At 73.0% G+C, this 53,958-nt stretch carries 56 protein-coding genes and 1 riboswitch (2 of these 57 running past the window's edge); of the genes, 24 read left to right on the top strand and 32 right to left on the bottom strand.

The features are described from left to right. From AMK21_RS11130 to AMK21_RS11105, 6 genes are all read right to left on the bottom strand, one after another. Window positions 1-289, bottom strand: the 5' portion of a protein-coding gene (locus AMK21_RS11130) for a DUF6221 family protein (RefSeq protein ID WP_073876661.1). It extends 110 nt beyond the left edge of the window; only the first 289 of its 399 coding nucleotides appear in the window; the start codon lies at window positions 287-289; its stop codon lies off the left edge, out of view. A gap of 139 nt (window positions 290-428) precedes the next feature. Beyond that, window positions 429-884 carry a VOC family protein gene (locus AMK21_RS11125; protein ID WP_073876659.1) on the bottom strand — a complete coding sequence of 152 codons (456 nt, stop codon included), beginning with the start codon at window positions 882-884 and terminating at the stop codon, window positions 429-431. Then, window positions 868-2,544, bottom strand: a complete 1,677-nt coding sequence (locus AMK21_RS11120) for an MFS transporter (RefSeq protein ID WP_073876657.1) — start codon at window positions 2,542-2,544, stop codon at window positions 868-870. The genes AMK21_RS11125 and AMK21_RS11120 overlap by 17 nt, the downstream gene beginning before the upstream one ends. Before the next feature lie 158 nt (window positions 2,545-2,702). Beyond that, on the bottom strand, window positions 2,703-3,713 hold the full coding sequence (locus tag AMK21_RS11115; protein WP_073876655.1) for an NAD(P)/FAD-dependent oxidoreductase: 1,011 nt from the start codon (window positions 3,711-3,713) through the stop codon (window positions 2,703-2,705). Continuing rightward, window positions 3,710-4,237: an isoprenylcysteine carboxyl methyltransferase family protein gene (locus tag AMK21_RS11110; protein ID WP_073876653.1), complete on the bottom strand. Its 528-nt coding sequence runs from the start codon at window positions 4,235-4,237 to the stop codon at window positions 3,710-3,712. Before AMK21_RS11110 ends, AMK21_RS11115 begins: the two co-directional genes overlap by 4 nt. 13 nt (window positions 4,238-4,250) lie before the next feature. Beyond that, a complete protein-coding gene (locus tag AMK21_RS11105) occupies window positions 4,251-5,303 on the bottom strand; it encodes a type III polyketide synthase (RefSeq protein ID WP_073876650.1) in 1,053 nt (350 codons plus the stop codon). A gap of 118 nt (window positions 5,304-5,421) precedes the next feature. Between AMK21_RS11105 and AMK21_RS11100 the strand changes: the two genes are divergently transcribed. From AMK21_RS11100 to AMK21_RS11090, 3 genes are all read left to right on the top strand, one after another. Beyond that, window positions 5,422-6,291 carry a UbiA family prenyltransferase gene (locus AMK21_RS11100; protein ID WP_073876648.1) on the top strand — a complete coding sequence of 290 codons (870 nt, stop codon included), beginning with the start codon at window positions 5,422-5,424 and terminating at the stop codon, window positions 6,289-6,291. A 246-nt stretch (window positions 6,292-6,537) separates the two neighbouring features. Then, window positions 6,538-7,617 (top strand): dihydrodipicolinate reductase, encoded by a 1,080-nt coding sequence (locus AMK21_RS11095; RefSeq protein WP_073876645.1) that lies wholly within the window; start codon window positions 6,538-6,540, stop codon window positions 7,615-7,617. Then, entirely contained in the window at window positions 7,614-8,093 is a 480-nt protein-coding gene (locus AMK21_RS11090) for a carboxymuconolactone decarboxylase family protein (protein WP_073876643.1), read from the top strand. The genes AMK21_RS11095 and AMK21_RS11090 overlap by 4 nt, the downstream gene beginning before the upstream one ends. A 60-nt stretch (window positions 8,094-8,153) precedes the next feature. Here the strand turns inward: AMK21_RS11090 and AMK21_RS11085 are convergent, their stop codons facing one another. Then, window positions 8,154-9,803, bottom strand: a complete 1,650-nt coding sequence (locus AMK21_RS11085) for a GMC oxidoreductase (protein ID WP_199863158.1) — start codon at window positions 9,801-9,803, stop codon at window positions 8,154-8,156. A gap of 158 nt (window positions 9,804-9,961) precedes the next feature. Beyond that, on the bottom strand, window positions 9,962-10,792 hold the full coding sequence (locus tag AMK21_RS11080; RefSeq protein WP_073876639.1) for a transglycosylase SLT domain-containing protein: 831 nt from the start codon (window positions 10,790-10,792) through the stop codon (window positions 9,962-9,964). A gap of 3 nt (window positions 10,793-10,795) precedes the next feature. After that, a riboswitch (cyclic di-AMP (ydaO/yuaA leader) is annotated at window positions 10,796-10,986 on the bottom strand. Window positions 10,987-11,434: 448 nt separating this feature from the next. Between AMK21_RS11080 and AMK21_RS11075 the strand changes: the two genes are divergently transcribed. After that, a complete protein-coding gene (locus AMK21_RS11075) occupies window positions 11,435-12,796 on the top strand; it encodes an FAD-dependent oxidoreductase (RefSeq protein ID WP_073876638.1) in 1,362 nt (453 codons plus the stop codon). A 16-nt stretch (window positions 12,797-12,812) separates the two neighbouring features. On the opposite strand, the gene AMK21_RS11070 is transcribed toward AMK21_RS11075, so the two are convergent. Continuing rightward, complete coding sequence (locus tag AMK21_RS11070) at window positions 12,813-15,422, bottom strand: SpoIIE family protein phosphatase (protein WP_079181131.1); 2,610 nt, start codon at window positions 15,420-15,422, stop codon at window positions 12,813-12,815. A gap of 85 nt (window positions 15,423-15,507) precedes the next feature. Continuing rightward, window positions 15,508-16,122 (bottom strand): hypothetical protein, encoded by a 615-nt coding sequence (locus AMK21_RS11065; RefSeq protein ID WP_073876636.1) that lies wholly within the window; start codon window positions 16,120-16,122, stop codon window positions 15,508-15,510. 125 nt (window positions 16,123-16,247) lie between these two features. Here AMK21_RS11065 and AMK21_RS11060 point away from each other — a divergent pair, with 125 nt between their 5' ends. From AMK21_RS11060 to AMK21_RS11055, 3 genes are all read left to right on the top strand, one after another. Next, the gene (locus tag AMK21_RS11060) at window positions 16,248-17,258 is read left to right on the top strand and encodes a helix-turn-helix transcriptional regulator (RefSeq protein WP_324613886.1); all 1,011 of its coding nucleotides are present in this window, start codon (window positions 16,248-16,250) and stop codon (window positions 17,256-17,258) included. Continuing rightward, complete coding sequence (locus tag AMK21_RS36850) at window positions 17,255-17,632, top strand: hypothetical protein (protein WP_324613885.1); 378 nt, start codon at window positions 17,255-17,257, stop codon at window positions 17,630-17,632. The genes AMK21_RS11060 and AMK21_RS36850 overlap by 4 nt, the downstream gene beginning before the upstream one ends. A gap of 102 nt (window positions 17,633-17,734) precedes the next feature. Then, window positions 17,735-18,742, top strand: a complete 1,008-nt coding sequence (locus tag AMK21_RS11055) for a PHP domain-containing protein (protein ID WP_079181130.1) — start codon at window positions 17,735-17,737, stop codon at window positions 18,740-18,742. An 88-nt stretch (window positions 18,743-18,830) separates the two neighbouring features. On the opposite strand, the gene AMK21_RS11050 is transcribed toward AMK21_RS11055, so the two are convergent. Together AMK21_RS11050 and AMK21_RS11045 are read right to left on the bottom strand one after the other, a co-directional pair. Then, window positions 18,831-19,022 (bottom strand): DUF6381 family protein, encoded by a 192-nt coding sequence (locus AMK21_RS11050; RefSeq protein ID WP_073876631.1) that lies wholly within the window; start codon window positions 19,020-19,022, stop codon window positions 18,831-18,833. 88 nt (window positions 19,023-19,110) lie between these two features. Next, entirely contained in the window at window positions 19,111-20,316 is a 1,206-nt protein-coding gene (locus AMK21_RS11045) for an FUSC family protein (protein ID WP_073876629.1), read from the bottom strand. Between the two features lie 127 nt (window positions 20,317-20,443). Here AMK21_RS11045 and AMK21_RS11040 point away from each other — a divergent pair, with 127 nt between their 5' ends. Continuing rightward, window positions 20,444-20,626 (top strand): DUF6480 family protein, encoded by a 183-nt coding sequence (locus AMK21_RS11040; RefSeq protein WP_073876627.1) that lies wholly within the window; start codon window positions 20,444-20,446, stop codon window positions 20,624-20,626. Further along, complete coding sequence (locus AMK21_RS11035; RefSeq protein WP_073876625.1) at window positions 20,623-21,291, top strand: endonuclease; 669 nt, start codon at window positions 20,623-20,625, stop codon at window positions 21,289-21,291. Before AMK21_RS11040 ends, AMK21_RS11035 begins: the two co-directional genes overlap by 4 nt. A 114-nt stretch (window positions 21,292-21,405) precedes the next feature. On the opposite strand, the gene AMK21_RS11030 is transcribed toward AMK21_RS11035, so the two are convergent. The 15 genes from AMK21_RS11030 to AMK21_RS36635 all read right to left on the bottom strand — a co-directional run bounded on the left by AMK21_RS11030 (window position 21,406) and on the right by AMK21_RS36635 (window position 33,972). Then, window positions 21,406-21,585 (bottom strand): hypothetical protein, encoded by a 180-nt coding sequence (locus AMK21_RS11030; RefSeq protein ID WP_073876623.1) that lies wholly within the window; start codon window positions 21,583-21,585, stop codon window positions 21,406-21,408. An 89-nt stretch (window positions 21,586-21,674) separates the two neighbouring features. Beyond that, on the bottom strand, window positions 21,675-22,067 hold the full coding sequence (locus AMK21_RS11025; RefSeq protein ID WP_018512922.1) for a hypothetical protein: 393 nt from the start codon (window positions 22,065-22,067) through the stop codon (window positions 21,675-21,677). 142 nt (window positions 22,068-22,209) lie between these two features. Then, window positions 22,210-22,986: a hypothetical protein gene (locus tag AMK21_RS11020; RefSeq protein ID WP_073876621.1), complete on the bottom strand. Its 777-nt coding sequence runs from the start codon at window positions 22,984-22,986 to the stop codon at window positions 22,210-22,212. 67 nt (window positions 22,987-23,053) lie between these two features. Continuing rightward, window positions 23,054-23,248: a hypothetical protein gene (locus AMK21_RS11015; protein ID WP_073876619.1), complete on the bottom strand. Its 195-nt coding sequence runs from the start codon at window positions 23,246-23,248 to the stop codon at window positions 23,054-23,056. Window positions 23,249-23,365: 117 nt separating this feature from the next. Beyond that, the gene (locus AMK21_RS11010; RefSeq protein WP_073876617.1) at window positions 23,366-24,277 is read right to left on the bottom strand and encodes a phosphatidylinositol-specific phospholipase C/glycerophosphodiester phosphodiesterase family protein; all 912 of its coding nucleotides are present in this window, start codon (window positions 24,275-24,277) and stop codon (window positions 23,366-23,368) included. A gap of 253 nt (window positions 24,278-24,530) precedes the next feature. Continuing rightward, a complete protein-coding gene (locus AMK21_RS11005) occupies window positions 24,531-25,205 on the bottom strand; it encodes an ABC transporter ATP-binding protein (RefSeq protein ID WP_073876615.1) in 675 nt (224 codons plus the stop codon). After that, a complete protein-coding gene (locus AMK21_RS11000) occupies window positions 25,198-26,121 on the bottom strand; it encodes an ABC transporter ATP-binding protein (RefSeq protein ID WP_234421900.1) in 924 nt (307 codons plus the stop codon). Before AMK21_RS11000 ends, AMK21_RS11005 begins: the two co-directional genes overlap by 8 nt. A 50-nt stretch (window positions 26,122-26,171) precedes the next feature. Beyond that, a complete protein-coding gene (locus AMK21_RS10995; RefSeq protein ID WP_073876826.1) occupies window positions 26,172-27,029 on the bottom strand; it encodes an ABC transporter permease in 858 nt (285 codons plus the stop codon). Further along, window positions 27,022-27,987 (bottom strand): ABC transporter permease, encoded by a 966-nt coding sequence (locus AMK21_RS10990; protein WP_073876613.1) that lies wholly within the window; start codon window positions 27,985-27,987, stop codon window positions 27,022-27,024. Before AMK21_RS10990 ends, AMK21_RS10995 begins: the two co-directional genes overlap by 8 nt. Before the next feature lie 23 nt (window positions 27,988-28,010). Then, window positions 28,011-29,627: an ABC transporter substrate-binding protein gene (locus tag AMK21_RS10985; protein ID WP_073876611.1), complete on the bottom strand. Its 1,617-nt coding sequence runs from the start codon at window positions 29,625-29,627 to the stop codon at window positions 28,011-28,013. Between the two features lie 131 nt (window positions 29,628-29,758). After that, a complete protein-coding gene (locus AMK21_RS10980) occupies window positions 29,759-30,877 on the bottom strand; it encodes an acyl-CoA dehydrogenase family protein (RefSeq protein WP_073876609.1) in 1,119 nt (372 codons plus the stop codon). After that, window positions 30,874-32,064 carry an acyl-CoA dehydrogenase family protein gene (locus AMK21_RS10975; protein ID WP_073876607.1) on the bottom strand — a complete coding sequence of 397 codons (1,191 nt, stop codon included), beginning with the start codon at window positions 32,062-32,064 and terminating at the stop codon, window positions 30,874-30,876. The genes AMK21_RS10980 and AMK21_RS10975 overlap by 4 nt, the downstream gene beginning before the upstream one ends. Then, window positions 32,061-33,026, bottom strand: coding sequence for an NADPH:quinone oxidoreductase family protein (locus AMK21_RS10970; RefSeq protein ID WP_073876605.1), 966 nt, complete (start codon window positions 33,024-33,026; stop codon window positions 32,061-32,063). The genes AMK21_RS10975 and AMK21_RS10970 overlap by 4 nt, the downstream gene beginning before the upstream one ends. A gap of 127 nt (window positions 33,027-33,153) precedes the next feature. Beyond that, entirely contained in the window at window positions 33,154-33,753 is a 600-nt protein-coding gene (locus AMK21_RS10965; RefSeq protein WP_073876603.1) for a helix-turn-helix domain-containing protein, read from the bottom strand. Window positions 33,754-33,846: 93 nt separating this feature from the next. Further along, window positions 33,847-33,972: a hypothetical protein gene (locus tag AMK21_RS36635; protein WP_267893908.1), complete on the bottom strand. Its 126-nt coding sequence runs from the start codon at window positions 33,970-33,972 to the stop codon at window positions 33,847-33,849. A gap of 211 nt (window positions 33,973-34,183) precedes the next feature. Between AMK21_RS36635 and AMK21_RS10960 the strand changes: the two genes are divergently transcribed. Further along, window positions 34,184-34,759 carry a rhodanese-like domain-containing protein gene (locus AMK21_RS10960; RefSeq protein WP_073876822.1) on the top strand — a complete coding sequence of 192 codons (576 nt, stop codon included), beginning with the start codon at window positions 34,184-34,186 and terminating at the stop codon, window positions 34,757-34,759. 12 nt (window positions 34,760-34,771) lie between these two features. Here AMK21_RS10960 and AMK21_RS10955 read toward each other — a convergent pair whose 3' ends face one another. Then, window positions 34,772-36,067, bottom strand: a complete 1,296-nt coding sequence (locus AMK21_RS10955; protein ID WP_073876601.1) for an alpha/beta fold hydrolase — start codon at window positions 36,065-36,067, stop codon at window positions 34,772-34,774. Window positions 36,068-36,211: 144 nt separating this feature from the next. Between AMK21_RS10955 and AMK21_RS10950 the strand changes: the two genes are divergently transcribed. Beyond that, on the top strand, window positions 36,212-37,375 hold the full coding sequence (locus tag AMK21_RS10950; protein ID WP_073876599.1) for an ABC transporter ATP-binding protein: 1,164 nt from the start codon (window positions 36,212-36,214) through the stop codon (window positions 37,373-37,375). A gap of 72 nt (window positions 37,376-37,447) precedes the next feature. Here the strand turns inward: AMK21_RS10950 and AMK21_RS36630 are convergent, their stop codons facing one another. Beyond that, window positions 37,448-37,573, bottom strand: coding sequence for a hypothetical protein (locus tag AMK21_RS36630; RefSeq protein WP_267893907.1), 126 nt, complete (start codon window positions 37,571-37,573; stop codon window positions 37,448-37,450). A 371-nt stretch (window positions 37,574-37,944) separates the two neighbouring features. Here AMK21_RS36630 and AMK21_RS10945 point away from each other — a divergent pair, with 371 nt between their 5' ends. Then, window positions 37,945-38,844 carry a nitroreductase/quinone reductase family protein gene (locus tag AMK21_RS10945; protein WP_073876597.1) on the top strand — a complete coding sequence of 300 codons (900 nt, stop codon included), beginning with the start codon at window positions 37,945-37,947 and terminating at the stop codon, window positions 38,842-38,844. Window positions 38,845-38,848: 4 nt separating this feature from the next. Here AMK21_RS10945 and AMK21_RS10940 read toward each other — a convergent pair whose 3' ends face one another. Genes AMK21_RS10940 through AMK21_RS10930 form a run of 3 tightly spaced genes read right to left on the bottom strand, consistent with a single transcriptional unit; the run spans window position 38,849 to window position 41,162 of the window. Continuing rightward, a complete protein-coding gene (locus AMK21_RS10940; RefSeq protein ID WP_073876595.1) occupies window positions 38,849-39,814 on the bottom strand; it encodes an ABC transporter substrate-binding protein in 966 nt (321 codons plus the stop codon). Continuing rightward, a complete protein-coding gene (locus AMK21_RS10935; RefSeq protein WP_073876593.1) occupies window positions 39,811-40,482 on the bottom strand; it encodes an ABC transporter permease in 672 nt (223 codons plus the stop codon). Before AMK21_RS10935 ends, AMK21_RS10940 begins: the two co-directional genes overlap by 4 nt. Beyond that, window positions 40,479-41,162, bottom strand: a complete 684-nt coding sequence (locus tag AMK21_RS10930; protein WP_073876591.1) for an ABC transporter permease — start codon at window positions 41,160-41,162, stop codon at window positions 40,479-40,481. Before AMK21_RS10930 ends, AMK21_RS10935 begins: the two co-directional genes overlap by 4 nt. A gap of 170 nt (window positions 41,163-41,332) precedes the next feature. Between AMK21_RS10930 and AMK21_RS10925 the strand changes: the two genes are divergently transcribed. The 12 genes from AMK21_RS10925 to AMK21_RS10870 form a co-directional block, all read left to right on the top strand. Beyond that, complete coding sequence (locus AMK21_RS10925; protein WP_073876589.1) at window positions 41,333-41,698, top strand: VOC family protein; 366 nt, start codon at window positions 41,333-41,335, stop codon at window positions 41,696-41,698. A 237-nt stretch (window positions 41,699-41,935) separates the two neighbouring features. Next, complete coding sequence (locus AMK21_RS10920; protein ID WP_073876587.1) at window positions 41,936-43,045, top strand: tetratricopeptide repeat protein; 1,110 nt, start codon at window positions 41,936-41,938, stop codon at window positions 43,043-43,045. After that, a complete protein-coding gene (locus AMK21_RS10915) occupies window positions 43,042-44,094 on the top strand; it encodes a polyprenyl synthetase family protein (protein ID WP_073876585.1) in 1,053 nt (350 codons plus the stop codon). The genes AMK21_RS10920 and AMK21_RS10915 overlap by 4 nt, the downstream gene beginning before the upstream one ends. A 69-nt stretch (window positions 44,095-44,163) precedes the next feature. Then, window positions 44,164-44,766, top strand: a complete 603-nt coding sequence (locus tag AMK21_RS10910; RefSeq protein WP_073876583.1) for an isochorismatase family protein — start codon at window positions 44,164-44,166, stop codon at window positions 44,764-44,766. A gap of 337 nt (window positions 44,767-45,103) precedes the next feature. After that, window positions 45,104-46,279 (top strand): glycosyltransferase, encoded by a 1,176-nt coding sequence (locus AMK21_RS10905; RefSeq protein ID WP_420712484.1) that lies wholly within the window; start codon window positions 45,104-45,106, stop codon window positions 46,277-46,279. Then, window positions 46,276-47,766, top strand: coding sequence for a sugar transferase (locus AMK21_RS10900; RefSeq protein ID WP_073876581.1), 1,491 nt, complete (start codon window positions 46,276-46,278; stop codon window positions 47,764-47,766). The genes AMK21_RS10905 and AMK21_RS10900 overlap by 4 nt, the downstream gene beginning before the upstream one ends. Before the next feature lie 2 nt (window positions 47,767-47,768). Further along, window positions 47,769-49,121: an O-antigen ligase family protein gene (locus tag AMK21_RS10895; RefSeq protein ID WP_073876579.1), complete on the top strand. Its 1,353-nt coding sequence runs from the start codon at window positions 47,769-47,771 to the stop codon at window positions 49,119-49,121. Then, window positions 49,118-50,941 (top strand): murein biosynthesis integral membrane protein MurJ, encoded by a 1,824-nt coding sequence (murJ, locus tag AMK21_RS10890; RefSeq protein ID WP_073876577.1) that lies wholly within the window; start codon window positions 49,118-49,120, stop codon window positions 50,939-50,941. The genes AMK21_RS10895 and murJ overlap by 4 nt, the downstream gene beginning before the upstream one ends. Continuing rightward, a complete protein-coding gene (locus AMK21_RS10885) occupies window positions 50,931-51,743 on the top strand; it encodes a polysaccharide deacetylase family protein (protein WP_073876575.1) in 813 nt (270 codons plus the stop codon). Before murJ ends, AMK21_RS10885 begins: the two co-directional genes overlap by 11 nt. Next, window positions 51,740-52,876 carry a glycosyltransferase gene (locus tag AMK21_RS10880; protein WP_073876573.1) on the top strand — a complete coding sequence of 379 codons (1,137 nt, stop codon included), beginning with the start codon at window positions 51,740-51,742 and terminating at the stop codon, window positions 52,874-52,876. Before AMK21_RS10885 ends, AMK21_RS10880 begins: the two co-directional genes overlap by 4 nt. Continuing rightward, window positions 52,873-53,574, top strand: a complete 702-nt coding sequence (locus AMK21_RS10875; protein ID WP_073876571.1) for a YveK family protein — start codon at window positions 52,873-52,875, stop codon at window positions 53,572-53,574. Before AMK21_RS10880 ends, AMK21_RS10875 begins: the two co-directional genes overlap by 4 nt. Then, on the top strand, window positions 53,571-53,958 hold the beginning of the coding sequence (locus tag AMK21_RS10870; RefSeq protein WP_073876570.1) for a GNAT family N-acetyltransferase. It continues 761 nt past the right edge of the window; only the first 388 of its 1,149 coding nucleotides appear in the window; it begins with the start codon at window positions 53,571-53,573; the stop codon falls past the right edge of the window. Before AMK21_RS10875 ends, AMK21_RS10870 begins: the two co-directional genes overlap by 4 nt.

Raw genomic sequence — 53,958 nt, 5'->3', positions numbered from 1 at the left:
AGTCCTGGGCCGGGCGGTCGGTGTCCAGCTCGGCGACCTCCACGTACTCGCCGAGCAGCACCCGGTGCGTCTCGATGCGCTCCAGGGTGCGGGCGGGGTCCTGCAGGGCGATGTGATGGTCGAAGCCGCTGTCCCGCACCGTGAACGCGACGCCGCCTCTGCGGTCGTGGACCTCTCCGGGCACATCCGCCGGGCACCGCCATCGGTCCCCGCCGGCAGCCAGGGCGACCTGTTCCTCATCGGCGAGACGCGCCCGGACGAAGGCCACCATGTCTGCGTTGCCGGCCATTGGATGCTGCTCCCTCGTGTTCATGGATCACTGCGGTGATACGGGGAGCATTGTGGTGGACCGGGGCGGCGCGATCCACCGTGGCGGGCGGTGCGGGCCGCGGTGGGCGGGTGTGCGAGGAACAAAGGGGACGAGCGGGTCAGTCCGCCGTCTCCCCGGCCCCCTTCGCGGCCAGATCGGCGAGGACCTGGTGCAGGGGCTCGGTCAGCCGGCGGCGGTACTCCTGTACGGCCCAGCCGTTGCCGTCCGGGTCGGTGAAGTACATGAACGCGGCCCCGTCCTCGGGGGCGTACCGCTGCGGCTCGGAGACCTCCACCCCGCGGGCGACGAGCTCCGCGTGGGCGGCGTCGATGTCGGTGACGCAGAGCTGGAGGCCGTGGTACGTGCCCGGCTGCGGGTCCCCCGTGGGGTTCGGCACGCCGTCGGTCAGGGCGATCGAGCAGCCCGAGCCGGGCGGGGTGAGCTGGACGACGCGCGCCCCCGGCATCACCTCGCCGTCGATGTCGACGTGGAAGCCGAGCTTGTCCCGGTAGAAGTCACGGGCCCGGTCCAGGTCGGTCACGGGGAGCACGATCACTTCAAGGGTCCAGTCCATGGCTGTGGGGGCCTTTCGCTGTGTCGGGGGATGTGCCGGGGGGTGTGCTGGAGGTGTCGGACGTTTCGTCGGTCCCGTCGCAGGCCGTCCGGTCGGAGGCCGTCTCGCCCGGGGCCGTCACCCCGGGGGTCGCGCCGCCCTGGAGCCGGGCCAGGTCGGAGGCGCGGACCTGGATGACCAGCAGGGCGACCAGCGCGGCGAAGACGGCGAAGCAGGCCGCCACGACGAAGGCGCTGGAGACGCCCGCGGTGAGGACGTCGTCCCCCCAGGGCGGTGGCAGCTCCCTGGTCCTCTCGAACTGCAGCAACTGGGCCGCAGTGGCCTGTTCCTGGAAGCGCGGCAACTGGTCGGTGAACTCGTGGCGGCTGGCCGTGCCGAACATCGTCACCAGGATGGAGAGTCCCAGGGAGCCGCCGACCTGCTGGGTCGCGTTGAGGACCCCGGAGGCCGCACCGGCTTCCTTCGGGGCGACGCCGGAGACCGCCATGAGGGTCAGGGAGACGAACTGCATGCCCATGCCCAGGCCGAAGACGAGCATCGGGCCGAGGATGGAGCCGAGGTATGTGCTGTGGACGTCGGTCAGCGTGAGCCAGCCGAGCCCGATGGCGGCCAGCAGGGCGCCCGCCACCATGAAGGGTTTCGGCCCCCACCGAGGCAGCAGCTGGGAGGCGAATCCCGCGCCGACCGCGATGACGGCGCTGACCGGCAGGAAGGCGAGTCCGGCCCGCAGAGGGCTGAAGTCCAGCACGTTCTGGACGAAGAGCGTCAGGAAGAAGAACATCCCGAACATCGCCGCGGCGAGGCTCAGCATCATCGTGTAGGTCCCGGCGCGGTTGCGGTCGCGGAACATCCACAGGGGGGTGATCGGCTGCCGGGAGCGGCTCTCGATGAAGACGAACAGCGCCAGCAGCGCGATCGCCACCGCGAAGGATCCGAGGGTGAGCGGGTCGCTCCAGCCGTCCTCGGAGGCGCGGATGAAGCCGTAGACCAGCAGAACCATGCCGACGGTCGAGGTGAGGGCGCCGACGACGTCGAAGTGGCCCGGGTGGCGTTCGGACTCGCGGATGTAGCGGGGCGTGGTGAAGGCGATGATCAGGCCGATGGGGACGTTCACGAACAGGACCCAGCGCCAGTCCAGCCACTCGACGAGCACTCCGCCCGCCAGCAGCCCGATAGCGCTGCCGCCCGCCGAGACCGCGGCGAACACCCCGAACGCCCTGTTGCGTTCGGGGCCCTCGCGGAAGGTCGTGGTGATCAGCGACAGGGCGGTCGGCGAGGCGATGGCACCGCCGACGCCCTGGAGCGAGCGGGCGGCCAGCAACTGCCAGGACTCCTGGGAGAGTCCGCCGAGCAGCGAGGCGAGCACGAAGAGCAGCACACCGAAGATGAAGACGCGGCGACGGCCGAGGATGTCACCGAGCCGCCCGCCGAGCAGCAGCAGTCCGCCGAAGGTCAGCGTGTAGGCGTTGACCACCCAGGACAGGTTCTCGGTGGAGAAGCCCAGGGACTTCTGCATGTGCGGGAGGGCGATGTTGACGATGGTGATGTCGAGAACCACCATCAGCTGGCACGAGGCGATGACGAGGAGTGCCATTCCGCTGCCCCGGCCCCGCTGATCGGGCCGGGCGGTCTTGCCGGATGTCGCGTGGGAGCCCGTCATGAGTGGGTTCGTCTCTCGTTCCGATGGCGCTTCGCCCCGTTGGGGCGGTCGGTCTTCCGTCGGCCGGATGAACGCGGGCGTTCACCCGACCGACGTTATGACGGAACCGGGAGCCTCGCCATTCGGTCGCCTGGAGCGCGCCGGTCGGGCGGCACGCGTCACTGGAGCGCACGGACCGTCGTACGGAAGAGGACGGGGGCACGGTGGGCCGCCGCGACGATCATCCGGCGTGATACGGGGTGGCCCGCGGCACCCAGCAGGACCTGGGTGAGCAGCCGGTAGCGGCGCGTGGCCCTGGTCCACCGCGCCGGGTAGACCTCGGGCCGTCCGGCGGCCAGGCAGCCGACCGCCGCCGTCGCGGTGGCCACGGCGAGTGCGATGCCCTCCCCGGTCAGGGCGTCGGTGTAGCCGGCCGCGTCGCCGACCAGCAGGACGCGTCCGGCCCGTGGCGCCGACGCCCGCTGCCGGAGCGGGCCCGCCCCGCGTACGGGGGTGGCATGGGGGCCGAGACGGGCGGCGAGGGCCGGGAAGCCGGCCAGATGCTCTTCGTAGGGGCGGCGGTCGCGGCTGAGGACGGCCACGCCCACCAGGTGTTCGCCGACGGGGGTCACGTACGCCTCGGCGTACGGTGACCAGTGCACCTCGACCAGGTCCGTCCAGGGGGCGGTGCGGTAGTGGCGGCGCAGCCCGTAGCGGCCGGGCCCGGGGGCGGGGTGGTCCAGGCCGAGGGTGCGCCGCAGCGGGGAGTGGAGCCCGTCGGCGGCGATGAGCCAGCGCGCGGTGAGCCCGGCGGCGGTGACGGTCCGCTCGTCCTGGCGGACCTCCCGGACCTTGCCCTCCACGATGCGTACGCCGAGGGCTCGCGCCTGCTCGTGCAGCGCCGCGTGCAGAGCGGTACGCCTTACGCCGAGCCCCAAAGCGCCCCGGAACGCCGCTTCCGCGCTCCGCCGCCCGTCGGTGTACCGGATGCCGCGCAGAGGGTGGCCGGCCGGGTGCACGCCGAGGCGCCCGAGGGCCGCGAGGCCGCCGGGCATGATGCCCTCGCCGCAGGCCTTGTCGACGGGGGCGGGGCGGGGTTCGACCACCACCGCCTCCAGGCCCGCCCGGGCGGCCTGGATCGCGGCGGCCAGTCCCGCCGGTCCGCCGCCCGCCACCAGGATGTCGATCACGCCCGCGCTTCCGCCACCGGGAGGCGGGCCAGCGCCTCGTCCTCGCAGCGGATCCGGACGGCCATGAGGACGGCGTTGAGCAGGGTGAAGACCACAGCGGTCAGCCACGCCCCGTGGACGAGGGGCAGGGCGATGCCTTCGGCGGCGACGGCGACGTAGTTGGGGTGGCGCAGCCATCGGTAGGGGCCGCCGGTCACCAGGGGCAGTCCGGGGACGACGATGACGCGGGTGTTCCACCGGGGCCCGAGCGTGGTGATGCACCACCAGCGCAGTACCTGTGCCGCGACGACGACGGCCGCCATGGTCCAGCCGAGCGCGGGCAGGAAGGGGCGGTCGGCGAGGTGGACCTCGGCCAGGCATCCGGCCAGCAGGGCGGTGTGCAGGACGACCATCACCGGGTGGTGGCCGCTGCCCGCCTCGGTGGCGCCACGTGCCAGGCTCCAGCGGGTGTTGCGGCGGGCGACGGCGAGTTCGGCGAGGCGTTCGACGGCGACGCCGAGCACCAGGGCGGTGTACCAGAACATGGGCCGTTCCTTCCTACCAGCGCAGCAGCACCAGTTCGCAGCAGAAGCCCGGGCCCATGGCCAGCAGGAGTCCGGGGGTGCCCGGTTCGGGGCGGCGGCGCTCGATGGTGTCCCGCAGGACGTGCAGGACCGAGGAGGAGGACAGGTTGCCGACGTCGGCCAGCGAGCGCCACGTGACGTCCAGCGCCCCCTCGGGCAGGTCGAGCACCTCGGTGACGGCCTCCAGGACCTTGGGGCCGCCCGGGTGGCAGACCCAGTGGGCGATGTCCTTCGGCTTGAAGCCTTGTTCGTCCAGGAACTCCCGTACGTCGTCGGCGAGGTACTGGCGTACGACGTCGGGCACGGCAGGATCGAGCACCACACCGAATCCGGTGGAGCCGATGTCCCAGCCCATGACGTGCTCGGTCTCCGGGTACATCCGGCTGCGCGTGGCCACGATCTCGGGTCCGGCGACGGCCCGGCGCTTGCCGAGGGCGACCACCGCGGCCGCCCCGTCGCCGAACAGGGCGGTGGCCACCAGGTTGGCGGGGGTCGCGTCCTGGCGCTGGAAGGTGAGGGAGCACAGCTCGACGGAGAGCAGCACGGCGACGTCGTCGGGCCGGCCGAGCAGATAGTCGTGGATCCGGGCCGTCCCGGCGGCTCCCGCGACACAGCCGAGGCCGAAGACAGGGAGCCGCTTCACATCGGAGCGCAGGCCGAGGCGTGCCACCAGCCGGGCGTCGACGGAGGGGGCCGCGATGCCGGTGACAGAGGTGAACATCAGCAGGTCCACATCGGTGGGGCGCAGCCCAGCCGCGCGCAGGGCGCCACGTACGGCCTGGCCGCCGAGGTCGACGGCCGAGCGGATGAACACGTCGTTGGCCGCGCCGAAGCCGTCCAGATCGCGGTAGCCGTCGAGCGGCAGCACGGTGTGCCGGGTGCGGACGCGGGCGTTCTCGTGGAGCCGGTCCAGGACGCGGCGGTCGGCACCGGGCGGCAGGCAGGTTTCGGCCACCATGTCGGTGACCTCGCGCTGGGTGTGGCGGTGGGGCGGCAGGGCCCCGTGGACCGCGGCGATGCGGGTCATTGCGGCTCCTGCTTCGGGGGCGTCATCACCCCATCCTGCCCATAAATGCCGGTAAATCCTGGTAAGGGAACCGCGCGGCCACCGTGTTGACGGGCCCACAGGTCTCTACGATCGCCCGATGGATGCCATGGACGGGGCAGGGACGGCCACGGCGGCGGCCCGGTGGCCGGGCCGCGCGGCGGGGCTGGCGCTCGCCTGCCATCCGGGGCCGGTCGTCGCGGTGACGGCGCTCGTCTGCGCTCTGGCCGTCGGGGCCGGCCTCTCCCCGGCGCGGCTGGCCCTGGTCGGGGTCGCGGTGCTGACCGGCCAGCTCTCCGTGGGCTGGTGCAACGACGCGTACGACGCCGGGCGCGATGCCCGGGCCGGGCGACGGGGGAAGCCGGTAGCCGACGGCTCGGTCACCGTGCGCGCGGTGTGGGGCGCGGCGGCGGTCGCGCTCGCCCTGTGCCTCCCGCTCTCCCTGGCCTGCGGTCTTCTCGCCGGTACGGTGCACCTGGCCGCGGTCGCCGCCGCCTGGCTCTACAACCTGCGGCTGAAGGCGACGGCGCTCTCCTGGGTGCCGTACGCGGCCGGATTCGCCGCACTCCCCTGCCTCGTGACGCTGAGCCTGCCCGCCGCGCCCTGGCCCAGGTGGTGGACGGTCACCGCGGGGGCGCTGCTGGGGTGCGCGGCCCATCTGGGCGACACGCTCCCGGACATCGAGGCGGACCGGGCCGCCGGCATCCGGGGGTTGCCGCACCGGCTCGGCGCCAGGGGGACCCGGCTGCTGCTGCCGGTGCCGCTCCTCGCGGCCACGGCCGTCCTCGCGCTCGGCCCGCCCGGTCCGGTGGACGCCGGGTCCCTGGCCGTGCTCGCCCTCGCCGGTGCGGCGGCGCTGCTGGGGCCGGTGCTCGGCCGGTGGTGGCACAAGGCCGCGCTGGCGGGGGCCGTGACCGTGGCGGCGGCAGACCTGGCACTGCTCCTGGCACGCGGCACAGCGCTGTCCTGAGCAGCGTTCCCTCCGCAGCTCCCTGATGGCACGTCACACGGCGTGCCCACACGACGTGAGCATACGAGAACCGTTGACACATCAGAAACAGGTCAGAATCCATCAACTGCTGCCCGAGCGCTGATCCCCTCTGTACGGTCGCCGGGCCGGTGGTCATCCGCCGGCCCGGCAACACCCTTCCGCAGGGCCCGAACTCACCCCGCCACAACTCTGGGAAGTACGAGGTCCGGCCGCTACCCTCCGCGCATGATTCCCACGGTTGTCTGGGGTGCCGGCAACGTCGGCCGCGCGGCGATCCGCGCCGTCGAGGCCCATCCGGCACTGACACTCACCGCCGTCCTCGTCCACGATCCCGCGAAGGTCGGCCGCGACGCCGGCGAGCTCGGCGGTATCGGGCGCACGCTCGGGGTCGCGGCCACCGACGACATCTCCGCCGTCCTGGCCGGCCGCCCCCGGGCGGTGGTCTACGCGGCGTCCGGCGACCTCCGCCCCGACGACGCGCTGACCGACATCGGCCGGGCGGTCCGGGCCGGAGCGGTCGTCGTCACGCCCTCCCTCTATCCCCTCTACGACCAGCGCAACGCCCCGCCCGAACTGCGGGATCCCGTCCTGGCCGCCGTCGCCGAGGGCGGCGGCTCCCTCTTCGTCTCCGGGGTCGACCCCGGCTGGGGCAACGACGTCCTGCCGCTGCTGGTCAGCGGTCTGGGCACCGAGGTGGACGTGATCCGCTGCCAGGAGATCTTCGACTACTCCACGTACCAGCAGGAGGAGTCGGTACGCCACCTCATCGGCATGGGCCACCCGTTGGACTACCAGCCGCCCATGCTCGCCGAGAGCGTTCCGACGATGGTGTGGGGCGGTCAGATACGCCTGATGGCCCGGGCGCTGGGCGTCGAACTCGACGAGATCCGCGAGACGCTGGACCGACGGGCGCTGGAGACGACAGTGACCACCCGCACGATGGGCGAGTTCGCGGCGGGCACCCAGGGCACGGTGCGGTTCGAGGTGCAGGGCATCGTGGGCGGCGAGCCCCGCATCGTGATCGAGCACATCACCCGTATCCATCCCTCGTGCGCACCGGACTGGCCCTCCCCGCCCGACGGCGTGGGCGCGCACCGGGTGGTGATCGAGGGCCGCCCCCGTATCGAGGTGACGGTCGAGGCCTTTGACGAGGGCGAGAACCGGTCGGCGGGCGGCAACGCCACGGCCGTCGGGCGGCTCGTCTCGGCCATCGACTGGCTGGTGGACGCGAAGCCGGGTCTGTACGACGCACTCGATGTCCCACTGCGGCCTGCGGTCGGCAGGCTGGGAAGGAGAACGGCATGATCATCGACGTCCCGGAGGGCCAGGAGCCCATCGGTTACGTGTGGGGGGAGATGGTTCCCGGCATCGGCATGGCCGCCGCCACGTTCTCGATGTCCGTGTACGAGCACACGACGCTGGGCCTGCGGGAGTTCGAGGCCGCACGGCTGCGGATCGCACAGATCAACGGGTGCCTGTTCTGCCTGGACTGGCGGACCGAGCGGGACGGGGCGAAGGTCGAGGAGGAGTTCGCCGGGGCCGTGGCCGAGTGGCGTACGACGGACGTCTTCGACGCGCGTACCCGGCTGGCGGCGGAGTACGCGGAGCGGTACGCGCTGGACCACCACGGTCTCGACGACGCCTTCTGGGAGCGGATGACCGCGCACTACAGCCAGGTGGAGATCGTGGAGCTGTCCATGAGCATCGGCTCCTGGCTGGCGTTCGGGCGGCTCAACCATGTGCTGGGGATCGACGACGTGTGCGTTCCGCCGGGTCACTGACGGAGTCCGGGGCCGCCGGGTCGGCACTCCCGGCCCCGGGCTCTCCGTACGCCCGGAGGATCAGCGGCGCAGATCGGTGGCGATGATCCGCTCGATGTTGCGTTCGGCGAGCGCGGTGATCGTCACGAACGGGTTGACGCTGACGTTGCCGGGGATCAGGGCGCCGTCGATAACGTACAGGCCCTGGTAGCCGTGCAGCCGGCCGTAGTTGTCGGTGGCCTTGTCGAGGACCGCGCCGCCCAGGGGGTGGTAGGTGAGGTGGTCGCCCCAGATCTTGTAGGTCCCGAAGAGGTCCGTGCGGTAGATCGTCCCCTCCTTGCTGTTGATCTTGTCGAAGATGCTCTTCGCGGCGTCGATGGACGGCTGCTTCCACGCCGTCTGCCAGTTCAGTTCGACTCTCCCCGCCGCCGCGTTCCAGGTGAACTCGGCCCGGTGGGGGTTCTTGGTGATCGAGAGGTAGAACGAGGCCCAGGTCTCGATCCCGGTGGGCAGCGGAGCGACTTCGGCGAACGCTCCGCCGGCGTCCCAGTTGTCGATGCCGCCGGTGGGGATGGACGACTGCACCTTCCCCGTCGGGTCCCAGAGGTGGTTGGCCCGGCCGCACATGACGTTGCCGTTGTCGCCCCAGCTCTTGCCGATCTCGTTGTTGAGGCCGCCCAGCGCGCCGGTCGCCTTCAGGCCGACGAGCAGTTTGCTGGTGCCGACGCTGCCCGCGGCGAAGAAGACCCTGTCCGCCGTGACGGCCTTGGTGGCGGTGGTCCGGCCGGTGGTGTCCAGCTGGTCGATGAGGACCGTGTAGCCGCCGCCGGAGGCCGGGGAGACGCGGGTGACCTTGTGCAGGGGGGTGATGGTGACCCGGCCGGTGGCCTCGATCCGCTCGATGTAGGTCTTCTGGAGTGACTTCTTGCCGTAGTTGTTGCCGTAGAGGATCTCGGCGTCCAGCGCGGACTTCGGGACGGTCCCGGCCGCCTCCTGCTTCATGTAGTCCCAGTCGTACACGGCGGGCACGAAGAGGAACGGGAAGCCCGAGCGCCGCGCGTGCTTCCGGCCGACCCGGGCGTACTGGTAGCAGTCGACGCTGTCGAACCACGCGGGGTCGATGGTGGTGACCCCGAGGTCCGCGTTGGCGCGCGGGTAGTACGTGCCGTACATCTCCGCGGCGTTCACCGACGGGAGGATGGCGGCGAAGTTCTCCCGCTTGGGCGTGACGGCCATGCCTCCGTTGACCAGCGAGCCGCCCCCGACACCGCGCCCCTGGTAGACGGTGATGCCGGCGAACTCCTCGGCGTCCAGGATCCCGGTGTAGCGGTTGACGGGTCTGTCGATCGGGAAGCCGAGGAAGTTGCTCAGCGGCTGCCTGGTCCTGGTCCGCAGCCAGAAGGAGCGGTCGTCCGGCTTGGTGGTGTTGGCGAAGATCTTGCCGTCCGCGCCGGGGGTGTCCCAGGCCATGCCCATCTCGACCATGTGGACGTCCGTGCCGGCCTGGGCGAGCCGGAGAGCGGCGACCGAGCCGCCGTAGCCGGTGCCGATGATCAGCACCGGCACATGGGCGCCGGAACCGATCGGGGCCGCTGCCGCCCGGGGCGTGGCCCAGACCGGCGCGGCGGGTCCGGCGAGTGCCGCGACCCCGAGAAGAGAACTTGTTCCTGCGATGAATCTTCGACGCGATACACCCTTGGGGGTGTCTTCGTGCAGGGCAGGGTCGTTCATGTGACATCCCTCACTCTCGACAGAGTGCAACAGGTTCTACTGTCGATAGTGTGGTAAGTCACTAGAAACTTGGGAGTAACTTTCCGTACGTCGAAGGGCCCCGGACCGTCAAAACCCAAGACGGTCCGGGGCCCCCCGGAGGTGAGCCCGTACGGGGATCAGTAGGCGCCGAAGACGTTGTCGATCGAGCCGTACCGGTCGGCGGCGTAGTTGCACGCGGCGGTGATGTTGGCGACCGGGTCGTAGCTGTCGGTCGAGGTGCCGGGCACGTGGTACGCCTGGAACGTCGGGTCGATGACCTGGAGCAGCCCCTTGGACGGGGTGCCCTTCACCGCGTTGGAGTCCCAGTTGTTGATGGCGTTCGGGTTGCCCGAGGACTCGCGGATGATGTTGCGGTGGATGCCCTCGTAGCTGCCGGGGATGCCGTGCTGGGCCATGACCGCCAGCGACTCCTTGATCCAGCCATCGAGGTCGTTGGTGTACGTGGCGGGAGCGGCGGCGGCCTGGGCCGCCGGGGCGGCAGTGGTGCGCTCCGAGCGGTCGGCGCGCTCCGCCGTGGCGGTGCGGTCGGCGGACGGGGCTGCGGCCTTGGGAGCCTTGGCGTCCGACGGGACGGCACCCTTGGCGCCGATGGTCAGCGTGATACCCGGGTGAATAAGGTTCGGGTTCTCGCCGACGGCCTTCCGGTTGCCTTCGTACAGCTTCTTCCAGCCACCGCTGACGGAATACTCGCGGGCGATCTTGGAAAGCGTTTCGCCGGACACCACGGAATGCTTGGTGGGGGCGGCCTTCGTCACGGAATCCGCCTGGGCGGTCACGGAGACGGGAGCGACGGCCTTTTCCGCGGCGACGGAGTGCGCGGGGGCGGCGGAGGCGGCGGTGGCGCCGAGCACGGGGAGGGCCAGAACGGCCCCACCCGTGGTCACGGCGGCGATGCCGCGGCCCAGCGAGACGGACTTGGGACGGCGGTGCTTACCCTGTGCGGGCATGGGGATTTTCCTCTCCGGCGCCTACGAGGTGAGCTGTCGGGTTCAGACGGGAGATGCCTGGCCGCATGGACATGCGACTTCACCCCTAGCCGTTCCGGATACCGGACCGGCGGCTTACCTGGGTCCCCCGCTCCTGCCGTACGTGGGTGGGTTTCGGATTCCCGGACGGCGGCAGGATTCGGCGTTCCATCCGGATTGAGCGTGACCGTAGGCGAAAAGCGCCGGGCAGAACAAGCCCCGAATTCTGGATGACCTTTCTCCGCAAGATCGAATTCAGGAATTCCCGGCCGCGCCCACTCCGTCACGGTGTCAACTTTCTTGGCACAGAAGGGAACCGAACCTTCCGATTCCGCGTCCGCCCCTCCGGACGTGACCCTCGCCACTTCGCACGGAGGTGGCCGAAATAGGCGCGGCCAAAATAACCCAAGGGACTCAATAGCCCCTTTATGGAATAGAAGGCTAAAAGGCTGAAATCCCCCATATCGCCCCACAGAAACGGACTTATCGGGCGGTTCTGTAGGCCGGGTCGGAGGCCCCGCGCGGCCAGGGCTTACGGTGTGGGGTGGAGATTAGTAAGCCAACCCTTACCTCCGACGTACGCTGTACCTGCCCGCGTTCGCCCGCCTTAAGGATCACCACGCCATGACACGCCCCGTCCGCGTCGCCATTGTCGGAGCCGGCCCTGCCGGTATCTACGCTGCGGACGCGCTGCTCAAATCCGAGGTCTGCCAGGACCCGGGGGTCTCGATCGACCTGTTCGAACGCATGCCCGCGCCCTTCGGCCTCATCCGTTACGGCGTGGCCCCCGACCACCCCCGGATCAAGGGCATCGTCAAGGCGCTGCACCAGGTGCTGGACAAGCCGCAGATCCGCCTCTTCGGCAATGTGAGCTACCCGAACGACATCGGCCTGGACGACCTGCGGTCCTTCTACGACGCGGTGATCTTCTCGACCGGCGCCGAGGCCGACCGGGCGCTCGACATCACGGGCATCGAGCTGGACGGCTCCTACGGCGCGGCCGAGTTCGTCTCCTGGTACGACGGCCACCCCGAGGTCCCGCGCACCTGGCCGCTCACCGCGGAGAAGGTCGCCGTCCTCGGCGTCGGCAACGTGGCGCTGGACGTGGCCCGAGTCCTGGCCAAGACGGCGGACGAGCTGCTGCCGACCGAGATCCCGGACAACGTGTACCAGGGCCTCAAGGCGAACAAGGCGCTGGAGGTCCATGTGTTCGGGCGGCGTGGCCCGGCGCAGGCCAAGTTCAGCCCGATGGAACTGCGGGAGCTGGACCACTCCCCCACCATCGAGGTCATCGTCAACCCCGAGGACATCGAGTACGACGAGGGCTCCATCGCCACCCGGCGGGAGAACAAGCAGGCCAACATGGTCGCGCAGACCCTGGAGAACTGGGCGATCCGCGATGTCGGCGACCGACCCCACAAGCTCTTCCTGCACTTCTTCGAGTCCCCGGTCGAGATCCTCGGCGAGGACGGCAAGGTCGTCGCGCTGCGCACCGAGCGCACCGAGCTGGACGGCACCGGCAACGTCCGGGGCACCGGGAAGTTCACCGACTGGGACGTGCAGAGCGTCTACCGGGCCGTCGGCTACTACTCGGAGGAGCTGCCCAAGCTCCCCTTCGACGTGGCCTCCGGCACCGTCCCGCACGAGGCGGGTCGCGTCATCGCCGGTGACGCGCACATGGCCTCGGTCTACGTCACGGGCTGGATCAAGCGAGGCCCGATCGGCCTGATCGGCCACACCAAGGGTGACGCCAACGAGACGGTCGCCTGCCTCCTGGAGGACCGCGCCGCCGGCCGGCTGCCCGAGCCGGCGACGCCCGCCCCGGAGGCCGTGGAGGCCTTCCTAGAGAGCCGCAACGTCCGCTACACGACGTGGGAGGGCTGGCACAAGCTGGACGCCCACGAGCAGGCGCTCGGTGCGGCCCAGGGCCGTGAGCGCATCAAGGTCGTGGAGCGCGAGGGCATGCTGGAGGCCTCCGGCGCCTGATCAGGACCTTCACCGCTCAGGCCGGGTCCGGCGCACTCGTCGTGCCTCCCGGGCCCGGCCCGCGGAACGTCCGCCACAGGTCCGGCGGGGCGGTCTCACGGGACGGCTGCGGCGCCTTCTCCGGGAGGTTCGTCCAGCGGGCGGCGACCAGGAGCGCGATGTCGTCGGGCCGGTCGGTGGCCTGCCGGGCCTCCCCGATCACCCGGTTCGCCATCTCGGCCAGCGGGACCGGGCCGCTCCCGGCGATGGTGGCCCGCAGCCGTTCGATGCCCTCGTCGATATCGGTCCCGGGGCGTTCGATGAGCCCGTCGGTGAACAGGGCGAGCATGTCACCCGGATCGAGTTGCAGCTCCGTCACGGGGTACGTCGCCTGCCCGTCGATGCCGAGCACGATGCCGCCGGCCAGGTCCAGCACCTCGGTCCGGCCGTCGGGGTGCCGCAGCACCGGCTGCGGGTGCCCCGCCCGTACGGCACGGGCCCGTCCCGTGAGCGGGTCCAGCGCGATGTAGCAGCAGCTGGCGAACTGTCCCGGGTCGAGATCGATGAGCAGCCGGTTGGTGCCGCTCATCACCTCCTGCGGGTCATGGTTGCTGAGAGCGAACGCCCGTACCGCGCTGCGTAGTTGCCCCATGGTGGCGGCAGCCGCGACACCGTGCCCCTGGACGTCGCCGATGACCAGGGCGAGTTCGTGGCCGGTCTCGATGACGTCGTACCAGTCGCCGCCCACCTCCATGTCCTGCGTGCCGGAGAGGTAGCGCCCGAGGGTGTCGACCCCGTCGACCTCCGGAAGCCGGTGCGGCAGCAGGGCGTCCTGGAGCCCCCGGGCCAGCGCCGACTCGCTGTCGTACCGCTGGGCACGTTGCAGGGCCTGGGCGATGAGCCCGGCCAGGGCGGTCAGGACGGTGCGCTCCTCCGGGCTGAACCCGCGGGGCCGGTCGAAGCCGAGGATGCACGAGCCGACGGGCCGCCCCGACGCGATCAGCGGGAGGAAGGCGCGCGCACCGACGTCCGTCTCCATCGGGATGCCCGGGTACGCGTCGGCGAGGCGCTGCATGGACTCGAAGAAGATCGGGCGGCCGGTGGTCAGAGTCTCCACGCCGGGGATGGAGACGTCGAGCCCGACCCCGTCGAAGCGGTCGAGGAACCCCTTGGGGAACCCCGTCTCCCAGGCGAGGTGGAGGTGACGTTCGCTCAGCAGGTAGATGGCGAGCTGCCGGCCGCCGAACGCGGGCAGCAGCTCCTCGGTGACCACGGCGGAGACCTGACGGGCCGTGACCGCCTCGGTGAGGGCGATGGCCAGAGCCACCGGACGGTAGAGGGCGGAGGACCGGTCGGCGGTGGAGCCGATGCCCAGCCCGGGCGCGGTGACGGAGCCGGGCACGTACGCCGGCCGTTCCGTGGCCTGGAACACCGCGCTCAGCCCGTCGTGGCCCGGGTACAGCGAGACCGAGAGCCAGACGGACGGGGCCCGCCGCGCGAGGAAGTGGACGGGTTCGTCGGAGATCAGGGCCGCCCGGCAGTGGTCCTCGTACGCCGGATGCCCGAACCACGGCAGGACCTCCCACACGACGTGGCCCACCAGCTCGGCGCGGGGGAGGTCCAGCAGCTCCTCCGCGAGCGCGTTGGCGTACGTGATGCGCCCGATCCGGTCCAGGGAGATGATCCCCCGGGGCAACCGGTCCGCCGCCTCCGCGATGACGGGTCCCGCGCCGAAGTCGACGACGAAGCCCGTCAGATGGCTCTCGGCGCTCTCCCCGTCCGGGTGGGTCCAGCGGCCGGAGAGCTCCAGCAGGTGGTATCGGCCGTCGGGGCCGCGCAGCCGCATCCGGCGGGCCACCGGATCGGCGGACTCCACCGCCTGCCGGGCCAGGGCCCACAGCCCGTACACGTCCTCCGGTACGAGGCGCTCGGCGAGGGCGTCGACGGTGCCGGGGAACTTCGCCGGCTCGGTCCCGAAGATCGCGCACAGGTCGTCGTCCGCGGTGAGGCCCCCGGAGTGGAGGTCCCAGTCGAAGCTGCCGACCCGCACCGGGGGCGCGGGGGCGGCCGGCAGCTGGACGGGGATCGGCTCCTTCTCCCAGACGACGGGGAGGGACCGCGACTCCAGATCGTCGAGCGCGGCCCCGAGGCGGTGGCCCAGGCGCAGCAGCCGCTCCCCGTCGGAGGGAGCGATCTCCTCGCCCGGGGTGGCCGACCGCAGGACGGCCATCACCCCCATGCTGCCCTGCGGGCCGGTGATCGGGACCCACAGCGAGCCGAACGGGAACGGCAGCCCCGCCATCAGCTGGGGAAACCGCCGCATGCCCTCCTCCGCGTCGGCGAGCAGCACGGGCCGCCCGGAGCGGTAGGCCTCGGAGACCGGGAACGGCCGGTTCACGTGCATCCGCCACCAGGGCCGGAACAGCGGCCCCGGCAGCCCGGCGAGGACGGCGAGGCGCAGCAGCCCGGGCGTCCCGGAGCGGAGGTAGATGCCTCCCGCGTATCCCCCGGCGGCCTCGACGGCGCTGACCACCCCCTGCGCGAGTACGAGGGACAGCTCGTCCGGTACTCGGCCGCCGCCGTCTCGCCCGGCCGCGGCCCCGCTTCCGGGGGACGGGGTGGGCCGGGTCGCATCGTGCCGGGTCACACAGCCAGCATGCTCCCCGCAGCGGGGGCAGCGCACGTCGGCGGAGCGGCCGGAACCCCGTGCCGGCCGCTCCGCCGACGCGGTCTCAGTGCAGCTTGGCGACGGCGGTGCCGGTCGTCTTCCTGAATCCCTTCAGCGGGGCGCCGTCCAGGTCACCCAGCTGTCCCCACTCCAGGACGGTCACCGTTCGGCCGTCCCGGCCGACGGAGTGGAGGCCGATGTCGGTGGAGCCGACCTCCGGGTAGGACGTGTCGATGCTGTAGACGTGCGCGCCCTCCTCCACGTTCACCCGGCCGTGGTAGCGGCTGACGCCCTCGAGGCCGGGCTCCTGCTCCTTCAGCCGGTCGAGGCAGGTCGCCAGCGCGGTCCGCAGCCCGGCGGCGAGCGCCTTCGCCTTCGCGGTGGTGGGGGCGACGGTGATGGTCTGGCGGGCGCCGGTGTCCAGCTCGGTACGGAAGTCCCGGTGGCGGGTGCCCTCGGCCGGGATGGTTCCCGCCGTGCAGGCGGAGCCGTCCTCGGGCAGGCCCTTCTGCACCGGCCCGCCGGTCCACGGGGTGAGGGAGGCGGGCCACTGCCCGGCGGAGAGGAACTTCGGCGCGGCGGGGGCGGCGGACGCGGGTGCCGTGGGCAGTGCGGTGGCGGCGAGGCCCGCGACCGCGGCGGTCAGGAGTGCGGTGCGGATCGTGCGGGTGGTGCGCATGGTGGTGATCCCCGTTCAGGTGGTCGAGCGGTCGGGTCGGTGGAACGGCACCAGCCTGGGGCGGGCCTCCCGACGGCGACAAGCACGACACGGGTTCCGGCGGCCCTGGAACCGTCCCACCTCCGGTGACGTGGGTGTTCTCGGTGGGGTGGAACGCCTTGGTGGAACGGCCGGGGGAGGTCGAGCGGGTGTCGGGTGACGGCGGAACGGGCGAGGAGCTCGCGCGGGAGGTGCTGGCGGACCGGTTGCGGGAGCTGCGGGCGGGCTCGGGCCGGACGTACGCGGCCCTCGCCCGGCGGATCGGAGTCAGCGGCTCGACGCTCCACCGGTACTGCACCGGGCAGACCGTGCCGGCGGAGTTCGCCCCGGTGGAGCGGCTGGCACGGCTGTGCGGCCGCACCGCCGAGGAACGGCAGGCACTGCACCGGCTGTGGCTGCGGGCGGACGCGGAACGGGTGGAGCGGCAGGAGGCGGGCGCGGCGGGGGTCCCGGCCGACGAGACAGGGGGAAGCGCGGAGGCGGTGGCGGCCCCGGTCGCCGAAGCCGGAGGAGACGCGGAAAGGGCACTCGCCCCGGCCGCCGGGGCGCGGGCGGACGCGAAAGCGGGCAGGGGCCCGGGCACGCCCGGTACAAAGGCCCTCGGCGGTTCCGTTCCGCCCGTGGCCACCTCCACGCACCGCGACGGGGCCCCGCCCGTGCCCGCGCCCTCGACGCTCCCCTCACCCGTCGTACGCCGGTGGGCGCCGGCCCTGGCCGACTGCGCGGCCGTCGCCGCCCTGGCGCTCGCCCTGATCGCGGCCTTCGGCGGGCCCACGCGGCCGGAGCGCCCCGAACGGCAGCCACCGGTGGCGCGGCCCGCCGCTCCCCCGTTCACCTGGACCACCGACGACCACGTCTGGCGGTACGGCTGCGGGCACGCCTACCTCATCGCCCGTCCCCCGGGCGCCGTCCCGCCGCCACCGGCCGAGGCCGACGCGGAGCCCTGGGCGAAGGCGCTCGGCGCGGTGCACGCGGGTGAGACCGGCGTACGGATCACCCTCCAGGGCACGGGCGAGCGGGCGGTGGTCCTGGAAGCGCTGCGAATCCGGGTGGTGGCGCGGCGGGAGCCCGCCGGGGGGGGCGGGTCCACCGGATGAGTTCCGGTTGCGGCGGGGCGCTCACCCCGCGGATGTTCGACGTCGATCTCGACGCGGAGCGTCCGGTGGCCCGGTCGGTGCCGGGCAACGACACGGGTGAGCCCATCGCGCCGGTCTCCTTCCCGTACCGGGTCTCGGCCTCGGACCCCGAGGTCTTCCTCGTCACCGGGCGTACGGCCCGGTGCGCCTGCGACTGGGTCGCTGAGCTGCGGTGGAGCGGCGGGGGACGGTCCGGCACGGTGCGGATCGACGACGGCGGGCGCCCGTTCCGTACGAGCGGGGCGCCGGGGCGGCCCGTCCACGACTACGACTACGGGGCCCGGCGCTGGGTGGCGGAGCCTGAGGGAGCGGGTGGATCGTCCGGCTCCGGGTGACGGCGGTGCGGTGGCCGTCCTGGCGCCGCTGCGGCCATCCTGGGGACGGGCGGCCCGGACGGGTGACCTGCGGGCGGCCGACGCTCCCACCTGGAGGTGCCGATGGACCCCGTCACCGCTCTGCGGCGTACCGCGTTCCTGCTGGAGCGCTCGCAGGCCGCCACTTACCGAGTGAAGGCCTTCCGGACGGCCGCCGAGGTGGTGGACGCGATGGAGCCCGGGGAGGCGGCCGAGCGGGTGGCCGCGGGGACCCTGGAGCGGGTCTCCGGGATCGGCCCCCGGACCGCACAGGTGATCCGGGAGGCCCAAGCGGGTGAGGTGCCCGGCTACCTGGAGCGGCTGGAGGAGGAGGCCTCCGCCGAGCCCGCGCCGGAGGGGGGCCAAGAACTCCTGTCCCGGCTGCGGGGCGACTGCCATCTCCACTCCGACTGGTCGGACGGCGGCAGCCCGATCGAGGAGATGGGCCGCACGGCGTTGGAGCTGGGACATGAGTGGGCGGTGCTCACCGACCACTCGCCCCGGCTGACGGTGGCCAAGGGCCTGTCACCCGAGCGGCTGCGGGAGCAGCTGGCGGTGGTGGCACGGCTCAACGAGGAGTGGGCGCCGTTCCGCCTGCTGACCGGGATCGAGTGCGACATCCTGCCGGACGGTTCGCTGGACCAGGAGCCGGAGTTGCTGGAGCGGCTGGACGTGGTGGTCGTTTCCGTCCACTCCAAGCTGCGGATGGACCCGGCCCCGATGACCCGGCGCCTGGAGGCGGCCGTCCGTCATCCGCAGGCGAATGTGCTGGGCCACTGCACGGGCCGTCTGCTGTCGGGGCGCGGCAGGCCGCAGTCGCGGTTCGACGCGGACCGGGTCTTCGCCGCCTGCGCCGAGGCGGGGACGGCTGTGGAGATCAACTGCCGGCCGGAGCGGCTGGACCCGCCCCGCCGGCTGCTGAGCAAGGCCGTGGAGGCGGGCACCCTCTTCGCCATCGACACCGACGCGCACGCCCCCGGCCAGCTGGACTGGCAGATCAACGGCTGTGCACGGGCCGAGGAGTGCGGCGTACCGGCGGAGCGGGTGGTGACCACCTGGCCGGTGGAGCGGCTGCTGGAGTGGGCGGGGTGACGGCGCACGGGGCCGCCCGCCCCGCTCACGGGCCGGGGCGGGCGGGGCCCTCGCGTGGGGGCCGGTACTGCCGGTACTGCCGGGCCGCCTACTTCTGGGGGTAGATGTCCCCGGCGGCCATACCGCTCTGCTGTTCGCTCCGGTCCCGGATCGTCCGGGACTTCTTCTCCAGCCGCTGCCGTTCCTGCGGGTCTGTCGCGCGTTCCGCCGCCTCGGCGAGCTGCTGGGCCTTCTCACGCATCTGCCGCGCCAGGTCGGCGGGCTCGTCCGAACCGCTCATCACCACTCCTTGGACCGGGGGGGACCACTGCCTCCAGCGAACCAGCGACCGGAGGCTTCCGCATCCCGCGTACCCCGCGGTGAGCGATTCACGTGGCGGCCCGGCTCAGCCGCCGCACCACCGCGCGCACCCGGGGGTGCCGCTCGTGGGCCTCGGAGGCGCGCCGGTCCAGCTCCTCGCCCAGCCGCTTCGTCCGTTCGTCGATGTCGAGCTCGGCGAGCACCCGGTCGATCTCGGCGAGCAGCGCCCCGTGCAGCTGCCACTGGCGCGGGTGCTCCTGGACGTCCTCCAGCAGCAGGTCGGCCACCAGATCGCGGGTGGCGCGGCTGCGGGCGAGCGCTTCGGCGAGCCGGTCCTCCGCCGCCTCTCCGTCGGCGGCGAGGGGGGCGGTGACGAGTTCGGCGAAGCTCTCGATGGCGTCGGCGAGCCGGCCGAACAGCTCCTGGAGCAGGCCCGCCACATCGGCCGGGAACAGCGTCTCCTCCACGCGGGCCTTCGCCAGGTCGGTGAGGGTGCGGGACAGGACCCGCAGCACGACCGCGCAGATCTCCAGGGTGTCGAGTCCGGTGCGCAGGACCACCCGGTAGAGCAGCCCTTGTCTCACCCTGGGGTTGAGGGTAAGACTTTCCTCCGCCTGGCGGAGCGAGGCGTCGACCTCGACGATGTCGTGGTCGAGCCTGCGGGCCTCGTGGAGCCGGGCCGCCGCCCGGGAGACGGGATTGTTCCCGACCACCTCCTCGCCCATGCTGCGGAGCATGGTGCCCATCCGGCCGGCCAGGGAGCCGATGGAGGAGCCCGCCGACGCCACCCAGACGGGCGGGGCGAAGACCAGGTTGAACAGCAGCCCGACCACCGCCCCGATGAGCGTCTCCCAGACCCGGTCCCAGGCGGTGTCGGCGACCTGGGAGACGCCGAGCACGAGCATCGCGCTGATCGCCACCTCGGGTACGAACTCGTTGACCCGCACCAGCCGCCCGATCAGCAGCGAGGTGAAGATGGTCAGGCCGAGGCTCCACCAGCTCAGCCCCACCAGGGAGCTGAAGGCGATGGCGATGAGCACGCCGACGATGACGGAGTTCACGCGCCGGATGCCGGTGGTGAGGGTGGCGTAGAGGGTCACCTGCACGACCAGGAGCGCCGTGAGGGGAGCGGTCAGCGGAGCCGGTTCGGGCAGGGCCCACACGGCCACGGAGTAGGCGATGACGGCGGCCGCGGTCGAGCGCAGCGTCTGTACCCCCGCGGGCTCGGTGGTGCGCTGCACGAGCTTGATGACGGGCGCGGAAACGGCGGGCATTCCTTGACGGTGCCCCGTTTTCCCCGCGCGCAGCGCTCCGCGCCCGGGGTGCCTCCGTACGGCCCTGTCCCGGCGGCGGAAAGGGGTCCGGCATGCGCGCGAGCCGCTACCGAGGGACTCTGGATACATGGCTGTTCTCGTGAATCCCCCCACAGAGACGCCCCCCGCCGAGGGCTCCATCGGCGATGCCCACGAGGAGCGCCCGGACGGCGGTGTCTGGGAGCACCCGGCCGTCTGGATCGGCCTCATCGTGCTCGGCGCGCTGCTGGTCGCCGGGTTCTTCGCCGCACGGGTCTTCGGTCTGGCGTGAGCGGGAGGAAACCGCCTTCGGCACGTCGGATCGCCGACGCGCTGGTGGAGGAGTGCGGCCGGACGTACGCGGAGGAGGCGGGCATCCGGCTCAAGGACACCCCGCAGCCGCTGTACCAGCTCCTGGTGCTGAGCCTCCTGCTGTCCGCCCGTATCCGCGCCTCGGTGGCCGTCGCAGCCGCCCGGGCCCTCTTCGACCACGGCATGCGCACTCCGCGCCAGATGGTGGACGCCACCTGGCAGCAGCGGGTGGACGCGTTGGGGGAAGGCCACTACCGGCGTTACGACGAGCGCACCGCCACCCAGCTCGGTGAAGGTGCCCAGCTCGTCCTGGACACCTGGCGGGGTGATCTGCGCCGGCTGCGCGAGGAGGCCGACGGGGACCGGGACCGGCTGGTGGAGGGGCTGCGGCGCGCGCCGGGCATCGGACCGGCCGGGGCCGACATCTTCGTACGCGAGGTGCAGTCCCTCTGGCCGGAGACCGGCCCCTGGCTGGGGGCGAAGGCGCTGCAAGGGGCCGAGCGGCTGGGCCTGCCCACCTCCCCCGGCACGCTGGCCCGGGCGGCGCGCGGACACGATGACGCGAGGTTCGCCGCCGCGCTCGTGCGGGCTGCCCTGGACAAGGACATCGTGGACGCGGTCACGGAGGCGGCACGGGCCCGCTGAGGCGGCTCGCCGTCAGTACGTCGAGGGGGCACCGCCCGTACGCGAAGAGCCGCCCCGGTGCGCGGGGAGGCGGGCGCGGGGGCGCCGTGCCGTGCGCGGAGATGCCCCGCCACCTCAGTGGCCGGAGGCCTCCCGCAGTGCGCGGGCCCGCTCTTCCTCCCGGCGGGCCGCCTCCCGCTCCCGCCTTCCTTCGGCCTTCATCCGCTCGTCGCCGAGGGCGATGCCGTCCGACTCCTTCTTCATGCCTTTCAGCCGGCGCGCCTTGGCGCGGGCCATGTCAGTGCTCTTGCCCACAGCTGCCTCCGTACCGCGAGGAGATTCACGCTTCTCCCTCCACTATGCCCACGCGCGCCGCAGAAAGCAGGAAGCCTCCGCCGCAGGCTCTAGAGCACTGGACCGTCGTCCTCGTCCTCGGGCCCGCCGGCCTCGACCCGCAGCGCCAGGTCCTGCAGGACATCGGCCGACGAGACGTCCGTCTGCCCGGAGTCGTGCACCTGCGCCAGCATCGTGAAAGCGAGCGTGAAGGCGCTCACGAGTTGCTCCACCGCGCCGCCGACCTCGCGCCCGACGACGGTCACCACCTCCTCGACGGAGAAATCGTCCGGGATGGCGATGTGGGGCATCGTCTCGTTCAGCAGGGCGGTGACGGCGCCCGCTCCCGCGTCCAGATCTTCCCGTTCGAGGTCCGCCTCCAGCAGGCGCTGCATTTCGCGCGCCTCTGTGAGGATGCCGATCACGCGCTTCACGACTTCCCGTTGCTCCATGGCCGCGAGCATAGGGCGTGCGCACCGGTCACCACGTGCGGTGGAGTGCACTTCTGTGCGGCGGCCATGTGCTTCCGCGGTGCTCAGCCGGTGTCGCGCACCGCCACGATGCCGTTGAAGACCCCCCGTACGCCGCTCCAGCGCCGCCTGTCCGCTACCGCTCGTCTGTTCGCTGTCCGCTCGTCCGTCCGCGCGGCGGGAGCTTCTTGCGCGAGCGGTTCTCCAGCATCGCCCGGCGGATCCGGGCCGCCGCCGCGTGGGCGTGCTCCGGGGTCGCGGTGTGGTCGGCGACCGAGGTGACGAAGCGGTGCAGGGGCTGCCGGCAGCGGGGGCACGGGGCGTCGGTCGTGGCGAGGTGGCCGTCCTCGCACTCGGGGTCGGAACAGGAACCGGGCATCAGCAGCTGCTCGGCGATGTCCTGGGCGCTCCAGCGTCGGCGGCCGTCCTCGTCCTTCTCGTTGAGGGCGTGGGCCCAGCGCAGGTTCCAGCGGCGTTCGATGCGCTCCCGGAGGAGACCGGCACTGCGGTTGCGGCCCAGCTCGTCGTGGATCAGGTCGTGGACGGTGCTCGGAACCCGGCCGCCGAGCGCCTGGAGGAGCTGCTGCGGCAGCGCCTGGAGGACATAGCCGCGCGGGTTGCTCTTGGCGTTCTCCCGCCAGCGGTCGCAGGCGCAGGACCCGTCGGGCCGCTTGTGGGCGTGGCAGCGCTCGCAGAGGCCGCGGCATTCGGCGCACAGCCCGCCGTCGAGCCCGTCCAGGTGGGGCGCGGGCGCCCGGCCGCACTCCTGGCAGCAGGCCGCGCACGGCCCGCAGAGCCGTTCGCCACCTGCCTTCGTCGTCCAGGTGCGCATCTGGCACCGGCAGCAGAGGCCGGTGTTGCAGTACTCGTGGTGGGCGGCGCCCGAGTGCCGTCCGGGGGGCGGAAAGGACATCTGCCCATTGTGCGGGATGGCCGGGCACCGCGTGGACGGTCCCGCCTGGGCGGCTCGGCGGAGGGAATCAGGGATGCAGGCCGCTGACCAGGTTGGCGGTGGCGCCGATCCCGTCGTGGATGGTCGGCGCCATGCTCGTACTGGCCAGCAGGAAGCCCAGCAGGGCACAGACGATCGCATGCGAGAGCTTCAGCCCGCCGCTGCGGAGGAAGATCACCGCCAGGATCGTCAGCAGCACCACCAGTGAGATCGAAATGACCATGGCCAGCCTCCTCCGCCGCGCCGGATTTGCGGCATTCGGCCGCCAGTGTGGCGCAGTGGGGCGGCCGTTCGGCGCACTGGCGTGTCCGCCGAACGGGTACTCCCGGGCTGCACTGTGTTACGGGGTCGGGGCCACGTCCGTCCGCGCGCGCAGGAAGTGTTCGAGCCCGGCCAGGTCGTCGGTGTTGAGGTGGTCGACCCCGGCGGCCAGGAGCTCGCTCCAGACGGCCTCGCGCTCGGGTCCCGGCAGGTCGGGGGTGGCCCAGAAGCGGATGCGGCGGCCCTCGCGGTGGGCGGTCGAGACGAGGGTACGGAGCCGGTTGCGCTCGGCGCGGGGGAAGGGCCCGGCACCGAGCCAGCCGAAGGTCTGGGTCCAGTTCGCGCTGATCAGCGGGGTGAAGGAGGCGGGCGATGCGGTACCGAGGTCGTCAAGGCGTCCGTCGTAGAAGGCGAGGCGGGTGCGCTGGGCCTCCATCGGCGCCCGGGCGGCGCGGTCGCCGGAGATGACGGCGGTGACCGCACCGGGGCGGACCCGGCCGTGGTGGTAACGGGTGAACAGGGGCCGGTAGCGGGCGAGCTGCCGGTCGAGTTCGCGGTAGGCGGCGACACCGTCGGCCTTGATGTCGACGAGCAGTTGCAGGGGCGGGCGGTGGTGCGGGTGCACGCTGCCGTGTCCCGCCCGGACCAGGGCGCGTAACGGTTCGAGGTAGAGGCCGGCGAGGGTGCGTCGCGGGTCGAGCCCGGCGGGGTCGTGGGCGACGAGCAGCTCGCCGTCGACGAGGAAGATGTCGGCCTCGACGCTGGTGAAGCCGTGCGCGAGGGCGTCGTGGAGCGGACGCGGGTGCAGGTAGTCGTTGTGCGCGTGGGCGTGACGCAGAGGGCGCGGGCGGGGCGGGCGGGTGGTGGCGGCCGGGGAGGCTGCGGCGGCGGCGGGCACGGCCACCACCGCGGCCGCGGTGGCGAGAGTGACCGTGAGGGCCCGACGGCGAGTCGGAGCCGAAAGGCCTGAAGGGGCTGACGGAGCAGTCATGGGGGCTCCCAGAAGCGGTCGGCCGGGCGGAGGGGCCCGGGGTGAGCCGGACGCGACGAGTATGGGGCCGACCTCCCAAAGATCGTCAGGTACCTGCCAATCGTTGGCGTGATCGTCGCCCGCCGGTCGACGCTTGATAAGCTGTCAGCGGCTTCTCAGGCCTTCCCGCCGCGGATCCGCACCCGCCGAGCTGCCGCCGGACGCGTGGACCGCGTTCCGTACATCCCCTCCGGGGACGCGCTGACCGCCCCCGTCACCTCGCCGGGACACGCTCCACGGCCCGCTCGCCCCACCGGACCGTCCGGTCGCACCAGCGTTCCAGGAGGACCCGGTCGTGGCCGACGGCCAGGAGGGCGGCTCCGGACTCCGCGCGGTAGGTCTCCACCACGGCGACCAGGGCGGCCGTCGTCGAGGCGTCGAGCATCGCCGTCATCTCGTCGCAGATCAGCAGCCCCGGCCGCAGCACGAGTGCCCGCGCCAGGCAGGCCCGCTGGAGCTGTCCGTCGCTCACCGCGTGCGGGCGGCGCTCCAGCAGCTCCTCGGAGAGGCCGACCAGCGGGGCCAGTTCCGCCACCCGGGCCGGGACCTCGCGGCGGCGGCCGGTGGACCGGAGCGGCTGGGCGATCAGTTCGCGCAGGCTGAGGCGGGGGTCGGCGGAGAGCCGGGGCTGCTGGAAGACGACGCCCACGGCCGTGCGCTGCTCCTGCGGGGCGCGGTGCCGCCAGCCGCGTACGACCGTTCCGTCGAGGGTCACGGTTCCGGCGTCCGGGCGGTGCAGGAGGGCGGCGACCTTGGCCAGGGTGGACTTGCCGCAGCCGCTGGGCCCCAGGAGCCCCACCGCCTCGCCGTGCCCGACGCTCAGGGAGACATCGCGGACGACCGGGGCGCGGCGGTCGTACCCGGCGGTGATACGGGTCAGCTCAAGCATCGGCGGCCGCCTTCGTGAGGGACTGCGGGCTGCCGGTCAGCCCGTGGTGGCAGGCGAGGCCGCCGTCGAAGGCGGGGCGTTCGGCGGTGCAGCGGGCGTCGGCGCGGGCGCACCGGGCGGCGAAAGCACAGCCCTCGGGCAGCGAGCCGAGCTCGGGCGGCATCCCCTGGATGGGGGCGAAGTCCCGTTCGGGCAGGGCGTCCAGCAGCCCTTTGGCGTACGGGTGGCGAGGGCCGGGTGCGCCGAAGAAGGAGCCCGCGTCGGCGATCTCGACGATCCGGCCGGCGTACATCACGGCGACCCGGTCCGCGATCCGTTCGGCCGCCGCCAGGTCGTGGGTGATGATCAGCAGCGCCCGGCCCTCGTCGGTGTGGCGGCGGAGTTCGTCGACGGTCCGCTCCACCAGGTCCCGGTCGAGTCCGGTGGTCGGCTCGTCCGCGAGGAGCAGCGGCGCGTCGCCTATCAGGGCGAGGGCGGTGGCGGCGCGCTGGGCGAGGCCGCCGGAGAGCTCGTGCGGGTATCGGTCGAGGTGGTCGGCCGGGAACGAGGCCCGGGCGGCCGCCTCCCGTACGGCGGCGGGCCCGCGCGCACCCGTCAGCTCGCGCAGGGTCTCCTCCAGTTGGGCGCGGACGGTGCGCACAGGCGTGAGGTGGGCGGCGGGGCTCTGCGGTACGAGGCCGATGCGCCGTCCCCGTACCGTACGGGCGAGAGTCCGCTCCCCCGCCGTCAGCAGGTCGACGTCCCCGCCGAGCACCGCGCTGCCGGTGGTCTGCGCGTTGGCGGGGAGGAGGCCGAGCAGGGCGGAGGCGAGCACCGACTTGCCGCAGCCGCTCTCGCCGACCAGGGCGAGGCACTCCCCCGGCGCGACGGAGAACCGGGCGTCGGTGACGGCGGCGATGTCCCGGCCGCCGCGCATCCGGAAGCGTACGGAGAGGTCCTGGACATCGAGGACGGCGTGGGCGCGGTTCACAGCATCAGCTCCGATTTCCGGCGCGGGTTGATCCGGTCCCGCCAGGCTCCGGCGATCCCCGCCAGGGCGAGCGTCGGGATGATCAGGAAGAGGCCGGGAAAGAGCGTCGGCCACCAGTCCCCCGCGAGCAGCGAACCGCGCGCGGACTGGACGAGGTTGCCGAGGCTGGCCTGGTGGGCGGGGAGGCCGAGCCCGAGGAAGGAGAGCGCGGACTCGTGCCACATGGCGTGCGGCACCATGAGGACCGCCGCCAGCCCGGCCTGCGGGAGCACCCCGGGGAGCAGGTGCCGCACGATGACCCGGCCCCGCGAGGCGCCACCGGAGACGGCCGCGTCGATGAAGGGGCGCGAGCGCAGCGAGAGCACTTCGGAGCGGACGATCCGGGCGGTGGAGAGCCAGTGGGTGAGGGCCACCGAGATGATCACCGGCCAGACTCCCGGCCGGAACATCGCCACGATGAAGATCCCGAGCAGCAGGTGCGGCACGGAGGAGAAGGTGTCGACGAGCCGCATCACGATCCGGTCGGTCCAGCCTCCGAAGGCCGCCGCGAGGGCGCCGATCGCCGTGCCGATGACGGTGGCGGTGAGGGCCGCGACCAGTCCGACGAGCAGCGAGACGCGGAGCCCGTAGACACAGCGCAGCAGCAGGTCGCGGCCGACGTCGTCGGTGCCGAAGGGGTGCGCCCAGGACGGTGGGTGGAGCTTGTCGGACAGGTCGACGGCCTGCTGGTCGAGCTGGGCCAGCGGCGGCACGACCAGGACGGCGAGCACGACGGCCACGACGATGGTCGCGGAGGTGGCGATACGGATACGGCGGGTGGTGCGGCCCGGGAGGGCGAGCGCGGTCTCAGCCATCGAAAGCCACCCGGGGGTCGGCCAGCCCGTACAGCAGGTCGGAGAGCAGGTTGCCGAACAGGACGGCGGCGGTGGCGAGCACCGTGAGCGCTGCGAGCAGGGAGAAGTCGACCGAGGTGGCGGCCTCCACGGTGGCCGCGGCGATGCCGGGCCAGCTGAAGACCGTCTCGATGAGGAGCGCCCCGGTGATGAGTTCCGGGACGCGGGAGCCGATCAGCGTGAGCATCGGCAGCATCCCGGAGCGCAGGGCGTGGCCGAGGAGCACCGTGCGCTCGCTCAGCCCGCGGGCGCGCGCCCCGCGCACCGGGTCCTCGGCGAGTGCGTCGGTGACCCCTTGGCGTACGTACAGGAAGAACCACGGCAGCTGGGAGATCCCGAGCACCGCGGCCGGGAGCACCAGGTGGGAGGCGACCTGGCCGAAGGTGACGGTCTCGCTGGCGGCGTCGGTGAGCCCGCCGGCCGGGAGGAGGTCCAGCTTCAGGGCGAAGAGCCAGATCGCGAGGAGGCCGAGCCAGAAGGCGGGGGCGGCTTCCAGGGTGTACGCGGCGGAGCTGACGGCCCGGTCGAGCCAGCCGCCGGGCCTGCGGGCGGCGAGGACGCCGAGTCCGGTGCCGAGCAGGATGGCGATCAGGAAGGCGGAGGCGGCGAGCAGGACGGACCAGCCCATGCGTTCGACGATCACGTCGGTCACCGGCTGACGCATCACGGTGGAGTCGCCGAGGTCGCCCTGGAGCGCCGAGGTCAGCCAGTTCCACCAGCGGGTGACGAGCGGCTGATCGACGCCGAGGTTGGCCCGGAGCTGGTCGAGGTTCTCCTGCGATGCGGTGAGTCCGGCGGTGCCCGCGTACGCCTTGACGGGGTCGAAGGGGGACGCGGCGGCGACGGCGAAGACGCCGAAGGTGACGGTGAGGAGGACCGGGACGGCGAACAGGGCCCGCCGTCCCGTCATCCGTGCCATCGGCCCCCAGGGGAGGCGGGGGCTCACTTCTTCGTGCCTCCCGTGCCCTCGGCCTTCCAGTCCTCGACGTTCCACCAGGGGCCGGACGCCAGCCCGTGGTCATGCGGCTCGACCTGGGTGGTGAGAGGGCCGAAGCGGTCGTCGACGACGTAGAGGTGGTCGATGTGGGTGAGGAAGGTGTAGCCGGGGTTCTTCACCAGCTCGCGCTGGACGGTGTCGTAGGCCTTCTTCCGCTCGGCCTTGTCCCCGCTCCTGCGGCCGGCCTCGATCGCCGCGTCGACGGCCTTGTTGTCGTACCAGGCCATGTTGTTGAAGCCGTCGCCCGCGAGGGAGGACTTCAGCAGGGTGTACTGGTCGAAGTCGGGGTCGGCGGGCGAGCCGCCGCCCGCAAGGACGGCGTCGTGCTTCATCCGAGGCTGGATGACCTCCCAGGTCCCGGCCTCGGTGCGGATGTCGATGCCGGCCTTCTTGGCGTCGGAGGCGTAGGCGAGGGCGTGCTCCTGGCGGAGCTTGTCGCCGCTGAGGTACCAGAGGGGGAACGTGGCGCGCACGCCGCCCTTCACGCGGACGCCGTCCCTGCCGGGCTTCCAGCCGGCCTCGTCCAGGATCTTCTTCGCGGCGGCGACGTCGTGCTCGCGCTCGGTGCCCTCGGTGAACCACTCGCTGTCGGTGGGGACCGGCCCGTAGGCGGGCCTGCCGCTGCCGTTGAGGATGGCGTCGACCATCGTCTGACGGTCGACCGCCACATCGAGGGCGCGGCGCACGGCGGTGTCACCGGCGACCTTGTTGTTCGTGGGCAGCGTCACCGTGCGGTAGTCGTAGCTGTTCGCGGCGTAGGTCTTCTTGCCCTTGTCGTCTCCGAATCCCTTGGCCAGGTTGGGCGGCAGGATCGCGCCGTCCAGGTCGCCGGAGCGCAGCCGGGTGGCGCGCACGTCGTCGTCCTTGATGATCGCCATGGTGAACTTCTTCACCTCGGGTTCGCCGCCCCAGTAGTGGGGGTTGGCGGTGAAGCTGAGCTTCTCGCCCTTGGACCACTTGGTGAGGACATACGGCCCGGTGCCGACGGGGCGGGTGGTGAAGGCGCCGGTGTTGACGTCCTGCCTGCCCGCGATGTGCTCGGGGGCGATGGGCAGGACGGTGCGCTGGGCGAACGGCGCGTAGGGGTACTTGAGCGTGAAGACGACGGTGTCCTCGCCCTTCGACGTGACGTCCTTGACGGCGTCCAGCTCGGTGCGCGAGGGGTTGTTGGTCTTCGCGTCGAGGATGGTGCGGTAGGTGAAGACGACGTCCTTGGCGCCGAACGCCTTCCCGTCGCTGAACTTCACGCCCTGACGCAGCTTGTACGTGTACGTCAGCCCGTCTTCGCTGACCTCGGGCAGTGCGGCGGCGAGGGCCGGCTGGAGCTTCAGCTCCTCGTCCAGGGTGAGCAGCCCGTCGAAGATCTTGGAGTTGCCGTCCTTGCCGTAGCCGAGCAGCGGGCTCAGGCTCTCGGGCTCGTAGGCGATGCCGACGACGGCCGAGGTGGTCCCGGTTCCGGAACCACCCTTGGGGCTGTCCGGGTCGGAGCAGGCTGCCGCGGTCAGGGACAGCGCGGTCACCAGCGTGGCGGCGACCGCCCCCCGTATCGATCGGGCCGTCATACTCTGCACATCCCTGTTCAAGATCGACTGTTATTGCGAACAGTATGCAATTAAACAGCACGTAAAAGGCCCTGGTACACCCCGCCTCGACAGGCGAGACGCGGGTACCAGGGCCTTGGCCCGACCGGCTTCTACGGCGCCGGCAGCTCCGCCAGTTCCGCGACGGCCGCGCGATGGCTGCCCGCGGAGCCGTACGCGATCGAGTCCGCCTTGGCGCGCTTGAGGTAGAGGTGCGCCGGGTGTTCCCAGGTCATCCCGATCCCGCCGTGGAGCTGGACGCACTCCTCGGCGGCGTGGACCGCGACGCCGGAGCAGTACGCCTGGGCCACCGCGACCGCGAGCGGGGCGTCGGGACTGCCGGTGGCCAGGGCGTCGGCGGCGTTGCGGGCGGCGGCGCGGGCCGAGACGACCTCCAGCCAGAGCTGCGCCATGCGGTGCTTGAGCGACTGGAAGGAGCCCACGGGCCGGTTGAACTGGTGGCGTTCGCGGGTGTACCGGACGGTCTCGGTGAGGCACCACTCGGCGAGCCCGAGCTGTTCGGAGGCGAGCAGTCCGGCTCCGGCGAGCAGACCACGCCGTACGGCGGTCGTGCTCGCGTCCGCGTCGGCGAGCAGGGTCCCGGTGGCGCCGGACAGGGTGAGGGCGGCGAGGGGACGGGTCAGGTCCAGCGGTACGAGGGGTTCCACCACCACTCCGGGGGCCGTCGCCTCGACCGCGTACAGGCCTTCGGCGGTCGGCACCAGAAGGACGTCGGCCACAGCCGCGTCGGCGACTCCTCGTACCGTGCCGTCGAGTGAGGTGAGGGCCGCCCGCGCACCTGCGGGCGGGATGGCGAGGGGGACGGCGAGCACCGCCGTACGCGCACCGGAGGCCAGCTCGGCCAGGAGTGCGGCGGCCGGTCCAGCGTCCCCGGCGAGCGCGAGCAGCGTCTCCGTGGCCACGACGGAGCTGGTCAGGTACGGAGCGGGGGCCACGCTGCGACCCAGCTCCTCCAGGACCACGGCGGCCTCCCGGTGGGACGCGCCCTGGCCGCCGAGCTTCTCCGGTACGAGGAGTCCGGCGGCGCCGATGCCGGTGGCCAGCGCCTCCCACAGCCGGGGGTCGTACGGCGTGTCGGACTCGGTCGCCGCGATCACCGTCGGCGCGTCGGCCCGGTCCGCGAGGAGGGCGCGCACGGCGGAGCGCAGATCCTCCTCGTCCTGGGAGTAGAGCAGGTCGGGGGTGGCGGGGGGCTGGGTGGGCACGGTCATCGGCTCAGGTCCTTCCAGGCGACGTCCTTGTCGTTGCGGGGTTCGGCGGGCAGCCCGAGGACGCGCTCGGCCACGATGTTCAGCAGGACCTCGCTGGTGCCGCCCTCGATGGAGTTGCCCTTGGAGCGGAGGTAGCGGTAGCCGGCGTCGCGTCCGGTGAAGTCGACCAGTTCCGGGCGGACCATGGTCCAGTCGCCGTACAACAGGCCCTCGTTGCCGAGCAGTTCGACTTCCAGGCCGCTGATCTCCTGGTTGAGGCGGGCGAAGGCGAGCTTCATACCCGAGCCCTCGGGGCCCGGCTGTCCGGCGACGAGCTGCTGACGCAGCCGCTCCCCGGTGAGCCGGGCAACCTCGGCCTCGACCCAGAGGGTGAGCAGGCGCTGGTGGGTGTCGTGGGTGCGCAGGTCCGGGCGGTTCCGCCAGGTCTGCGAGACCGGGCCGATCATGCCGCCCTCGCGGGGGATGCGGGAGCCGCCGATGGAGACGCGCTCGTTCATCAGCGTGGTCTGGGCGACCTTCCACCCGTCGCCGACGGGGCCGAGCCGGTGGCTGTCGGGAATGCGTACGCCGGAGAGGAAGACCTCGTTGAACTCGGCCTCCCCGGTGATCTGGCGCAGCGGCCGGACGTCCACGCCGGGGTCGGTCATGTCGCAGATGAAGTAGCTGATGCCCCGGTGCTTGGGAAGGTCGGGATCGGTGCGGGCGATGAGGATCGCCCAGCGGGCCACGTGGGCGCTGGACGTCCAGACCTTCTGCCCGTCGACCACCCACGCGTCGCCGTCGCGGACGGCGCGGGTGGCGAGCGCCGCGAGGTCGGAACCGGCGCCGGGCTCGCTGAAGAGCTGGCACCAGACCTCCTCGCCCACCCACAGCGGGCGCAGGAAGCGCTGCTTCTGCTCGTCGGTGCCGAAGCCGAGGATGGTGGGCGCGGCCATGCCGAGGCCGATGCCGATGCGGCGCGGGTCGTTGTCCGGCGCGTCGGCGGCGGTGAGTTCGGCGTCGACGACCTGCTGGAGGGAGCGGGGCGCGTCGAGTCCGCCGAGGCCCACCGGGTAGTGGACCCAGGCGAGGCCCGCGTCGAACCGAGCCCTCAGGAAGTCGGTGCGCTCCGTGGTGGCGGGCGGGTGGGCGGCGAGCAGCTCACGGGTGCGCCGGCGGATCTCGATGGCGTCGATGGCGAGGCTCATCGGGCACCTCCGGGCAGGACGACGATACGGCCGGTGCTGGTGCCGTCGGCGACGCGCTGGACGGCCTCGGCGGCTCCGGCCATCCCGACACGCTCACTGATCAGGGGTTTGACGATCCCTTGGGCGGCCAGCTCGGTCAGCTCGTCGTGGCAGGCACGGACGGCGGCCGGGTCCTTGGCGTTGTAGAGGCCCCAGTGCAGCCCGACGATGGAGTAGTTCTTCACCAGGGCGTGGTTGAGCGCCGGGGTCGGGATGTCACCGCTGGCGAAGCCGACGACGAGGACGCGGCCCTCGAAGGCGATGCACTTGACGGACTTGGCGTACGCGTCGCCGCCGACCGGGTCGTAGACGACGTCCGCGCCGCGCCCGCCGGTGGCCTCCTTCACGGCGGCGACGATGTCCTCGCCGCGACGGTCGATGACCAGGTCACAGCCGAGCTCACGGGCGACGGCCGCCTTGTCCGGGCCGCCGACGACCCCGATCACGGTGGCGCCCGCGGCCTTGCCGAGCTGGACGGCCGCGCTGCCGACACCGCCCGCCGCCGCGTGGACGAGGAGGGTCTCGCCCGCCTGGAGGTTCGCGCGGCGGTGCAGGCCGAACCAGCCGGTCTGGTAGCCGATGTGGAGGGCGGCCGCTTCGGCGTCGTCCAGTGCGTCGGGGGCGGGCAGCAGGGCCGCCTCGTCCGCGACGACGTACTCGGCGAAACCGCCGTACGGCAGGGCGGGGGTGGCGAGGACGCGCCGTCCGTCCTCCGTCGTCCCGCACACCTCGACGCCCGGGGTGAACGGCAGCGGCGGCCGCACCTGGTACCGGCCCCGGCAGAGCAGGGCGTCGGGGAAGTTGACGTTCGCCGCGGTGACCTGGACGAGCGCCTGCCCGTCGCCGGGGGTGGGCCGGTCCGTCTCATCCAGGCTCATCACCTCGCCCGGCTCGCCGTTCCGGTGCACTCGCCATGCCTGCATGAGGGGCCTCCACAACACTGTCGGCATCAACCGCTGCCACTGTCGGCATTACCACTGCTCCGGCGCATACTAAGCGGTCGCTTGCCCATCTGGGAACACCCCGGCCCGCCCGTCGCAGCGGCCCCCCTCACCCCCGCTTCGGCTTGGCCCTCACATGCATCCGCTCGCCCTGCGGGCCGAAGAGGCTCAGGAACTCCACCGGCTTCTCCTCCGCGGGCCCGAACCAGTGGGGCAGCCGGGTGTCGAATTCGGCGGCCTCCCCCGGCTCCAGCACCAGATCGTGCTCGGCCAGCAGCAGCCGCAGCTTCCCGGAGAGCACGAACAGCCACTCGTACCCCTCGTGCGTGCGCTGCTCCGGCGCCTCGCCGCTGCCCGCCTCCTGCACCATCTTGTACGCCTGGAGTCCGCCGGGCCGGGCGGTCAGCGGCAGCATCGTCCGGCCGTGCTGCACGATCGGCTTGGCCCGCACCCGGGGGTCCCCGACCGGCGGGGCGCCCACCAGGTCGTCGAGCGGGACCTCGTGGGCGCGGGCGATGGGGAGCAGCAGCTCCAGGCTGGGGCGGCGGCCGCCGGACTCCAGCCGGGAGAGCGTGGAGACGGAGATGCCGGTGGCCGCGGCGAGCGCGGAGAGGGTGACCCCGCGGTCCTTGCGCAGGCGGCGCAGCCGGGGGCCGACCCCGGTGAGTACGGCGTCGAGTTCGGGGTCGTCCCGGTCGTGTTCCTTCATGGGCCCATTGCAGAATCGGCAAGCGGGATTGTCAATCCCGCCTTGCCGCTCAGGGTCCCGCCCACCTGCGGTACGTCTCCGGCTCGTCATCGCTCAGGGCTGTTCGGTCAGCTCCGGGAAGATCCACCGGTTGCCCGTCCAGGCGACGCGGCCCGGTGCCGTACCCGAGCACCCCGTCGCGGTGGCCCAGGAACTCCACCGCAGGCTACCGACGCTCACCGGAGCGGGCCCGTGGCCGGGGCTTCGCGGGTTCGGGGGACGGAAATACGGGCCTGCGGCCGGGGCTCTGCCCGTTACGGATCGGAATGCGGGCCCGTGATCGGGGGGATTCCGGGTACGGGACGGAATGCGGGACCACCGTCCGGTGCTGGAGACACGTGTAGAGTCCCAGCCCTCCCGCGCCGCCCCGGTCGACGAAAGGACCCCGCTCGTGACCAGCCCCGCATCCCTCTCCCCCGCCCAGGCCGCAGCCCGTCTGGAGGAGTTCACCGTGATCGATGTGCGGGCTCCCGGCGAGTACGCCGCGGGCCACGTACCCGGCGCGCTGAACATCCCGCTCGACAAGCTGCCCGACGCCCTGCCCGCCCTCAAGTCCGCATCCGCCCGCGGCTCACTGCTGGTGGTGTGCGCCTCGGGAGTCCGCTCCACCCGGGCCTGCGAGATCCTCGCGGGCGCGGACATCGAGGCCGCCACGCTGACCGGCGGCACGTCCGCCTGGGAGGGTGACGGCCGCGGCCTGGACCGGCCCGAGGGCGCCCGGGCCGTCTGGCCCCTGGAGCGCCAGGTGCGTCTCGCGGCCGGTTCGCTGGTGGTGGCCGGGCTGGTGGCGGGCATCCGCTTCCCGGCCGCCCGCTGGCTCTCCGCCGGGATCGGCTCGGGCCTGGTCCTCTCGGCCGTCACCAACACCTGCGGCATGGCCTCGGCCCTGTCGAAGCTGCCGTACAACCGGGCCCCGCGCTCCGGCACCACGGACCTCGACGCCACGCTGGAGGCGCTCCAGCGCTGACGTCCGCGGCGATCAGACCTCGTCCCTGACCATCGCCAGCAGCCGGTCCAGGACACGCGGTCCGCCGGCGCGCACCCCGTCGTGCTCGTACTCGTTCGTCACCCAGGTGCGCAGCCCCCGGATCGCGGCGGCTGTGCGCAGCGAGTGCTCGGTGTCCACGTACATGTCGTCGTGGTAGACGGCCGCGGCGACGGGCACCTCGTTGGCGGCGAGCCGCTCGGGGTCGTAGAGGGCGGGCCAGCCGGTGCGCTGCGCGAGGAGCTCGGCGGTCTCCCGCAGCGGGCGCAGCGCCGGGTCGACGTCGAAGTGCCAGGGGTGGATGGTCTCGCCGGTGAAGAGGAGCGGCCCGTCGCCCGCCAGGGCCGCCGCCGCGTCGAACTGTGGGAACTCGGTGCGGACCCGCTCGGCGGACCAGGCGGTGGCTCGCTCGCCGTGCCCGTAGATCGCCTCGTGGATCAGGGCGTAGAGCGGGTGCCCGGCGAACGAGGTGGCGGAGCGCAGGGCCTCCTGGAAGGTGTCGGAGAGCTCGGTGCCGTGCGGGGTGCGGACGAACGCGTTCTCCAGCAGGTGATGGAGCTGGTGGCTGCCGCTGCCGCCGCCCAGCATCTGGCCGAGTGACTGGAAGAGTTCGGGGGTCAGCCGGTGGCCGGCGCTCTCGGGGCGGTGTTCGGCCAGGTACGCGGCGATGGCGCGGGCCCGGTCGACGTCCTGCGGGTAGTGGGCGTAGTGCGCGGCGACCTTCCGTTCGATACGGGGGTACGCGGCCCGGTAGACGTCGTCCGCGTGGGCGTCCAGCGAGGGCAGCCCGCCCGTGATGAGGACCGCCGCGAGCCCTTCGGGCGCCGAGGAGAGATAGCGGACGGCGCAGAACCCGCCGAAGGACTGGCCCAGCACCGTCCAAGGGGCGCCGCCGGTGAGCCGCTGCCGGATGAGCTCGCAGTCCCGGACGATGGCGTCGGAGCGGAAGTGGGCGAGGTAGTCGGCCTGTTCCCGGGGGCCGCCGCGCAGCGGGAGGGTCTGCCGGTTGGCGGGGGTGGACAGGCCCGTGCCGCGCTGGTCGAGCAGGAGCACCCGGAACTCGCGCAGGGCCCGGCCGAGCCATGCCTCCGTACCGACGAACCGGCGGGCGCCGAAGCCTGGGCCGCCCTCCAGGTAGACCAGCCAGGGCAGCTCCTCACCGGCCCGCCCGGCGGCCACGGCCTCACGCCCGTACAACTCGATCTGCGCGCCGCCGGGGTCGCTGTGGTCGAGGGGGACGGTGAAACGCCGGTCGGTGAGGACGACGCCGGGCTGGCGGTAGCTGGTCACGAGGGCTCCTGTGTCGGGGGTCCGGGCCGGTCCTGGTGAAAGGCCCACTTCAGCACACGGCCCGCCGCCGTCGGCGAAGGGGCGGGTGACCCGGACGGTCCCGGCGCGTGTGCGCCGCGCCCGGCGCGCTCCTACTGTGCGCACATGATCCGGTTCGAGCAGGTCGGCAAGGTCTATCCGGACGGTACGACGGCGGTCGACGGGCTCTCCTTCGACGTCGCGGAGGGTGAGCTGGTGACGCTGGTCGGGCCGTCCGGCTGCGGCAAGACGACCACCATGATGATGGTGAACCGGCTGATCGAGCCGACCTCGGGCAGGATCCTGGTGGGCGGCGAGGACATCGCCGGGATCGACCCGGTGAAGCTGCGCCGCCGGATCGGCTATGTGATCCAGCAGGTCGGCCTCTTCCCGCACCGCACCGTCCTCGACAACACCGCGACCGTCCCCGCGCTGGTCGGCTGGAAGCGTGCGCGGGCCCGGGAGCGGGCGGCGGAGCTGCTGGACCTGGTGGGCCTGGACCCGAAGACGTACGGCTCGCGCTATCCCTCGCAGCTCTCCGGCGGCCAGCGCCAGCGGGTCGGCGTGGCGCGGGCGCTCGCCGCGGACCCGCCGGTGCTGCTGATGGACGAGCCGTTCGGGGCGGTGGACCCGGTGGTGCGGGAGCGGCTGCAGAACGAGTTCCTGGCCCTCCAGAAGCGGGTGCGCAAGACGGTCCTGATGGTCACGCACGACATCGAGGAGGCGGTCCGGATGGGCGACCGCATCGCGGTGTACGGGGAGGGGTGCATCGAGCAGCTGGACACTCCGGCCGCCGTGCTCGGCACCCCGGCGACCCCGTACGTGGCCCGGTTCGTCGGCTCGGACCGGGGACTGAAGCGTCTGTCGGTGACCGCGATCCAGCCGGAGGACCTGGAGGAGCCGCCGGTGGCCCGACTGGACGAGCCGGCGCCGGTGGCGGCGGCGCGGCTGCGGGCGGCGGGGGCCCGCTGGGCGGTGGTGCTGAGCGGCACGGGCGAGCTGCACGGCTGGGTGTCGGCGGACGCGCTGCGGAGCGCCGGGGAGCGGGGGACGGTGGGCGCCCTGGCCCGCCGGATGGAGGCGTGGGTGCCGGTCGGCGCCCCGCTGAAGCAGGCGTTCAGCGAGATGCTCCAGCACGACGCGGGGTGGGTTGCGGTGCTGGACGGGGCCCGGTTCCTGGGGGTCCTGACGCCCGCGAAGCTCCATGAGGCGCTACGCCGGTCGGTGGACGCGGACGCGCAGGGCGTGGGGCGCGAGGAGGTGGAATTCGACTCGGTGGCGGACGCGTGAGCGCGCGGCCGAGGCGCCGGGGCACGAGTCCCGACAGGCCGGCCGCTCCCGGTATCTCCCGTGTACAGACGGTCAGTTGAGCAGCCCGCGGACGATCGCGCCGAACACGCGCCCCACCGCCCCGAGCGCACCGGTCTCCACCACGACCTCCGCCACGTCGGTGCCGGTGTCGGCAGCGTCGGCCCCGTGCTCCTTCAACCGGCACCGGCGGCACACTCCGCGCCGCAGCCGTCCCCGTTTCGTGCAGCGTGTGCACGCCCTGCGCAGAATCCCCATGCGGGCAGGATCTCATCCCGGGCCGCAGGGGCGGGAGGTCACCCGTTGACAGCGTCGGGCGCCCTGGTTCTAATGGTCCGCGTGCAGCGTGACGTCGGCCAAAGAGATCTGGGCCGGCCGGCGGTCAAGCCAGCACCTTCTTCCAGGGACGACGTGATGAGTCCACTCACCGCCCGCCGCTTCTGACGCCCGACGCCTTCGCGACCGCGCGTGCCGCCGTGTCGGCCGCACTCCGCGCACCACACCGCACCGCGCCGTATCCACACACTTCTTCCGGGAGACCCAGAACACCCATGCCCTCTGCCTTCCAGCAGTCCGTCATCGATGAGTTCCGCGCCAACGCGGGCAAGGTCGGCGGCCCCTTCGCCGGCTCCGACCTCCTTCTGCTGACCACCACGGGCGCCCGCACCGGTCGGCCGCACACCACCCCGCTCGGCCATGTCCGCGACGGCGACCGGCTGTTGGTCGTCGGCTCGAACCTCGGCGCCCCGCACCACCCCGACTGGTACCACAACCTCCTGGCCCGCCCGACGGTCCAAGTGGAGCTGGGCGAGCAGCAGTTCCAGACCCTCGCCGTACCCGCCGAAGGATCCACGCACGACGAGCTGTTCGCCCGAGTGGTGGCCGAGGCCCCCGGCTACGCGGAGTACCAGGCGGCGACCGGCCGGGTGCTGCCGGTCGTGGTCCTGCACCTCCCCGACCCGCAGGCACCGGCCCCCGCGATCACCTCGCTGGCCGGCAAGCTCACCGAGGTGCACACCTGGCTGCGCGGCCAACTGGCCCAGGTGCACGCGGAGACGGAAGCGCACTTCGCCGCCCGCGCCGCCCAACGGGGAGCGGGAGCACCGCCCCCTCCCGGCCTCGGCCTCCAGATCCGGCAGCGCTGCCTGGCGTTCTGCCAGGCACTGGAGTTCCACCACACGAGCGAGGACGGCCATGTGTTCCCGGTGATGGAGGGCTACCACCCCCACCTCCGCCCCGTCTTCGACCGGCTCCGGGAGGAGCACCGGTCGATCGCGGCCGTACAGTCGGCGCTGGCGGCACTGCTGGCCGGTGTCGCCATTGCCGATCCGCACCGGTTCCGCACCGAACTGACGCAGATGACAGAGCAGTTGACCGCGCACCTCGACTACGAGGAGGCCGAGATCCTGCCCCTGCTGGCGGACGTTCCGTGGCCGCCGGCTTCCCGTTGAGTGCTCAGCCCTTCGGGATGAGCTTCTTCGACTCGAGGTAGCTGCGCGCGACGTCCTCGGGGAGCCTGCGCCAGCTGTCGACCTGTTCGTTCATGGACGCCAGGTCGGCCGTGGTCAGGACGGTGTTGAGCCGGCCGAGGGCGTCGCGCACGCCTGCGCTGCCGGCGCGGGCGCGGTTGACGACGGGGACCACGTGGTCAGCGTTCTGGAGCTTCTTGTCGTCCGCCAGCAGGACCAGCCCGAACTGGTCGATGGTGGCGTCGGTGGTCGTGGTCAGGACCATCTGGTCCTGGCCGTTCTGGACGGCCTGTTTCGCCTGGGTGGTGCCGACGCCCTTCGGGTCGACGGCGACGATGTCGATGCCGTACGTCTTCTTCAGCCCGGGTGCACAGTACGGCCGCTGGACGCATTCGTCGCCTGCGGCGAGGCGCACCGGGAGCTTCGCCAGGCCGAGGTCGCTCAAGGTATTCAGGTCGTGCTTCTTCGCGTAGGAGGCGGCGACCGCGAAGGCGTTCTGGTCGACGGCCCGGCCGGGGTCCAGCACGGTGAGTCCGCGGGGGGCCGCGAGCGTGCGCAGCGCCTTCATGGTGGCGGCGAGGTCGGGCGATCCGACGGGGGCCGCGTCGGCGCCGTTGGCCTTGGCGTTCAGCCAGTCGGCGAAGGTCGCCGCGTACTCCGGCACGACGTCGATCTGGCCGCTCTCCAGGGCGGGTTCGTAGATCTCGCGGTTGGTCACGGAGATGACGTCGACGGAGTATCCGGCGCGCTCCAGGAGCAGGGCGTACACCTGGGCCAGCAGGTCGCTCTCGGTGAATCCGGCCGATCCGATGGTCAGCTCCTTGCTGTCGCCGGGTGCCGCGGTGATCTCGCCCTGGTTCTCCAGGCTGGGGCCGGTGGTGCAGGCGGTGGCGGCGAGCAGGAGGAGCCCGGCGAGGACACGGCGGGCTCGGGCGCGGATCAGGAGGGTCATGCGATCTCACTCCCCCGGCTCGGTGCCATCCGCTGCCCCGCCTCGAAGACGCTCTCGACGAGGAGGGCGAAGACCGCCACCAGGATCGCCCCGGCGACCACCTGCGGGGTGGACGCGAGGTTGAACCCCGCGGTGATGATCCGGCCCAGCCCCCCGCCGCCGGCCAGGGCGGCGAGGGTGGCGGTGGCGACCAGCTGCACGGCGGCGATCCGTACGCCCGTGAGGATCAGCGGGAGGGCCAGCGGCAGCTCCACGCTCCACAGCATCTGGCGCCCGGCCATGCCCATCCCCCGGGCGGCCCGCACGACGTCACGGTCCACCTCACGCATCCCGACGTACGCGTTGGTGAGCAGCGGCGGCACGGCGAACAGCACGAGCGCGATGATCGTCGACCACTGGCCGTACGTGCCCACGGGGGTGAGCAGCAGCAGGACGAGCACGGCGAAGGTGGGCACCGCCCGGCCGATGTTGGAGATGTTGACGGCGAGCGCGCCGCCCTTGCCGAGATGGCCGAGGACCAGGGCGACGGGCAGGGCGATCAGGCAGCTGATGAGCAGGCAGACGACGGTGAGGAAGAGGTGTTCGCCGAGGCGGTTCCAGATCCCGCCGGGGCCGGACCAGTGGGTGGCGGTGGTGAGCCAGGACCAGGTGTCCAAGAGCGTCTTCATGACTCGCTCGCCCTCCGCGTCCAGGGGGTCAGCAGCCGCTGCGCTCCCAGGAGGAGCAGGTCGGCGGCGACGGCGATGACGACGCAGAGCACGGAGGCGGTCAGCACCTGGGCCTTGAAGTAGGTGTTCATGCCGGAGTAGATGAGGTTGCCGAGCCCGCCGTATCCGACGATCGCGCCCACCGTGACGAGGGAGACGGCGGAGACGGTGGCGATCCGCAGTCCGGCCATGGCGGCGGGCAGTGCCAGCGGGAGTTCCACGGCGAGCAGCAGGCGCAGCGGCCCGTACCCCATGCCGCGCGCGGCCTGCCGGGTCTCCTCGGGGACGGCCCGGAGCCCGGCGAGGATGTTGCGGACCAGCAGGGTCAGCGAGTAGAGGACGAGCCCCGTGACGACGAGCGCGGCGGAGAGTCCGTACACCGGCAGCAGCAGCGAGAACATCGCCAGCGAAGGGATGGTGTAGAGGATCGTCGTCAGCCCCAGCACGGGACCGGCGGCCCAGCGCCGGCGGCGGGCGGCGAGGGCCAGCGGGACGGCGAGGGCGAGCCCGATGAGTACGGCGAGTGCGGTCAGCTGGAGGTGCTGGAGGGCAGCGTCCCAGAGGATCTCGCGGCGGCTGGAGAGGTAGGCGCCGCAGATCCACTCGTTGCGTGCGAGGCAGTCGTCCGGGGGTGCCGTCACCCGCCCATTCCAGCCTGGCCGGGGGGCCACCGCCCTTCGTGTTCGGCCGTCCGGGGAAGCGGCCGGGACGGCGCTGCGCGTGCGGATCCGCCGCCGTACGGTGGAAGGAACCGAGCGCGCATGCCCCGCACGGCGTGCGCGGCCCCCGGCAGAGATGGCAGGTGCCCGCGATGGCCGGTGAGATCTCCTTCTTCGAGCTCGGGGTGGATGATCCCGAGAAGGCGCGGACGTTCTACGGTGCCTTGTTCGGGTGGAACTTCGAGCCGGGCCCCTCGGGCGAGGGCGGCTACGCGATCGGGACCCCCAGTGGGCAGGGGGGTGTCCACGGTGGAGATCCCGGGGGCGGCCCGTACCTCTTCTTCCGGGTCGACGACATGGCCGCCGCGGTGGCGCAGGTGCGTGAACTGGGCGGCAGCGTGGAGGGCACGGACCTGGGCGAGGACGACGCGTCGGCCGCCCGGTTCGGCCGGTTCCGGCTCTGCCGCGACGACCAGGGCTCCCCCTTCGGCCTGCACGAGCCGCCCCGCGTCGGCTGACAGCGGAGGGTCCGGCTACGCCCAAGGGGCCCTTCGGAGAACGTCCTGCGGTGTTCGAGCAACCCCGGGCGGTCCGCTGCCGTCTTGATCACTGACAGAACGGTTCGCCGCCCGGAAACGAGCGGCGTCCGCCCCCACCTGTACCGGGCTCGGAGAACCGGCCAACTATGCGCCCTATGTATACACGTGGCGCATAGTGGACACCGGTCCGTCCCGGGCACCCCGCGGAAGGCACCCATGCAGACCAAGGCACTGGCGCCCGAGTACCAGGGCGCTCTCACCAAGATGTCGGTGAACGCCTCCCTCACCGACGTACTGGCCGAAGGCGTACGGCATCTCAAACAGGCCGAGCTCTCCGGCTCCCAGGAGGAGGTGGCGCGGAGCGGGCTCGCCGTGGCCGAGGCGCACCGCCGGCTGGGGCAGGTCGAGGAGGCGGACCGGGCGTGGAAGGCCAGCTACCGGGCCGCGCGCTCGGCCGGGGCCACCGGGGCGATGGCCTGGGCGCTGTGGAGCGGGGGGACGCTGGCGCGTCAACGGGGTTCGCTGCGCCTGGCGTTCCGGCTGCTGGGGCTCGCCGCCGAGCTGGGCAAGCGCGGCGGCGACGTGGTCGCTCGCGGCTACTCGCTCGCCGGACTGGCCGAGACCGGTCGCATCCAGGGCGACTACGAGACGGTCGCCACCCTGCACGAGCAGCTGCTCGCCGAAGCCCGCGCCCGGGGCGAGGCGCGCCACACGGTGTGGGCGCTGGAGGGCATCGCGCAGATCCACCGCAACACCGGAAAGCTCGACTCGGCCCTGGAGATGTTCGAGGAGGCGGCCGTCCTCGCGGGCGACGCGGATGACCGGCGGGGCCGGGCCTGGGCCCTGCGCGGCATCGCTGACATCGTTTCCCTCCGGGACGGAGCGACGGAACGCGCACTCGGTCTGCTCGCCGAGGCCGAGGTCACCTGCCGGGAGATGAAGCTTTCCAGCGCGCTCGCCTACAACCACAAGATGCGCGCCAACGTGCTCTTCCGCGCCGGACGGTACGAGGAAGCGCGCGAGGTCTACGAGCAGGCGCTCGGGGAGTTCCGCGCCATGGCCGAACCCCGGGGCGAGGCGCTGGCGGCCCTGGGCCTGGTCAAGGCGCGTGCCCGGCTCGGACGGGACCGGGCGGCCACGGCCTCCGAGCTGGACGAGCTGCGGGGCAGGCTGAGCCGGATCGGGCTGCTCAACGCCCGGGAGATGGTGGAGAAGGCGTACGCCGAGCTGGGCGTGGCACCGGTCGCGGAGCTCGAGGAGGGCCCGCCGGCGACCGTCCCCAGGACCGGACCGGTCACCGCGCACGAGGAGGCACAGGCCCGATGACGCTGTCCACGACCCGTCAGGCGTCCGCGCCGCAGATACTCGACCGGTGCCGCGAACTCGTCCGGCCCGCCCTGGTGGAGTCGGTGCGCCGGCTCCACCCCTGGCACGCCGAGACGGCCGCCTTCTCGCTGGGCTGGAGCGGGGTGGAGGGCGACCCGGTCCCCGGCTCGCAGGGCAAGGGGGTCCGCCAGGCGCTCGCGGTGCTCGGCGCGGAGGCCGCCGCCGGGGGCAGCGGCCTGGACGGGGTCACCGGCGCGGTCGCCGTCGAGCTCGTCCACACCTTCTCCCTCATCCACGACGACATCATGGACGGCGACGAGACCCGGCGCCGCCGCCCGACCGTCTGGAAGACGTACGGCACCGGACCCGCGGTCCTCGCGGGGGACGCCCTGCTCGCGCTGGCCGTCCGTATCCTGGCGGAGGTCCCCGGCCCGAGGGGTACGGCGGCGGTGCGCCATCTGTCGGGGACGCTGGGCGACCTGGTGCACGGTCAGGCGCAGGACCTGCTCTTCGAGTCGCGGCCGTGGACGGGGCCCGAGGCGGTCCTGCCGCACGAGTACCGCACGATGGCCACCCACAAGACGGGATCCCTGCTCGGCTGCGCCGCCGCGCTCGGTGCGGTGCTGGCCGGGGCCCCGGCGCCCACGGCCGACGCACTGGACCGGGCGGGGCGGCATCTGGGCGTGGCCTTCCAGGCGGTGGACGACCTGCTCGGGATCTGGGGCGATCCGCAGATCACGGGGAAGCCGGTGCACAGCGATCTGCGGCGGCTCAAGAAGACCTTCCCGGCCCTCGCCGCTCTGGCGTCCGACCATCCGGCGGCCCGGCGGCTGGAGGCCGTTCTCACCGGGGCCGGACCGCTCGACGAGGCGGGGCTGCGCCGGGCGGCCGAACTCGTCGACGAGGCAGGCGGGCGCCGGGCCACGGTCACCGAGGCCCGGGAGCACCTGCGGGCCGCCCGCGCCTGCCTGGACGGGGTGGAGCTCCACGAGAGCGCGCGCGGGGAACTGCTCACCCTGATCCCCTTCCTCGTCGACCGCACCGGATGACCTGGGGCCGGCGGCCTTTCCCAGGGCCGCCGGCTGCGAGGATGGACACCCCCGAAGGCCGGAGCCGGTATGCATCCCCACCCCGCCCCCGTACAGGCGCTGCTCGTCGTGGATCTCCAGGCGGCCTTCGTCGCGGGCGACAACCCCGTGCCCGACGCGGCCCGGCTGCTGGACCGGGTCGACGGCCTTGTCCGCCAGGCCCGGGCGGCCGGGGCGCTGATCGTCCACCTGCAGAACGACGGGCCGGCCGGAGAGCCCGACGAACCGCACACCCCCGGGTGGGAGTTGTCCCTCCCGGTCACCGACGGTCCGGCCGAGACCGTGATCCGCAAGACCGAGGACGACGGCTTCGAGGGCACCACGCTGGAGGACCGGCTGACGACCGCCGGGGTCGCGTCGCTCGCCGTGTGCGGGGTGATGTCGGAGATGTGTGTCCTGGCCACCGCCCGCCGGGCGCTGGAGCTGGAGTACCGGGTCGTGCTGCCGCACGACGCGCACGCCACGTACGACATCCCGGCCGCGCCGGGAACCAGTGAGAGCGTTCCGGCGGCGATGGCGTCCCGGGTCGCGGAATGGGCCCTCGGCGATGAGGTGGAGGTCGCCGCCCACGCCGAGGACATCACCTTCGCGGCCACCCGCACGGAGCCCTTTGCCGACAATAGAACTGCGTGACCGTCAGTTCGATGGTGCCGCCACCCAATGCGGCAACCGGCCGCCGCCAAGATGCGGCGAACGGGGTGACACCTGACCGGCGCAGTTCCGCCCTTCCGTCCCGGAATTGCGCCGCGGCCTCCGCCGGAAGGCCTTTCTCCCGCTGCGATCCGGCCACTTCCGGCGTCTTCCGGTGCTTTCACCAGGATACGGAACGGCCGCGCGGACCACCTGATCAGCGGCATCGTACGGGTAATCCTCACGTGGTCGTATGAGCGAGTCACGCGCACGATTTCGCCACATGTCTGCCAAAGTGCACTTCGGCTTTACTCACCGGATTGAGCGAAGAGAGCCGTACGTGCTGCACATGCGTCGTACCGAAGAAAGACAATTGACGGTCCTTCATTTGGTTCAGCCCGTGGACGGTGGAGTGGCCCGGGTCGTCACCGATCTCGTCAGGGCCCAGACCGTCGCCGGGCTGCGGCCCGTGGTGGCCTGCCCGCCGGGGAGCCCGCTGGCCGTCGGGGCGGCCGCCGCGGGGGCCCAGGTCCGGGGCTGGTCCGCCACCCGGGCCCCGGGCCCGCGGCTGGCCGGTGAGGTCGCCGCCGCGCGGCGGATCGTCCGCGACTGCCGCCCGCACGTGGTGCACGCGCACAGCGCCAAGGCCGGTCTCGCGGGCCGGATCGCCGTACGGGGCCGGGTGCCCACGGTGTTCCAGCCGCACGCCTGGTCCTTCGAGGCCGTGGACGGCCGTACCGCCGAACTGGCCCTGGGATGGGAGCGGTTCGGGGCGCGCTGGGCCGATCACATCCTCTGCGTCAGCGAGTCCGAGCGGCGTACCGGCCAGCAGGCGGGTATCGCCGCCCGCTGGTCGGTGATCCACAACGGCATCGATCTCGACCGCTTCCGTCCCGGCGGGCAGGCCGACCGCACCATGGCCCGGGCCTCGCTGCCCTTGCTGGACGGAGTGGATCCGGCGGCTCCCCTCGTCGTCTGCGTCGGCCGCCTGACCCGGCAGAAGGGCCAGGACGTCCTGCTCGACGCCTGGCGGCGGCTGCGGGTGCCGGGCGCGCGTCTGGCCCTGGTCGGCGACGGCCCCGACCGGGCCTTTCTGGAGGCCGCGGCCCCGGCCGGCGTCCTGTTCACCGGGGCGAGCGCCGACGTACGGCCGTGGATCCACGCGGCCGACGTCGTCGTCCTGCCGTCCCGCTGGGAGGGCATGGCGCTGGCCCCGCTGGAGGCCATGGCCTGCGGCCGGGCCGTGGTCATGAGCGATGTGAGCGGGGCGCGGGAGAGCCTGCCGCCGGGCGACGAGGACCACCTCCTCGTACCGCCGGAGGACCCCGCGGCGCTCGCCGCCTCGCTCACCGCACTTCTCACCGATCCGGAGCTGCGCGAGGCGGTGTCCCACCGGGCCCTGCGCCATGCCCGGACGGCGTTCGACGTCCGACGGACCGCGGGGGCGGTTGCCGGTCTCTACCAGGAAATTGTGTCCCTGTCCGGCCCCACGATGAGGAAGCGCACCGAGCGATGACGATGGAGAGTGCACCGGCCCCCGGCGCCGGCCAGGCAACAGCCGTACAGGCTCACACGGTTCATCCGCAGCGAAGAGGCGACGGCGGTACGCGGGAGCTCGGCGGTGGACGCGCCGCCGCGCGCTTCGCGCCCGCCGCGCAGCTGCTCGGCGCCGACGCGGCGGCGCTGGCCGGCACATTCGCCCTGTGCGCCCCGGCCGGCTGGCCCTGGCCCGTGGTCGCCGTCCAGGCGGTGACGCAGGCGCTGCTCCACGCGTACCGGGGGCTCTACCGGCTCGGCCTCTCCCCCTCGGTGCTCTCCGAAGTGCCCGCGCTCCTCGGCCTCGCCCTGCTCCAGTGGTACGTGACCATGGAGGTCGTCGACGTCTGGGCCCCGGCCCACGCGTTCGGCTGGGCGGTGCTGGCGTACGGGGCGGCCGCCCAGACCGTGCTGTGCGCCTCCGGGCGCGCGGTGGTGCACCGGATCCGGCACCGGGCGGCGATCCGCAACCCGCTGTCGACGCTGATCGTGGGCCACGGCCCGGTCGCCCGTCAGGTGACGGCGGCGCTGTACGACCACCCCGGGTACGGGCTGCGCCCCGTCGGCCGGGTCGCCGCGTCCGTCGGTCCCGACGCCTCCGCCGAGGAGATCGCGGCGCGGCCGGACGGTGTGCCGCTGCCGGTCCTGGCCACCCCGCAGGAGGTGGGACGGGCCGTCGTGCAGAACAGCGTGCGGCACGCGGTGTTCACCGCACCGCCCGAGTCCACCCCCGACGGTGCCGCCCTCTTCGCCCTGCTCACCGGCCACGGCTGCCGGGTGTGGCTGGTCACCGGCGACAACGCCGTCGCCACCCGGCCCGCCGGGAGCCGCCCCGACCACCTGTGGGGGTTCGCCGCCCACCCGCTCCAGGACGGCACGCACCGGCCCGTGAGCCATGCGGCGAAGCGGGCGATGGACGCTCTCCTGGGAGGGACCGGCCTGGTGCTGCTGGCCCCGCTGATGGCGGTGTGCGCGCTGGCGGTGCGGCTCTCGGACGGACCAGGCGTCATCTTCCGGCAGGAGCGGGTGGGCAGGCACGGCCGCCCGTTCGTCCTGCTCAAGTTCCGTACGCTGCGGCCCGCCGACGCACAGGAGTCGGCTACCCGGTGGAACGTGGCCTCCGACGGACGGATGAGCCGCGTCGGCCGGGTGCTGCGCCGCACCTCGCTGGACGAGCTGCCGCAGCTGTGGAACGTCCTGCGCGGCGATATGAGCCTGGTCGGGCCCCGGCCCGAACGCCCCTTCTTCGTGGCACAGTTCAGCCGCACCCACCCCGGCTACCAGGACCGGCACCGGATGCCGGTGGGCATCACGGGGCTGGCGCAGGTGAACGGGTTGCGCGGTGACACCTCGATCGAGGAGCGGGCCCGGTTCGACAACCGGTACATCGAGACCTGGTCCCTGTGGCAGGACGCGTGCGTGCTGGCTCGGACCGTGGGCTCCTTCTTCCGGCTCGGAGGCAGCTGACCATGGCCGCCACCCTGACCGCACCGGCGCCCGGGGCCCCGGCCCGTACCGTTCCGCGTCCGGCCCCGGGCGGCTGGCGGAGCCGGTGGCCGCTGATCCCCCTGATCGCGACCGTCCTGCTGCCCGCCCTGCCGTACGCCCTCGGCGGCGGAGTGGGTCCGGCCGACATCGCCTCCGGCATCGCGGTGCTGGTCTGTGCGGGGCGGCTGCTGTACCTCCGGCAGCGCCCGCTCAGCGGGGTCGCGGCCCTGGTGCTGGGACTGCCCGCCGTGGGCTTCGCGGTGGCGACGGTGACGGCGGCCGACCCCGGCGCCGCGCTGCCGGGCCTGGTCCGTTACCTCCAGGTCTTCGTGCTGGTCCCGGCAGCCGTCTGCCTCCTGCTCAAGGACGCCCACGGCTTCCGGATCGTCGCCGGGGCGCTGGTCCTCCTGGGCCTCGTCCAGGGCGTCGTGGGCGTCGACCAGTACGTCACCGGGACCGGCGCCTCTTACATGGGCGAGGAGGTCCGGGCGGTCGGCACGTTCGGGCCCAGCGACATCATGGGGATGGCCACGGTCGTGGCGTACGGGCTGCTGGCCGCCGCCGCGTTCGCGCTGCGGACGCCCCGCGGCGCACCGGCCTGGCTGCGGCCGTGCGCGGCGGTCGTCGCCGTCGGACTGGTCGTGCCGCTCGCGCTGTCCTTCAGCCGGGGGGTGTGGATCGCCACGGCGGCCGCCCTTCTGGTCGCTCTCTGCCTGACGGGCCGCCGTCAGGCTCTGACCTCGCTGGCGGTGCTGGCGGCCACCGGGGTGGTCCTGGTGGGCGGGTTCGGCATCGGCTCGGAGATGATCGCCGAGCGAGCCGCCAGCGTGACCCAGGTGACGCGGGCCCCCGACCGGTCGGTGAGTGACCGGTACGCCATGTGGAGCGCGGCGGGCTCCATGTGGCGCGAGCGGCCCTCGGCCGGTGTCGGCATCAAGGGCTTCCCCGCGCACCGCGACGCCCACGCCTCGGTCGGCCTCTCCTCCGGCAGCGACACGGCGGGGGCGGGCCAGGAGTTCCGCCGGCAGGCCCTGCTCTCCCCCCACAACATGTATCTGCTCATCCTCAGCGAGCAGGGCCTCATCGGTCTGACCGCGGTCGTCGGCAGCTGGGCGGCGATCCTGGCCGGCGCCGTACGCAGGCTGGTCCGGGCCCGCTCGCGCCGTCACACGGCCGTGGACTGCGGTCTGGTGGCGGTCGCCGTGATGACCTGGCAGAGCGTCAACTTCCTGTACTCCGACATCGGCGGGCCCACGACCGTGCTGAGCGGCGTCGTCCTGGGCCTCGCCGCCTGGTGGGCGCTGGCCGAGCCGGAGAAGGCGGGCACCGCGTGAGCGACACCGGTACGGGGACGGAGGCGGAGGCGCTCCCCCGTGAGGCCCCTCCCCTTGAGGACCGTCCCCGCGGCGCCCTCCCCCAGGGGGCTCTCCCCCGCACGGAGGCCGCCCCTCCCCTGCTCCCGGGGCCCGGGCAGCCTCCCGGCTCCGGCCCCGGGGGGACCACGGCCGCCGACGCCGCGCCGGAACCGCCGGACAGCGGCGAGGCTCCCGGGCTCGGGTCCTTCCTCGCCCGTGCGGCGGCGGGCACGGCGGTGCTGACCGTGCTCGCGGCGGTACTCGGCCTGGTCCGGGACCAGGCGATCGCCCGGTACTTCGGCGCGAGCGACGCCAGTGACGCGTTCCTGATCGCCTGGACCGTGCCGGAGATGGCGGCCACGCTGTTGATCGAGGACGGGATGGCGCTGCTCCTCGTCCCGGCCTTCAGCCTCGCCCTCACCCGGCGCGCGGACGCCGAGGCCGGGGAGGGCGGCGAGGGCGGCGGAAAGCCGGACGCCGGCGGGGAGCCGGCCCCCGACCCCGTACGGGAGCTGGTGGCGGCCACCCTCCCCCGGCTCTGCGTCCTGCTCATGGCCGGAGCGGCGCTGCTGATGGCGGGCGCCCCGTGGGTCGTCGGCGTCCTCGCACCCGGGCTGGCCGATCCGGACCTCGCGGTGGACTGCACCCGGCTCACCGCCGTCACCGTGCTCACCTTCGGCATCACGGGCTACTTCAGCGCCGCCCTGCGCGCCCACCGCAGTTTCCTGCCGCCCGCCGGGGTCTACGTCGCGTACAACATCGGCATCATCGGCATGACGCTGGCGCTGCACTCGGTGTGGGGGGTACGCGCGGCCGCGGCGGGCGTCGCCGTCGGCAGCGTGCTCATGATCCTCACCCAGCTCCCCACCCTCCTGCGCCTGCTGCCCCTGGCACGCCCCCGCTTGGGACGGCTCAAGAGGCGTGCCTCGCGCACCGCTCCCCTGCTGGGCCTGACGGTCCTCGCCCCGGTCGTGCTGTTCGTGGTGAGCCGTCAGTCTCAGGTCCTGGTGGAGCGGTTCCTCGCCTCCACGCTCCCGGCGGGCGCCATCTCGCACCTGAACTACGCGCAGAAGGTCGCGCAGATGCCGATGGTGCTCTCGCTGATGATCTGCACGGTGACGTTCCCCGTCGTCGCGCGGGCGATGGCCGACGGGAACCGGGAGAAGGCCCGGCAGCGGGTCGAGCGGGATCTCGCACTGGCGGGCATGGTCGTGCTGCTCGGCACGGCGGTCGTGCTCGGATACGCACCCCAGATCATCGAAGTCCTCTTCCAGCGTGGCGCGTTCGACACCGCCGACACCGAGGCCACCGCGCAGGTGATGCGGGTCTACGCGGCGGGGCTGCTGGGCCACTGTCTCGTCGGTGCGCTGAGCCGGCCGTTCTTCTCGTCCAGCCGGCCCACCTGGTTCCCGGCGTTCGCGATGGGCACCGGGCTCCTGGTCACGATGGGCGCCGGGTACGCGCTCACGTACCGCTTCGGCGTCGCCGGCATCGCCACCGCCAACGCCGTCGGGATCAGCACGACCGCGCTGCTCCTCCTGATGGGGCTGGGCACCCGGGTGGTCCCCATCCGGGCCCGGGCGGTCGCCCTGTCGCTCGGCCGCCTCGCGGGCGCGGCGCTGGTGGCCGGGGCGGCGGGCTGGACGGCGGCGCAGCTGCTCCCCGACGCCGTGCTGAGCCTGGCCGCCGGGTGTGTCCTCGTCCCCGCCGTCTTCTTCCTGACCGGGCTGGCCCTGCGCTCGCCCGAGGTCGTCTCCCTGCTGGCACTCATCCGACGGAGGTTTACAGATGGCCGCTGACCCCTCGGCACCTTGCGCCGACGCTCCCTCGTCCCGGCTCCGCCCGCACACTCGCCGTCAGCCGTGGATCCTCACGTACCACTCGGTCACCGACACCGGCGACGACCCGTACGGCATCACCGTCTCCCCCCGGCGGCTCGGCGAGCAGCTGGCGTGGCTGCGCAGCAGGGGGATGCGGGGGGTGGGGGTGTCGGAGCTGATGCGGGCCCACGCGGCGGGGAGGCGGGATCTGGTCGGGCTCACCTTCGACGACGGGTACGCGGACTTCCTTCGGGAGGCGCTGCCGGTGCTGCGCGTCCACGGCTGCACCGCGACCGTCTTCGTCCTGCCGGGGCGGCCGGGAGGGGTGAACGAGTGGGACCCGCTGGGTCCGCGTAAGCCTCTGCTCACCCACGACGAGATCCGGCGCGTCGCCGAGGCGGGGATGGAGGTCGGCTCGCACGGTCTGCTGCACCAGGACCTCACGACGCTGGCGGACGAGGAGCTGCGCCACGAGACGGTCCACAGCCGGGAATTGACCGGTGAGCTGACCGGCACGCCCCCGGAGGGCTTCTGCTATCCGTACGGGACGCTGGACCGGCGGGTGGCGGAAGCCGTCCGTTCGGCCGGGTACGGATACGGCTGCGCGCTGGCTCCGGGGCCCCTGCTCAGCCGGTTCGCGCTCCCCCGCACCCACATCAGCCAGGCGGACCGGGGCGTACGGCTCTGGGCGAAGGACCTGCGGCACGGGCTGCGCCACGGGGCGGTCCCCGGCGCGGGCGCCCGTGCGGCCTCCCCGGTGCGGGCGGGTGGCCCCCGGTGAGGGCGCTGCACGTCATCACCGGGCTCGGGGTCGGCGGGGCCGAGCAGCAGTTGCGGCTGCTGCTGCGCCATCTGCCGGTGGAGTGCGACGTGGTGACGCTCACCAACCCGGGCCCGGTGGCGGACGGACTGCGGGCCGACGGAGTACGCGTCATCCACCTGGGGATGCGCGGCAACCGGGACCTCTCGGCCGTCGGACGGCTGACCCGGCTGATCCGCGACGGCCGCTACGACCTGGTCCACACGCACCTCTACCGGGCCTGTGTGTACGGGAGGATCGCGGCGCGCCTCGCGGGCGTCCGGGCGGCCGTGGCGACCGAACACTCCCTGGGGCGCGCCGAGATCGAGGGCCGCCCGCTGACCCGGGGCATCCGCGCCCTCTACCTCTCCACCGAGCGGCTCGGCGCGGCCACCGTCGCCGTCTCCTCCACCGTCGCCGGGCGGCTGCGGGACTGGGGGGTGCCCGCCGAGCGGATCCGGCTGGTGCCCAACGGCATCGACGCGGACCGCTACCGCTTCGACCCGGACCGACGGCTCGCCGTCCGCGCGGCTCTGGGCATCCCCGACGACACGTTCGTGGTCGGCGGGGTGGGCCGGCTGGTGCCCGGGAAACGCTTCGACGTGGCGGTACGGGCGGTCGCCGCGCTGCCGGGAGCCCGGCTGCTGCTGGCCGGTGACGGGCCCGAGGCCGGGGCGCTCAGGACCCTGGCGGCCGAGCTCGGGGCGGCGGACCGGATCCGCCTCCTCGGGGAGTGCGGCGCGGGCGGGAGCGGCCCGGTGCCCGGGGTCCCGGCCCTGCTGAGCGCCGTCGACACCTTCGTATCGACGTCCCGCGAGGAGTCGTTCGGTCTTGCCGCCGTGGAGGCGCTCGCCGCCGGGCTGCCCGTCCTGCACGACGCCTGCCCGGCCATCGACGACCTGTCCGCCGCCCATGCCCCGGGCGCCACCCGGATCGCCGGGAGCCCCGACGAGCTGACCGCCGTGCTGCGGCAGCGGATACAGGCCCGCCCGGACCGCAGCCCGCCGCCGCGGGCCGTCGGCCACTACGACATCCGGCGCAGCAGCGAGCGCCTGATGGACGTGTACGCGTACGCCCTCGACACCGCCCCACCGAACCGGAGAGCCCTTTCATGACCGAGTCTCCCGAGCAGCAGCGACCCGCGCTCCTGCCGAAGCGGCTGCGCACCGCCCCCGCGAAGCTGCGCACCGCCATCGTCCGGCTGCCCCGCTGGTGGCCCCTGCCCGTCTGTGTGCTCCTCGGCACCGCGTCCGGGCTCTCGTACGGGCTGCTCGCCTCCCCCCAATACGAGGCCACCAGCTACGCCATGGCGGTGGCCGAGGAGGAGACCGGCCCCTTGGCCGCGCTCGGCTACGCCCAGTCCTACGGGCGCCTCGTGACCAGCGACGCGACCCTCTCCTACGCCCAGGGCGCGGCCGGTGAGCCGATGCGCGCCCTGCGGTCCCAGGTCCGCTCGGAGACCTCCCCCGACTCGCCGATGATCGCGGTGACGGGCACGTCCGACAACGCGGACAAGGCGGCCGACATCGCCAACGCCGTCATCGAGGCCGTCATCGTGAGCAGCGGCCATGTCTCCAAGGACACCGGGGTGAAGCTGATCAAGTTCACCCATGCGATGAAGCCGGACCAGCCGGTCTCGCCGTCGGTGCCGCTGGGCACCGCCGTGGGAACGGCCGCGGGCGGTCTGCTGGGCGGTCTCGTCCTGCTCGTACGCCCCCGCCGCGCGGGCTGGAGCGTCTCCGCCCAGGTACCCGGGCCGACCGCTGCCGATGACCACACCTCCACCACCGACGACCGGGAGCTCGTGCGATGACGGCCAACCGGGCGGGCAGCCTCACCGTGACGCTCTGCCGTGACTTCCGGGAGTTCGGTGCGCTCGCCGGGGAGTGGGACGCCCTGCACCGCCGCTGCGCCACCGCCACTCCGTTCCAGAGCCATGCGTGGCTCCATTCCTGGTGGATCTCCTACGGTCAGGAGGGGAGGCTGCGGGTCCTGCTGGTGCGCCGCTCGGGGCGGCTGATCGGAGCGGCGCCGCTGATGCTGGTGCACCGCCCGATGCCGCTGCTGGTGCCGATGGGCGGGGCGATCTCCGACTTCTTCGACATCCTGCTGGACGAGGAGGAGGCCGGGTACGCGGTCGGGGCGCTCCAGCGGGGTCTGGACCGGGCTGCCCGGCACACCGTGGTCGACCTGCGGG

The sequence above is a fragment of the Streptomyces sp. CB00316 genome (assembly GCF_001905595.1).
Taxonomy (GTDB): Bacteria; Actinomycetota; Actinomycetes; order Streptomycetales; family Streptomycetaceae; genus Streptomyces.
Note: the sequence above shows the minus strand (reverse complement) of the source record. Positions and strands in the feature narration are given on the sequence as shown.

Bases quoted from the DNA above. Each gene is read 5' to 3' on its own strand.
- AMK21_RS10900 (WP_073876581.1), top strand. From the start codon at position 46,276: ATGACGATGGAGAGTGCACCGGCCCCCGGCGCCGGCCAGGCAACAGCC.
- AMK21_RS10950 (WP_073876599.1), top strand. From the start codon at position 36,212: ATGATCCGGTTCGAGCAGGTCGGCAAGGTCTATCCGGACGGTACGACG.
- AMK21_RS11010 (WP_073876617.1), bottom strand. From the start codon at position 24,277: ATGACTGCTCCGTCAGCCCCTTCAGGCCTTTCGGCTCCGACTCGCCGT.
- AMK21_RS10910 (WP_073876583.1), top strand. From the start codon at position 44,164: ATGCATCCCCACCCCGCCCCCGTACAGGCGCTGCTCGTCGTGGATCTC.
- AMK21_RS10925 (WP_073876589.1), top strand. From the start codon at position 41,333: ATGGCCGGTGAGATCTCCTTCTTCGAGCTCGGGGTGGATGATCCCGAG.
- AMK21_RS11105 (WP_073876650.1), bottom strand. From the start codon at position 5,303: ATGACCCGCATCGCCGCGGTCCACGGGGCCCTGCCGCCCCACCGCCAC.
- AMK21_RS11065 (WP_073876636.1), bottom strand. From the start codon at position 16,122: ATGCGCACCACCCGCACGATCCGCACCGCACTCCTGACCGCCGCGGTC.
- AMK21_RS10935 (WP_073876593.1), bottom strand. From the start codon at position 40,482: ATGAAGACGCTCTTGGACACCTGGTCCTGGCTCACCACCGCCACCCAC.
- AMK21_RS10965 (WP_073876603.1), bottom strand. From the start codon at position 33,753: ATGAAGGAACACGACCGGGACGACCCCGAACTCGACGCCGTACTCACC.
- AMK21_RS11040 (WP_073876627.1), top strand. From the start codon at position 20,444: ATGGCTGTTCTCGTGAATCCCCCCACAGAGACGCCCCCCGCCGAGGGC.
- AMK21_RS10980 (WP_073876609.1), bottom strand. From the start codon at position 30,877: ATGACCGTGCCCACCCAGCCCCCCGCCACCCCCGACCTGCTCTACTCC.
- AMK21_RS10985 (WP_073876611.1), bottom strand. From the start codon at position 29,627: ATGACGGCCCGATCGATACGGGGGGCGGTCGCCGCCACGCTGGTGACC.
- AMK21_RS11110 (WP_073876653.1), bottom strand. From the start codon at position 4,237: ATGTTCTGGTACACCGCCCTGGTGCTCGGCGTCGCCGTCGAACGCCTC.
- AMK21_RS11015 (WP_073876619.1), bottom strand. From the start codon at position 23,248: ATGGTCATTTCGATCTCACTGGTGGTGCTGCTGACGATCCTGGCGGTG.
- AMK21_RS11075 (WP_073876638.1), top strand. From the start codon at position 11,435: ATGACACGCCCCGTCCGCGTCGCCATTGTCGGAGCCGGCCCTGCCGGT.
- AMK21_RS10990 (WP_073876613.1), bottom strand. From the start codon at position 27,987: ATGGCACGGATGACGGGACGGCGGGCCCTGTTCGCCGTCCCGGTCCTC.
- AMK21_RS10915 (WP_073876585.1), top strand. From the start codon at position 43,042: ATGACGCTGTCCACGACCCGTCAGGCGTCCGCGCCGCAGATACTCGAC.
- AMK21_RS11080 (WP_073876639.1), bottom strand. From the start codon at position 10,792: ATGCCCGCACAGGGTAAGCACCGCCGTCCCAAGTCCGTCTCGCTGGGC.
- AMK21_RS11025 (WP_018512922.1), bottom strand. From the start codon at position 22,067: ATGCTCGCGGCCATGGAGCAACGGGAAGTCGTGAAGCGCGTGATCGGC.
- AMK21_RS11095 (WP_073876645.1), top strand. From the start codon at position 6,538: ATGATTCCCACGGTTGTCTGGGGTGCCGGCAACGTCGGCCGCGCGGCG.
- AMK21_RS11050 (WP_073876631.1), bottom strand. From the start codon at position 19,022: ATGAGCGGTTCGGACGAGCCCGCCGACCTGGCGCGGCAGATGCGTGAG.
- AMK21_RS10975 (WP_073876607.1), bottom strand. From the start codon at position 32,064: ATGAGCCTCGCCATCGACGCCATCGAGATCCGCCGGCGCACCCGTGAG.
- AMK21_RS11100 (WP_073876648.1), top strand. From the start codon at position 5,422: ATGGATGCCATGGACGGGGCAGGGACGGCCACGGCGGCGGCCCGGTGG.
- AMK21_RS10995 (WP_073876826.1), bottom strand. From the start codon at position 27,029: ATGGCTGAGACCGCGCTCGCCCTCCCGGGCCGCACCACCCGCCGTATC.
- AMK21_RS11085 (WP_199863158.1), bottom strand. From the start codon at position 9,803: ATGAACGACCCTGCCCTGCACGAAGACACCCCCAAGGGTGTATCGCGT.
- AMK21_RS10875 (WP_073876571.1), top strand. From the start codon at position 52,873: ATGACCGAGTCTCCCGAGCAGCAGCGACCCGCGCTCCTGCCGAAGCGG.
- AMK21_RS11000 (WP_234421900.1), bottom strand. From the start codon at position 26,121: ATGCGCGGCGGCCGGGACATCGCCGCCGTCACCGACGCCCGGTTCTCC.
- AMK21_RS10970 (WP_073876605.1), bottom strand. From the start codon at position 33,026: ATGCAGGCATGGCGAGTGCACCGGAACGGCGAGCCGGGCGAGGTGATG.
- AMK21_RS36850 (WP_324613885.1), top strand. From the start codon at position 17,255: ATGAGTTCCGGTTGCGGCGGGGCGCTCACCCCGCGGATGTTCGACGTC.
- AMK21_RS10940 (WP_073876595.1), bottom strand. From the start codon at position 39,814: ATGACCCTCCTGATCCGCGCCCGAGCCCGCCGTGTCCTCGCCGGGCTC.
- AMK21_RS11005 (WP_073876615.1), bottom strand. From the start codon at position 25,205: ATGCTTGAGCTGACCCGTATCACCGCCGGGTACGACCGCCGCGCCCCG.
- AMK21_RS11120 (WP_073876657.1), bottom strand. From the start codon at position 2,544: ATGACGGGCTCCCACGCGACATCCGGCAAGACCGCCCGGCCCGATCAG.
- AMK21_RS11125 (WP_073876659.1), bottom strand. From the start codon at position 884: ATGGACTGGACCCTTGAAGTGATCGTGCTCCCCGTGACCGACCTGGAC.
- AMK21_RS10895 (WP_073876579.1), top strand. From the start codon at position 47,769: ATGGCCGCCACCCTGACCGCACCGGCGCCCGGGGCCCCGGCCCGTACC.
- AMK21_RS11020 (WP_073876621.1), bottom strand. From the start codon at position 22,986: ATGTCCTTTCCGCCCCCCGGACGGCACTCGGGCGCCGCCCACCACGAG.
- AMK21_RS11045 (WP_073876629.1), bottom strand. From the start codon at position 20,316: ATGCCCGCCGTTTCCGCGCCCGTCATCAAGCTCGTGCAGCGCACCACC.
- AMK21_RS10885 (WP_073876575.1), top strand. From the start codon at position 50,931: ATGGCCGCTGACCCCTCGGCACCTTGCGCCGACGCTCCCTCGTCCCGG.
- AMK21_RS10920 (WP_073876587.1), top strand. From the start codon at position 41,936: ATGCAGACCAAGGCACTGGCGCCCGAGTACCAGGGCGCTCTCACCAAG.
- AMK21_RS11090 (WP_073876643.1), top strand. From the start codon at position 7,614: ATGATCATCGACGTCCCGGAGGGCCAGGAGCCCATCGGTTACGTGTGG.
- AMK21_RS11055 (WP_079181130.1), top strand. From the start codon at position 17,735: ATGGACCCCGTCACCGCTCTGCGGCGTACCGCGTTCCTGCTGGAGCGC.
- AMK21_RS10945 (WP_073876597.1), top strand. From the start codon at position 37,945: ATGCCCTCTGCCTTCCAGCAGTCCGTCATCGATGAGTTCCGCGCCAAC.